Source organism: Pedococcus sp. P5_B7, from assembly GCF_054049895.1.
Window position 1 is genome coordinate 1,194,871 of sequence record NZ_JBFULM010000002.1, and the last position, 55,595, is coordinate 1,250,465.

The window sequence follows — 55,595 nt, forward strand, 5'->3', positions numbered from 1 at the left end:
TCCGGACCTCCGACGAGGGAGCGCAACCAGGTCAGTGCCAGTTCGTGCCGAGGCTGCATCGGCACGTGCACGACCGTGGGCCGGGGCGTCGGGCGAGGCGTGCCGCGCCCGAGCTCGAGCGCGGCGCACTCGTAGCCGCTCCCCCGGACGGGTCGCCGCACGGTGTCCACGACCTTGTCGTCCATCATCACGACCATGGTGAAGTGACCGAGGTCGGGCCCGTATCCGCCACTGAAGCCGTCATCGCCGTCGTCGAACCGGTCATCGAAGCCGTCGTCGCCCATCAGGTCCTCGTAGCGGCGCTCGTCGTCGCTGCGTCGGCCGAACGGCAGCACCGCCGCCGCGTCGCCCCACTGCCGGCCGCCATCGCCGTGGCTCATCCCTGCCCCCATCTGCCAGGGCGACCCACCCCCGGGCCGCCGCTCTGGGACCAACCCTGACAGCCCCCGCCGACACTCCCGCCCACTTGTCCACAGCCTCCGTTCGAGACGAGGGCGATTTCCTTGCATCATGATGCACCCCGTGATGCACTGATGCCATGCGTACCACCATCACGATCGACGCCAGCCTCCTCCGAGAGGCGAAGGTCCTGGCCGCCCGCACGGATCGCACGGTCAGCAGCGTCCTCGAAGAGGCTCTCCGCGAGCTGCTGGCCCGCCAGATCGAGGCCGATGAGCGCAGACGGGCGGGCTTCAGCCTGCCCAGCTATCACGGCGGCGGCTTTCTCGTCGACATCCTCGACAAGGAAGCCCTGGCCGACGCCCTGGGCGACAACGACCCCCGGTGATCATCTTCGACGTCAACGTCTTCGTGAACGCCATGGACCTGGACGCCGCAAGCTACCCCGTGGCGAACGAGGCCCTGGTCCGGGCGCTGACAGGGACCGAGCCCGTCGGCATCATCGACGAGACGCTGACAGCCACCGTGCGGATCTGCACCAACCGGCGGATCAAGGCCCACACGGCCTCGACCGATCGAGCCCTGGCCTTCTGCGAGCGCATCCGGTCCGCGCCCATGGCCGAGCGCATACGGTCCGGCCCTGACGCCTGGCAACGTTTCACCACCATGGTCACCGCTTTGGAGCTGCGCGGTAACGACATCACCGATGCCTGGTTCGCCGCCCAGGCGATCGGCCTCGACGCACATTTCGTCACCTTCGACCGCGGCTTCCAGCGGTTCCCGGGTCTGCGGCTCACCGTCCTCGGTTAGCCCGCACCACGGCGAGGTATGTCGCGGGGGCGACCGCGCGGCATACCTCGCCTCTGGCGCGGCTAGGCTCGCGCAGGTGAGTGAGCAGCCTGTGGTGAGCCAGCCCTTCGACCCCGACGCATGGGATGCGGTGGAGGGGTTCGAGTTCACCGACATCACCTACCACCGGGCGCGTGGGGTGGGGGCGGTGCGGATCGCCTTCGACCGGCCCGAGGTGCTCAACGCGTTCCGCCCGCACACCGTCGACGAGCTCTACCGGGCCCTCGACCACGCGCGCCGCACCCCCGACGTGGGGGTCGTGCTGATCACGGGCAACGGCCCCGGTCCGGACGGCTCGGGCAGTGCCGGCCAGTGGGCGTTCTGCTCCGGGGGCGACCAGCGGATCCGTGGCCGGTCGGGCTACCAGTACGCGCAGGGAGACACCGCCGACACCATCGACGAGCGACGGGTGAAGGCCGAGGGTGGCCGCCTGCACATCCTCGAGGTGCAGCGGCTCATCCGCACCATGCCCAAGGTCGTCATCGCCGTGGTCGGCGGGTGGGCTGCCGGCGGCGGACACTCGCTGCACGTCGTGTGCGACCTGACCATGGCCAGCCGCGAGTGCGCCCGGTTCAAGCAGACCGACGCCGACGTGGGCTCGTTCGACGGCGGCTACGGTTCGGCCTACCTCGCCAAGATGGTGGGGCAGAAGTTCGCCCGCGAGATCTTCTTCCTCGGCCGCACCTACACCGCGGACGACATGCACCGGATGGGCGCGGTGAACATCGTCAGCGCGCACGCCGAGCTCGAGTCGGACGCGCTGCAGGTCGCCCGCGAGATCATGGGCAAGAGCCCGCAGGCGCAGCGGATGCTCAAGTTCGCGTTCAACCTGCTCGACGACGGGCTGATGGGGCAGCAGGTCTTCGCCGGAGAGGCGACCCGGCTGGCCTACATGACCGACGAGGCCGTGGAGGGCCGCGACCAGTTCCTCGAGAAGCGTGACCCCGACTGGTCGCCCTACCCCTGGTACTTCTGACCCGTCGACCTCACCCGGCGGGCGCGACGTGTGGCCACCTGCTCGTCACCGACCGACCCACAACCGATCTCCGCGACGACCTGCGCGCCCCACGTGCCGGTCAGCCGGAGCCGCCGAGGTCCACCTCGTACGCCTCGTAGACCAGGTCGGCGCCGATCTGCCGGTGCCGCACCAGCTGGCCCATCAGGGTGGTGACCTCCTCGCGGAAGGCCGGCAGGTCGGCGATCGTCCCGCCATGCTCCAGCACCGCCAGGTAGCCGCCGATCGCCTCGGAGTAGCGCGCATGCTCGCCGGTCAGCCGGTCGACCGCGGAGATCAGCCGTGGCGCCCCGTGCCGCACCCCGTCGTAGATGCCACCGGGCCGCTCGGTCAGGTCGATGTGGTCGCGGAAGTCGTGCGACAGCTCGGCCAGCGCAGCGCGCACCCGCTCCCGCCACGCCCCTCCGCGGGCGATCGGGGAGGCCAGCGCGTCGTCCACGGCTGCGACCGAGTCGCGCAGCTCGCCGCGGTGAGCGCGCACCCGCTCGATGTATGCCGCGAAGTCGGCGTCCATGGCACCTCCCGACCCCATCGTCCCGCCGCGCGTCGGCGCCGTCCACCTGACGGCTAACCTGACCGCGTGACGTCGCTGCGACCGCTGGCCATTGCTGCCGGCCCGGACGCCGTGGCCGCGCTCCCCCTCCTGCGCAGGGCGCTGGACGGCGAGTTCGCCGTCCTCCCGTATGCCGCCTCGTCACCTCCTCCGCCAAGCCCCGACGGCGCCGCCCCCGACGAGGGCACCGCCGTGGTCGTGGGCACGTCGGGCTCGACCGGCAGCCCCAAGCTCGCGATGCTGCCGGCCCGATCCCTCGCCGCGAGCGCAACAGCGACGCACGGCCGGCTCGGCGGCCCGGGCGCGTGGCTGCTGGCGATGCCGCCGCACCACATCGCCGGGGTGCAGGTGCTCCTGCGGTGCGTCGCTGCCGGCACCGAGCCCGGGTTCGTCGACCTGTCCGACGGGTTCACCCCCGACGCCTTCAGCAGCGCGGCCACCCGCTTCGCCGAGACCACAGCCGGAGCCCGTCGATACACGGCGCTCGTGCCCACCCAGCTCGTGCGACTGCTCGCCGACGAGGCTGCGACCGCCGCCCTGGCCGGGCTCGACGCCGTCCTCGTCGGCGGAGCTGCCAGCCCTCCGGCCCTCCTCGCCCGGGCCAGGGCCGTCGGGGTGAGAGCCGTCACCACCTACGGCATGAGCGAGACCTGCGGGGGCTGCGTCTACGACGGCGAGCCACTCACCGGCACCACGGTCCGGGCCGATCCCGACGGCCGGCTCCTGCTGGGCGGCCCGACGCTGGCCACCGGCTACCTCGGTCGCCCGGACCTGACAGCCGCCGCGTTCATGACCGACGTCGACGGGACGCGGTGGTTCCGCACCGACGACGTCGGCCACCGCGACGAGCAGGGCTGGCACGTCGACGGCCGGCTCGACGACCTCATCACGACCGGTGGTCTCAAGGTCGCGCCGCGGCTCGTCGAGGAGGCCCTGACCGCACTGCCCGGCATCGCCGAGGCCGTGGTCGTCGGCACGCACGACGACGACTGGGGCCAGGTCGTCAGCGCGGCGATCGTGCCCAGCCCCGAAGGGCAGCGCCCCGGCTCCGCGGCACCCACGGTGACGACCCTGCGCGAGCAGCTGCGCGGCATACTCCCGGCGCATGCGCTGCCCCGACGAGTCCTGGTGCTGACCGCGATCCCGCTGCGCGGACCGGGCAAGCCGGACCGCGTGGCGGTCGCTGATCGGTTCGCCGCCGACGCGTGACACCATGGGGTCATGATCCGGCTGCTGCCCTGGCTGCTGACGATCGCGGTGACCGTCTACGCCGTGGTCGACTGCATCCAGACCGACGACGCGCAGGTCAGGGGCCTGCCCAAGCTGTTGTGGCTGTTGCTGATCCTGCTCTTCCCGATCGTGGGGGCGATCGCCTGGTTCATCGCCGGCCGCCCGCAGCGCGGCACTGCCGGGCGCGGCCCGGGGGGCGGGCCGCGTGGGCCATCTCACCGTCCGCCGCCCCCGCGTGGCCCCGACGACGACCCCGACTTCCTCCGTAGGCTCTGAGCCTGACGCATCCGTCGTCCGCACCCGCACCTGCCCGCACCACTGTCCGTCACACATCACCGCAAGTGAGAACACCACCCCCCATGGCCACCCTGAACCAGTGGATCGCCGGCGCCCGCCCGCGCACCCTCCCCGCCGCCATCGCCCCCGTCGTCGTGGGGACCGCAGCCGCCGTCCCGCTGGACCGCGCGAACCTGGGGCTCGGGCTGCTGGCCCTCCTCGTGTCGGTGGGCCTGCAGGTCGGCGTGAACTACGCCAACGACTACTCCGACGGCATCCGCGGCACCGACGGCGACCGCGTGGGTCCGGTGCGCCTGGTCGGCCAGCACCTCGCCGACCCCGCGAACGTCAAGCTGATGGCGTTCGCGTTCTTCGGGTTCGCTGCGCTGGTCGGTCTGGCGCTGGTGGCCCTCAGCGAGGCCTGGGTCATGATCCCGCTCGGCGCCCTGGCCGTCCTCGCCGCATGGAAGTACACCGGCGGCGACAACCCGTACGGCTACCGCGGGCTCGGCGAGGTCTACGTCTTCCTGTTCTTCGGGCTGATGGCCACCCTCGGCACGCTCTACACGCAGGCCAAGGAGCTGACCTGGGTCGGCGTCGCCGGCGCGGTCGGGGTCGGCGCCATCGCCTCGGCGATCCTCGTGGTCAACAACCTGCGCGACATCCCCACCGACCGCGAGAGCGGCAAGCTCACCCTCGCGGTGCGGTTGGGCGACCACCGCACCCGCTGGTTCTACGCGCTGCTCATCCTCGTCGCCGTCGCCATGGTCGTCGTGGTGGCCCTCCAGCACCCGCTCGCCCTGATCGCCCTGCTGTCGCTCGGGCTGCTCTGGAAGCCGCTCCAGGCGCTGCGCACCGGCGCCACCGGGCGGGACCTCGTGCCGGTGCTCGCCGCGACCGGCCTCTTCGAGGTCGGGTATGCCGTGCTGCTCGCTGCCGGGATCGCCCTCAGCTCGTAGGGCACCCGGCCCTGACGCCACGCTCCCCCAACTATTGCCAGAGGGGTTGCCGTCAGCGGTACTCGACCGGCCCGCCGCGCTCGTCCTCGGCGTCCTCGGCCGCCTCGTCGGCCCCACTGACGGCCGGGGCGTTCGCCTGCTTGGCCGCCGTCCGTCGTTCGATGCGGCGGGCCAGCTCGGCGGTGCTCTCCTCGCGGAACCGCGCGAGCACGAAGAAGGACAGCACCATCGAGATCAGTGCGCTGAGGACGAGCAGCATCCAGCGTTGGCCGGGGTCGCGCAGCCCGAGCAGCCAGAGCAGCGACAGCACCCCGAAGAAGATGAGCAGTCGCAGGACGGAGTAGCGCAGCATTACAGCCCCGAGTAAGAGTGCTGGCCGACGAAGAACACGTTCACGACGGCGAAGTTGACGATGATGCAGGCGTAGCCGGCCAGCGCGATGTAGGTCGCAGTCTGGCGGCTGATGCCACTGGTCGCCCGCGAGTGCAGGTATGCCGCGTAGACGACCCAGATGACGAACGTCCAGACCTCCTTCGGGTCCCAGTTCCAGTAGGACGCCCACGCCTGGCGGGCCCAGATGGCGCCGGCGATGAGGGTGAAGGTCCAGAGGGGGAAGGCGACGATGTGCAGGCTGTAGGCGGTGCGCTCGATCGCCGGGGTCTCGGGGAACCGGTCGAGGACGCTGGCCCTCCCGGACCGCTCGAAGGCGTCCTTGAGCAGGTAGACCACGCTCAGGGCGGCTCCGATCGTGAACACCGCGGTGGCGAGCGTCGCCACCGTGACGTGGATGACGAGCCAGTAGCTGCGCAGGGACGGCATCAGCTCGGACGCCTCGGTGTACCAGACCGCGACGGCCATGCCGAGGACGAGGAGCACCGGGCCGGTGATGAACAGCCCCAGCCAGCGCAGGTCACGGCGGGTCGACCAGATCGAGTAGGCCAGCACGGTGAACATCGAGCCCATGACCGCGAACTCGAACATGTTGCCCAGCGGCCAACGGTGCACGGCGACCCCGCGCAGGGCCACCGACAGCAGCAGCAGGAAACCGCCGAGCCAGGTCGTGGTCGAGCCGATGCCAGCCGCCTTCGCCGCCCGGGAGGACAGCTCGGGCCGGGCCGGGGCCTCGGCCGGCACGGGCGCGCCGGCACCCACCAGCTCGCGGTCGCGCTCGGCTGCCTTGGCCCGCAGGCCGTCCCGGGCCGGGAGCAGGGCGGCCAGGTAGACGGCGTGGCAGACCATCGCGATCGTGAAGACCGCCATCGCCGAGTAGAGGCTCAGGTTGGCGTAGCCCGCCAGGGTCTCGTTGGTCATCCTCGTGCGTCCAATCTGCTGTCCGGCTCGGGCTCGCGTTCAGGGTCGGGCTCGGTTCCAGGGTCGGGCTCGGGATCCGGTCCGGGAGCGAACCGGGCCTCCAGGTCGGCGACCAGCCGGTCGACCAGCTCCTGGAGCCCGTCGTCGTCGCCCTTGGCGAGGCCGCCGACGGCTACCACGGTACGACCCGGTGCCGTGGCGGGGGAAACGCGGACGAAGACCCGCCGGCGCCGGACCACCAGCGAGCAGATCAGCCCGGCCAGGGCGAGGAGTGCGGCCACGAGCGTCACGAACTTGCCCGGGTCGTGGCGGATCGACAGCCCGGCGAACCGCTCCACGCCCTCGAAGCTGATGCTGCCGCGACCGCCCGGCAGCTGGTAGGTCTGGCCCGGCTCGAGCCAGATGCGCAGCGGGTCACCCTTCGCGCTCTTGAGCTGGGTCATCTTGGCCGTGTCGAGCAGGTAGACCGACTGCGGCCGCCCGCCGGGAAAGAGCTCACCCTCGTAGACCGTGAGGGCCAGGGCCGGCTTCTTCGCGTCGGGGAAGACCGAGATCGGGCCGAGCTCCTTGTCGATGGTGGCCGTCGGCAGGAACAAGCCCGAGAACCCGAGCTGCTTCGGCTGGGCACCGGTCACCTTCACGACCCCGACGGACTTGTAGTTGTTGTCCTGGGCCAGGAACGGCGTCGGCGCGCTGTAGACCTTGTCGCCGTTGGCGTCACGGACCGTGATGACCGGGGCGTAGCCGTTGCCGAGGAGGAAGACCCCGGCGCCGTCCATCTCGAGGGGGTGGTTCACCTTGATGGTCGACTGCCGGTCGGCAGACGACGGCGTCGCCTTGGTCGTCACGTCGGCGGTGAAGTCGCGCGGCGAGCCGAACTGCCCACGCCCCGTGACGTTCTCCTCGAAGGTGGCGTCGAGCCGGTCCACCGTGAGCTCGAACGGCGAGAGGCTGTCGGCATCGACCCACGGCCCGGGGCTGAAGGTGTCGTAGCGCGCGAGGGTGTTCGCGAAGGACTGGCCGACGGGGATGATCACGTCGCCCTTCCACCCGAACAGGTGCCCGATCGCGACGCCGACGATGACGAAGATGAGCGACAGGTGGAAGACGAGGTTGCCGGTCTCCTTGAGGTGACCCTTCTCGGCGCTCACCGAGGTGTTGTCATGCGACACGAGACGGAACCGCTTGGCGCGCAAAAGCTCCCGCGACGCGGCCACCACGTCGTCCTCGGTGGCCCGCACCTCGATGGTGCCTCCGGCGGGTAGTCGAGCAGGGCGGGCCGGGGCCTTCGGCGGCGCCGAGCGCATCGCCTTCCAGTGCACCTTGCTGCGGGGTAGGACGCAGCCGACCAGCGAGATGAACAGCAGCAGGTAGATGGCCGCGAACCACGGCGAGGCGTAGACCTCGAAGAACCCGAGCCGGTCGAGCCACGGACCGGCCTTCGGGTGGTTGGCGATGTAGTCGGCCGTGCGGGCCGCGTCGATGCTGCGCTGCGGCCAGATCGACCCCGGCACCGCACCGACCGCGAGCAGCAGCAGGAGGAAGAGCGCGGTGCGCATGCTGGTCAGCTGCCGCCACATCCAGCGCAGCCAGCCGAGTGGGCCCAGCGTGGGCTGGGTGATGGTCTCGCCCATGTCAGATCACCGTCTGGAAGCTGTTGACGAGCGTGGTCTGCACGTGGCGGGTCAGGGAGTCCCAGAGCCCCGTGACGAGCAGGACGCCGACCACGAAGAGCAGCGCCCCGCCGAACAGCTGGATGCCGCGCTGCCGCTTCCGCAGGAAGCTCGAGACCCGGCCGAACCGTTCGTAGCCCGCGGCGATCAGCAGGAACGGCACGCCGAGCCCGAGCGAGTAGAGCAGCGCGAGCACGACCCCCCGCGTCACGGCCGAGCCGTTCCCGGAGGCCGTGGCCAACACCTGCACCGCGCCCAGGGTGGGGCCGGTGCACGGCGCCCAGCCCAGGCCGAAGACGGCTCCGAGCAGCGGCGCACCGGCAAGGCCCGAGGCCGGACGGCGGTGCAGCTTGAGCTCCCGCTGCGTCCCCGCGCCGATGAACACCAGCGCCATCAGGATCACCACGACACCACCGACCCGCATCAGCACCTCACGGTGCTGGATCAGGGCCGACCCCACCCCCGCGATGATCACTGTGGTGGTCATGAAGACGACGGTGAAGCCGAGGACGAACAGCAGTGCCCCGAGGACCATCCGGTGGCGCTTGCGCTCGGCGAGCGACTCGTCGGACAGCCCGGTGACGTAGCCCAGGAAGCCCGGCACGAGCGGCAGCACGCACGGGGACGCGAACGACACCAGGCCGGCGACCAGGGCCACCGCCATCGCCACCGGCAGGGCACCGGAGGTCACCGTGTTCGCGGCATCAGCAGTCATCAGGTCGCGTTCTACTGCTCGGCCAGGACGTCATCGACGAGCCCGGTGAGCGTGGCCGTGGTCACGGCCCCGCTGACGCGGGCGGCGATCCGGCCCTGGCGGTCGAGCACCAGCGTCGTGGGCGGCGAGGTGACCTTGCCCTGCAAGGAGAGGATGGTCCGGCCGCTCGGGTCGTCGAGCGACGGGAAGGGGATGCCCCACCGGGCCGCCGTCGCGCGACCGGAGTCGGGGTTGTCGCGGTAGTTGATGCCCATGAAGACCACGGGCTCGTCGCCCGAGGTCAGGGTTTCGGCAGCCTTCTTGAGGTCGGGCGCCTCGGTCTCGCACGGTGGGCACCAGGACGCCCAGAGGTTGAGCACGGCGACCTTGCCGACGGCCTCCTGCGACGACCACTCCTTGGCGTCGAGGGTCGTGCCGGTGAGGGCGACCGGCTTCTTGCGGTCACCGACCGCGATGGTCTCGATGTTGCCGTCGCCCGAGATGTATCCCTGGCGGTTGCCCGACTTCGCTTGCGCCGCAATGGAGTTCGGGTCGTCGCTGCACCCGGACAGCGCCACGAGCAGGAGGGGCGCCATGAGCAGCGCGGCCGCACGCGGCATACGTCGTCCGCGGCTCACCCGGTGCCCCCGTGGGACTGGGCGAGGAGCGACGCGGCGGGCTCGGAGTAGGTGAGTGACTCGAGGTCGTCGCCGACGTAGGTGAGGGTCGTCAACGAGGCCAGCCGGCACTCCCGCTTCCTCGGGTCGTGCCACAGGCGCTTGCCCATCAGCGCGTTGCGGGCGGTCCAGATGGGCAGCTGGTGGGAGACGATCACGGCCTCGTGGCCCCGGGCGGCGCTGCGCGCGTCGGCGATGGCTGCCGACATCCGTTGGGCGATCTCGGCGTACGCCTCGCCCCACGAGGGACGGAACGGGTTGACCAGCTTGGACCAGTGCGAGGGGTGGACGAAGTCGAGGGGGTTCATGTCGCCCACCAGCTGGCCCTCGAAGTCGTTGGCTGCCTCGATGACCCTGTCGTCGGTCGTGATCGCGACGCCGTGTGCCTCGGCGACCGGCGCGGCCGTCTCCTGGGCGCGGAGCAGCGAGGACGCGACGACGTGGGTGACGTCGTGGTCGGCGAGGTGGTCGGCGACCGTCCGGGCCATCTCGTGGCCGAGGTCGGACAGGTGGTAGCCGTCGAGGCGACCGTAGAGGACCCCGTCGGGGTTGTGCACCTCACCGTGGCGCATGAGGTGCACCACGGTGCGGTCGGCTTGGCTGGTCACGAGTCGATTGTCGCAAACGCCTCGGCGGCTGCTGACGCCGCGCCGGGGAGCGCTGCGAGCACCCGGTCGACGGCCGCCTCGTCGTGCGCCCCGCTGACGAACCACGACTCGAACGCGCTCGGCGGCAGGTACACCCCCTGGCTGAGCATCGAGTGGAAGAACGCCGAGTAGGCCGGCACGTGCTGGGCCCGCGCTTCGTCGTAGTCGCGCACCGCGCCGTCCCGGAAGAACACGCTGAACATGCTGCCCGCTCGTTGGGTCACGTGGGGGACGCCAGCTGCGCCGAGGTGCTCGTCGAGCCCTGCCGTGAGGGCGTCAGCGACCTCGTCGAGGCGCGCGTAGAGGGCCGGCGTGCACAGCTCGAGGGTGGCCAGGCCGGCGGCGGTCGCGACCGGGTTCCCCGAGAGGGTGCCCGCCTGGTAGACCGGGCCCAGCGGGGCCAGGAGGGCCATCACGTCGGCGCGCCCACCGAAGGCCGCGGCCGGGAACCCGCCACCCATCACCTTGCCGAACGTGAAGAGGTCGGGTGCGCCCGCGGCATACGGGCCCTCGAGGCCGAACCACCCCGCCCCGCTGCAGCGGAACCCGGTCATCACCTCGTCGGAGATGAGGAGGGCGCCGTGGGCGGCGGTGATGCGGCGCAGCCCCTCGGTGAAGCCCCGCGCGGGCGGCACCACACCCATGTTGCCGGGCGAGGCTTCCGTGATGAGGGCGGCGATCTCGCTGCCCCGCTCGGCGAACGCGGCCTCCACGGCGTCGAGGTCGTTGAACGGCAGGACGATGGTCTCGGCGGCCATCTCCTTCGGGACACCGGCGGAGTCGGGCAGCGCGAACGTCGCCACTCCCGAGCCGGCCTGCGCGAGCAGTGAGTCGACGTGCCCGTGGTAGCAGCCGGCAAACTTCACGACGAGCGAGCGACCGGTGTAGCCGCGGGCCAGGCGGATGGCGCTCATCGTCGCCTCGGTGCCGCTGGACACCAGCCGGACCTGCTCGACCGGCTCGACGCGGCGGACGATCTCCTCGGCGAGGGCCACCTCGTTCTCGCTGGGCGTGCCGAAGGAGAAGCCGCGGGCGGAGGCGTCGAGGACCGCGCGCTGCACCTGCGGGTGGCCGTGCCCGAGGATCATCGGACCCCACGAGCAGACCAGGTCGACGTACTCGCGGCCGTCCGCGTCGGTGAGGTAGGGGCCGTTGCCGGACACCATGAACCGTGGAGTCCCCCCGACGGCGCGGAAGGCGCGGACGGGCGAGTTCACCCCACCCGGGGTCACCGCGAGGGCTCGCTCGAGCAGGGCCTGCGAGGCAGGTGCGTCGAAGGGGTATGCCGTCATGGCCGCCATTGTCCCAGCCGCACCTGAGTGCCCCCGCCCGGGGCGCAGTCCGCGGCGCCCACTCATGCAAAAGGCGAGTTAGCGCCAGTCTGGATGGCGCTAACTCGCCTTTTGCATGGGTGAGCGACGGCAGGGGGCGGCGGGATCAGGGCCCGGCGCGGTATGGCGCGGTGGCCTCGTGGGCCATCGCCTCGCGGGCCACCGCGGGGTGGTCACCGTCGGCGCCGCCGGGGGCCAGGGCGCTGCGGATCAGGTCCATGGCCTCACCCAGCGCCGAGAACAGCGGTGGGGGCACCGGGTCGAGGACGGCGCGCCGGACGCTGGCCACGTGCACCCTCGCCATGTCCTGCACGGCCTGGTAGCCGCGGTCGGTGAGGACCAGCTCGACGCCGCGCTTGTCGTCGAGGCAGGACTCGCGCACGACCCAGCCGCGCTTCTCCAGGCGGGTGGCCGTGTGCGTGAGGCGGCTGCGCGACTGCACGACCAGGTCGGCCAGGCTCGACATGCGCAACCGACGGCCCGGGCTCTCGGAGAGCATGGAGATGATCTCGTACTCGGTCAGCTGGACCCCGTGCGACTGCAGGTCGCGGTCGAGGGCCTCCTCGATGAGGCGACTCCCGCGCAGATAGGCACGCCAGGCCCGCTGTTCGTCCTCGCTGAGCCACTGCGGCTCACCCGATGGGGTGCTCATGAGCAGGAAGTATGACAGGTGGACGGTTAGTTGAAATATAAATGAAGTCTGCTACGTTCGAAGAGATGAAGCGGATGGGACCGTCCCGGACGCAGACCCCCCTACAGGAGATTTTCATGGCAAGCATCAACGACCTTCCCGCCGGCACCTGGACCGTCGACGCCTCGCACAGCGAGATCGGCTTCGTGGCCCGTCACCTGATGGTCACCAAGGTCCGCGGACAGTTCAAGGAGTTCGAGGGCACCGTCAAGGTCGGCGACGACATCACCGAGTCGCAGGTCACCGCCGTGGCGCAGATCGCCTCGGTCGACACCGGCTCCGCCGACCGCGACACCCACCTCAAGTCCGGCGATTTCTTCGACGCCGAGGCCAACCCCACCATGAGCTTCACCTCGACCGAGGTCACCCCCGACTCCCTCACCGGCGACCTGACCATCAAGGGCGTCACCAAGCCGGTCACGTTCGACCTGGAGTTCACCGGTCTGGCGACCGACCCGTGGGGCAACGAGAAGGCCGGCTTCGAGGCCAGCGCCGACATCAACCGCAAGGACTGGGACCTCGGCTGGAACGTCGCCCTCGAGGGTGGCGGCGTGCTCGTCTCCGAGAAGGTCAAGCTCAACCTGGACATCCAGCTCACCAAGGCTGCCTGACCAGCAACACCAGGGCCCAGCACGGGCTCGACAGACTGACGACGGGCCGGTTCGGGGGAACCGGCCCGTTCGTCATGTCCGCAGGAGGCGGGCGGCCTCGAGGGCGTAGTAGGTGAGGATGATCTGCGCGCCGGCGCGACGGATGTTGAGCAGCGACTCCATCATCGCCCGCTCGCGGTCGATCCAGCCGTTCGCCGACGCGGCCTCGATCATGGAGTACTCCCCGGAGATCTGGTAGGCCGCCACCGGCACGGTCGACACCGCAGCGGCTGCCGCGACGATGTCGAGGTGGGGCATGGCCGGCTTGACCATGACGATGTCGGCGCCCTCGGCGATGTCGAGCTCGAGCTCGCGCAGCGCCTCGGTCGCATTCGCCGGGTCCTGCTGGTAGGTCGCCCGGTCGCCCTCGAGCGAGGACTGCACCGCCTCGCGGAACGGGCCGTAGAGACCCGAGGTGTACTTCGCGGCATACGCGAGGATCACGGTGTCGGTGAAACCCTCGGCGTCGAGCGCGTCGCGGACGTGGGCCACCTGGCCGTCCATCATGCCGGACAGGCCGAGCACGTGGGCGCCGGCGCGGGCCTGCGCGAGGCCCATCGCGGCATACCGCTCCAGGGTCGCGTCGTTGTCGACGCGGCCGTCAGCGGTGAGGACCCCGCAGTGGCCGTGGTCGGTGAACTCGTCGAGGCACAGGTCGGCCATCACGACGATCCGACTCCCCACCGCGTCGACGACGGCGCGCAGGGCGACGTTGAGGATGCCGTCGGGGTCATCGGCCCCGGAGCCGACCGGGTCCTTGTCGAGCGGCACGCCGAACAGCATGATCCCGCCGACCCCGGCGTCAGCCGCCTCGCGGGCGGTCGCCACGAGGGACTCCAGGGTGTGCTGGACGACCCCGGGCATCGCCGAGATCGCTTGGGGCGCGCCGATGCCCTCGCGGACGAAGACGGGCAGCACGAGCTCGGCGGGGTCGAGCCGCGTCTCGGCGACGAGCCGCCGCAGGGCCACGGACTGCCGCAGCCGGCGGGGCCGGATCACCGGCCCCACCGGCTGCGAGTGGTCAGTCATGCGGGCTACTTGGCCCGACGACGCGACGCGGACTTCTTGGCGCTCGGGCGCACGACCGGCTCGCCGGCCTCCGCCGCAGCCGCCGCGAGACCCAGGCCGTAGTCGGCCAGCGCGTCGATCAACGAGTCCGACGACGCCTCCGGGGCGAGGACGTCGACCCGCAGGCCGTGCTCCTCGGCGGTCTTGGCCGTGGCCGGGCCGATGCACGCGATCACCGTGGACGGGTGCGGCTTGCCGGCGATGCCGACGAGGTTGCGCACCGTCGAGGACGACGTGAACACCGCCGCGTCGAACTGCCCGCCCTTGATGGCCTCGCGGATGTGGGCGGCCGGCGGCGCGGCGCGCACCGTGCGGTATGCCGTGACGTCGTCCACCTCCCAGCCCATCTCCTGGAGGCCGGCGACGAGGGTGTCGGTGGCGATGTCGGCCCGCGGCAGGAAGACCCGGTTGATGGGGTCGAGCACCTCGTCGAACGGCGGCCACTCCTCGAGCAGACCGTGCGCCGACATCTCACCGGAGGGCACGAGGTCGGGCACGATGCCCCACTCGCGCAGGGCGGCGGCGGTGACCCCACCGACGGCGGCGATCTTCAGCCCGGCGAACGCACGGGCGTCGAGACCGAACTCCTCGAACTTCTCGCGCACCGCCTTCACGGCGTTCACCGAGGTGAACCCGATCCACTCGTAGCGACCGGTGACCAGGCCCTTGACGGCGCGCTCCATCTGCTGGGGCGTGCGCGGCGGCTCGACCGAGATCGTCGGGACGACCTCGGCGGTCGCGCCGAAGGACTCGAGCCGGGCGATGGTCGAGCCGGACTGCTCCTTGGTGCGGGGCACCAGGACGTTCCAGCCGAACAGCGGCTTGGTCTCGAACCAGGAGAGGTTCTCGCGGAGGGCCACGGTCGAGCCAACCACGGCCAGGGCCGGGAACTCCAGGGTCTTCATGACCTTCGCGACCTCGCCCAGGGTGGTCACGCGGGTGGCCTGCCGGATGGTGGTGCCGCGCTCGGTGAGGGCGACGGGGCTCTCTGCCGGCCGGCCGGCGGCCAGGAGCTTGCCGAGAGCCGTGCCGAGGTCGTCGGGCTGGCCGAGCAGCACGACCGTGACCGACTCGGCCACCGAGGCGGCCCAGTCGACGTGCCGGTCGTTCGCCGAGATGACGTGCACGGCGGGCGAGCTGCTCGACGTCAGCGGGATGCCGGCATACGCGGGCACGGCCGAGACGGCGCTGACGCCGGGGACGATGTCGAACCCGATGCCGGCCTTCTGGCAGGCGAGGGCTTCCTCGGCCAGGCCGTTGAAGGTGCCCGGGTCGCCGTCCATCAGCCGGACGACGAGGCCGCCCGACGCGGACTTGGCCGCCCTGACGACCAGCTTGGCCCGCATCGCGTGGGTCAGCGGCTGGCCGTGGTCGCCGTGACCGGCGTCGATGACCTCGACGCCCTCACGGCAGTAGCGGCGGACGACGTCCTCGCGGGCCACCTGGTCGATGACGACCACGGCGGCGGCGGCGAGGAACTCCAGCGAGCGCACCGTCATGAGTCCGGAGTCGCCGGGGCCGGCGCCGACGAAGGCGACACGTCCCGGGACCCGGCTCTGGCGAGCGGTCGGGCTGGTGGGGCTCGAGGAGGTTGAGGTGGTGGTGGTCGAGCGCGTGGGGCTCACAGTGCACGCTCCGTGCTGTCGTGTTCGGGTATGCGGTCGGTGCTGCTGTCGGGGCCGGCGAGCGGATCGGGTCCGGTCGCCCCGGGTGGGTCGGGCGGCAGCGCCTCGGGGCGGTGGCTCGCGGGACCGTCGCCGGACGGCGTCGGTGGGGCTGGTGGTCGCTCCTCGGGACCGCGCAGCAGGTCGCCGCCGTCCTCGAGCAGGACTGCCGCGAGCCGTCGGCCCAGGGCTTCGCCGTCGTCGGCGCTACCCACGAGCGAGCGGCGCAGGTCGAACGACCCGTCGACGGCGCCGACGAAGGCACGCAGCGACAGCTCGAGGCCGTCCTCGCCCTCGACGACCTCGGCGAGCGCCCCGACCGGTGCGGAGCAGCCGGCCTCGAGCGCGGCCAGGACGGCCCGCTCGGCGGTGACGCAGACGCGGGTGTCGGGGTCGTCGAGGACCTCGAGCGCAGCCAGCGTCACGAGGTCGTCGGCACGGCACTCGACCGCCAGGGCACCCTGACCGGGGGCCGGCAGCATCTGGAGCGGGTCGATGGCCTCGGCCACGTCGTCGAGCCGGCCGAGCCGAGCCAGGCCGGCGCGCGCGAGCACGACCCCGTCGAGGGCACCGTCCCTGACCAGGGCGATGCGGGTGTCGACGTTGCCACGGATGTCCTTGACGGACAGTCCGAGACCGAGGGCCGCGAGCTGGGCGACCCGGCGCGGCGAACCGGTGCCGACCACGGCACCCTCGCCGAGCTCACCCAGCGTGCGTCCGCCGGACGACACCAGGACGTCACGCGGGTCCTCGCGGACCGGGACGGCCGCGACGACGAGCCCGGGCTCGGGCGTGGTGGGCAGGTCCTTGAGGGAGTGCACGGCGAAGTCGACCTCGCCGGCAAGCAGGGCGCGACGCAACGCCGCGGCGAAGACGCCGGTGCCACCGATCGAGGCCAGCGAGGCGGTCGAGGTGTCCCCCTCGGTGACGATCTCCACGAGCTCGACGGTGTGTCCCCGGGCGCGCAGCAGGTCGGCCACCCAGGTCGACTGGGTGGTCGCGAGCGCGCTGCGGCGGGTGCCCAGGCGCAGGCTCAGCGGAGCGGCGGCAGGTGCGCTCACGGCATACCTCCCCGCTCGGGCGGCGGGACGGACGCGGTGGCAGCCTCGCCGGGGCGCAGGTCGAAGAGCTCGCGCAGGGCCTCGGCGTAGTCGGCGCCCTGGCCGCCCACGGCCCGCTCCTTCACCCTGATGGTGGGGGTGTGCAGCAGCTTCTCGACGATGCGGTGCACCGCGAGCTGCACCTCGGCGCGGGCCACCTCGTCGAGGTCGGGCAGCCGCTGGTCGAGGCGGGTCAGCTCGCCCGCGACGACCTCCGCGGCGTGCGAGCGCAGCGCGGCGACGGTCGGCGCGACGCTCTCCGCGGCGCGCGAGGTGAGGTATGCCGCGACCTCACCGATGACGAGGTCGGCCACCTCGCTCACCTGCGGCGGCGTCTGCCCGCCGGACAGCTCCTCCCCCAGCGCGGCCAGCCCGGCGAGGGTGACCCCGCTCAGCGAGGCGACCTCGGGAGCCACGTCGTGGGGCAGGGCGAGGTCGATGTAGGCCTGCGGGCGACCGGCCCGGGCCACCTGGGCGTCGCCTGCGTTCGCGAGGTCGACCACCACACCGGTCGAACCGGTGCAGGAGATCACGACGTCGGCGCCGGCGAGGGCGGCGGACAGGTCGTCGAGCGGGCGGGCGGTGCCGCCGGTGCGCTCAGCCAGCCGGAGTGCCTTGGCGAGGGTGCGGTTGACGATGGTGAGACCCGCGGCGCCACGACGCAGCACGGTGGTCGCGGCCAGCGAGCTCATGCCGCCGGCCCCGACGACGAGCACCCTGAGGCCGGCCAGCGGGCCCAGCTCGCGCTCGGCCCGGGCCAGCCCGGCCTCGACGAGCGAGACGCTGACCGCGTCGATGCCGGTCTCGGTGTGGGCCCGCTTGCCGACCCGGAGGGCCTGCTGGAACAGGGTGTTGAGGGCCGGCCCGGCGTGCCCGGACTTCTGCGACTCGCGCAGGGCCGTGCGCATCTGGCCGAGGATCTGGGCCTCGCCCACCGCCATCGAGTCCAGCCCGCAGGCGACCGTGAAGGCGTGCGCGATCGCGCGGTCCTCGTAGTGGACGTAGAGGTGCTCGCGCAGCTCGTCACGGCCGACCCCGGTGACCTCGGTCAGCGCGTCGGCGATGTCGGTGACCGCCCCGTGGAAGGTCATCGACTCGGCGTAGACCTCGGTGCGGTTGCACGTGGACACGACGATCGCCTCGGTGAGGTTGTCGCGACCGGTCAGGCTGGCGGACAGGGCCCGCCGGCCGGCGGCGTCGAGGGTCATGGCCTCGAGGAGCGGCAGGGGCGCCGTGTGGTGGGACAGGCCCAGGATCACGAGGCTCATCGACGCACCACCCGGGTCGTCTCGAGGCCCACGGACTCGCGGCCCACGGGCCCGAGGTTCACGGGCTCGCGCGCGACGGCGTCGAGCGCACCCTCGGCGGCGAGCGCCTTGCGCTGCTCGTGGAAGGCGAGGATCTGGAGCTCGGTCGACAGGTCGACCTTGCGGACGTCGACGTCGTCGGGCACCACCAGCACGCACGGGGCGAAGTTGAGGATCGAGCGCACTCCGGCGGCCACCAGCTGGTCGCAGACCCCCTGGGCGGAGGCGGCGGGCGTGGCGATGACGCCGATGGCCAGGCCCTGCTCGGCGACCAGCTCGTCGAGCACGGACATCGGCTGCACGGTGATGCCGGCGATCTCCTGGCCGAGCAGACCGGCGTCCTGGTCGAGGAGGGCCACCACCCGGAATCCCCGCGTGGCGAACCCGCTGTAGGCCGCGAGCGCGTGGCCGAGGTTTCCCATGCCGATGATGGCGACCGGCCAGTCCTGGGTGAGGCCGAGCTCACGGGAGATCTGGTAGGCGAGGTGGTCGACCTCGTAGCCGACACCCCGCACGCCGTAGGAGCCGAGGTGGGAGAGGTCCTTGCGGAGCTTGGCGCTGCGGACGCCCGCGGCGGAGGCCAGCTCCTCGGAGGACACCGACGTGATCCCGCGTTCCGCCAGGCCGGTCAGGGCGCGGAGGTACTCGGGTAGCCGTGCGACCGTGGCGTCGGGAATACCCCGACGGGCGCTCGGGTCGGCAGACACAGTCTTTTCCGGCTCCTTCTCATCACTGGCAGTCCGCGCCTGGCTGGGGCGGACGGGAGCCTCTGCAGATTACGCTTTTGTGAACGGATGCACAAAGTCACAAGCAGGCGTCTCGCCGAGCACGTGAGCCGCGTCACGTCGAGCGCGTGAGGGCGGCCCGGAGTCGCGTTTCGTCGACCCGCCAGTAGTCGTGCTGGCGGCCGTCGACGAAGGTGACCGGGATCTGCTCCCAGTACTGCTCCCTGAGCGCCGGCTCGTCCTCGATCGACCGCTCCACCCAGCCGACCCCGACATCGGCGGCCACCCGGGCGATGACGGCGCGGGCCGCGTCGCACAGGTGGCAGCCCGGCTTGCTCACCAGCGTGATGCGCGCCGGTGGTGGCGTCGCAGCGGTGGGAGGCGGCAGGTCGGACACATCCCGAGGGTATGCCGCGTGGCCCAGGCCCTGAGCCTTCGCGGGCCTTCGCGGGGCTTCGCGGGGTCAGCGGGCTCGGGCCGGTGGGCCCGGGTCGCCCTCGGCGCGCTATGCCGTGCCCCACGCTGAGGGGCAGGGACGCCGACCAGGGACGCCGACGCTGGCACCTGGCGAGATGGTGCACCGCACCGGCACCGGCACCTGCACCGGCACCCGCACCCGCACCCGCACCCGCACCGGCACCCGCACGGGCACCCGCACCTGCACCTGCACCTGCACCTGCACCTGCCCCACGCTCGGGGGCATTGCATAGCGTCGTCACATCGACCCACGCCCAGGGACTTCCGGAGGCGACACCGCGGCATACCCCTGTTTGCGTGGGGACGGGGCCGATGGCCTGCTCTGCGACGCGCTGGCGGTGGAGTGTGGTGCAGGTCTCCTGACAATCCGACAGATATCGGGGAAACTGTCTCGGTCAGGAGGCCCCCATCCGGATCCGTGCACGTCGCAGCGCCGCGAGTCGTCTCGCGGTGCTCCGTCCTGCCCGAAGCGTTCCGGTCTGGGCAACGAGCGCCCCGGCGATGGGTTACGCGGGGGCCGGCAACCACGGGATGGGCCCGGCGACCGCGGACTTCCTCGACACCTTGCGGGTGCTGCTCACCCTCGCGGGCGACGCGGGCACGTTGTCGGGGGGCGGGTCCGGCCAGGGAGGGACCGCGGCCAGCGCGGGCTTCGGGCCGGGCGAGGCCCCCCAGGACTTCGAGCGCATCTCGGCCCTGGTCGAGCTCGCGCAGCGCGGTGACAGCGAGGCGTTCGGCCTGCTCTACGAGCGGTACGTCGACGTCGTCTTCCGCTACGTCTACGTGCGCGTGGGGGGCCGGCAGCTCGCCGAGGACATCACCTCCGAGACCTTCCTGCGCGCCCTGCGCCGGATGGACTCCTTCTCCTGGCAGGGACGCGACATCGCGGCGTGGTTCATCACCATCGCCCGCAACCTGATCACGGACAACGCCAAGTCGGCGCGGTTCCGCATGGAGGTCTCGACCGCCGACATGCTCGACGCCGACCCGCGCGTCGAGGCTGCTCCCGATCACGAGGTGCTCGACCGGCTCCGCAACGAGCGGCTGCTCCAGGCGGTGAAGGGCCTCAAGCCCGAGCAGGCCGAGTGCGTCGTGCTGCGGTTCCTCCAGGGACTCACCCTCGCCGAGACGGCCAAGGTGCTCGGCAAGTCAGAGGGTGCGGTCAAGCAGCTCCAGCTGCGCGCCGTGCGGGCCCTCCACCGGGAGCTGGCCGATGTCGACATCTGAGGTGGTCGCGGTGCGCGCGGGGTGGTTCGGGTCTCCCCCGGACTCCAGCGAGTTTCGAGACGTGTCGACGCGTAACTTCCCGGGCCGCCACTCGTTCTCAGCGCGAAGGACCGTCATCGACACGACCGCCCGGATCACCTCGATCCGCGCACAGGTCGCAGCAGGGCTGGGGAGGGAGGTGCCGGCATGCCAGTTCTGAACCGCTCGGCAGACCGTTTCCAGCGCGCCCTGGACGGCGAGCGCATCACCGACGCGAGCCTCGCCGAGCTCGTCGAGACCAGCCGTCACCTCGTGGGGCTGACCTCGGCCGTGCCCGCCGCCGACGCGGCGTTCGTGGCCACCTTGCGCGAGCGACTGATGGCCGAGGCCGCCCGGATGCCGGCCCCGAGCCCCGTCGCCGCGAAGGCCGCCGCTGCGCGCCGGGCCGCGTCGCGCACCACCCCGGTCGTCGTCGTGGTCGGTCGCGGGCTGCCCAGGCTGCTGGCCGGCGCCGCCGCGTCGGCTCTCCTGGTCGGCGGGGTCGTGGGCGTCGCCTCGCGCAGCGCCGTGCCGGGTCAGGCGCTCTACCCCGTCAAGGGCTGGCTCGACGGGGTCGCGGTGCGGCTCGCCGACAACGACCTCGAGCGCGGCCAGACCTACCTCTCGCAGGCACAGGACCACGTCTCCGACGCCCGCACGCTCGCCGAGGGCAGCAGGGACATCGGCGACATCGACACCGCCCTCACCGCCGCGACCGACTCGGTGCGCAAGGGCCGTCAGGCGCTCGACACCTCCTACGCCACCACCGGCAACCCCCAGGCCCTGTTGGCGATGCGTGACTTCACGGCGCGCACCCTCCCCCAGCTCGAGGCCCTGCGCACCGAGGTGCCACCCGAGTCGCTGCCACAGCTGGCCGCACTCGAGGCCCTGCTCCGCGAGACCGAGCAGAGCACGTCCCGCCGGATCGCCGTGTGCGGGAGCGCCTGCAGCGGGTTCGCCTCCTCCCCTCTCGGGCCGTCGTCGCTGCCCGGGTCCGCGACCACGGCGCCCTCGGGCTCGCCGACTTCGGCCGCCTCGGGGGGTGTCACCGTCCCCGACACGGCGGTGACCGTGCCGGGCGGCGTGCCCGTGCCCGGCGGACCCGGCACGTCCGGGCCGATCCTCGGGGGAGGCGGTGGCGGTTCGAGCGTCGGCACGACCGGCGCCAGCGTCGGCCTGCCGACGTTGAGCGTCTCGGTGCCGGTCGTCCCGTCCGTGACGGCCACGGTGCCGCTCCCGACGGTGAGCCTGGGCACCGGCAGCGTGAGCGCCACCGTGCCCAGCAGCACGCTCGGCCCGGTCACGCTGCCCGGCGTGACCGTCACCCTGCCCTGACAGCCAGCCCAGCCGGCCCTGACCTGACGTGACCGGTCAGTCCGGGTCAGGTCAGAAGAAGACGGAACGCCGCTGCATCAACAGCGAGTAGAGCGTCTGCTGGATCGTCTCGCGCACCTGGTCGGTGAGGTCGAAGACCAGCATCGGGTCGTCCGCGGCGTTGGGCCCGAGGTCGGCCGTCTCCACCGGTGACCCGAATTCGATGATCCACTTGCTGGGCAACGGGATCAGGCCGAGCGGTCCGAGCAACGGCCAGGTCGGGGTGATCGGGGCGTAGGGAGCCCCCAGGAGCCGCGCGACCGTCTTCATGTTGCCGATGATCGGGTAGATCTCCTCGGCGCCGACGATCGAGCACGGGATGATCGGCGCACCGGTGCGCAGGGCCGCCGAGACGAACCCGCCCCGCCCGAACCGCTGGAGCTTGTAGCGCTCACTGAACGGCTTGCCCACGCCCTTGAAGCCCTCCGGCCACACGCCGCACAGCTCACCGCTCGACAGCAGCCGCTCGGCGTCGGGGTTGGCGGCCAGGGTCGAGCCGGACTTGCGGGCGACCTGCCCGATCACGGGGGTCTGGAAGACGAGGTCGGCGCCGAGCATGCGCAGGTGGCGGTGCGACGGGTGCTCGTCGTGGACGGCCACCTGCGTCATCAGGGAGTCCATCGCGATGGTGCCCGAGTGGTTGGCCACCACCAGCCCACCACCCTCGGTGGGGATGTTCTCGATGCCGCGCACCTCGACCCGGAACCACGAGCGGTAGAGCGGACGCAGCACGGGCAGGTAGAAGTGCCGGGTGAAGTCCTCGTCGAACCCGAACTCGTCGACGGTGTAGTCGCCGGTCACCCGTCGCCGCACGAACGACAGCAGCGAGGCGATGTGACGCTCGACGTCGTCGGACGAGATGCCCGCGGCCTCGGAGGCCACCCGCACGGCCGCGATCCCGGCCGTCAGCAGCTCCTCGACCCCGGGGGCCACGCTCCGCGCGCCAGCTCCCGCGATCGGGTCGACGACCTCGGGGACGACGTCGTCGGTGACGGCTTTGAGCGCCCGCACCTTCGGTGCCTGGGTATGCCGCGCGGCCGGCTTCGCCGCGTCGGTCGCCCCAGCTTCGGGGCCGGCGGATGCGGTCGACGTGGCGGCCCTGGTCGTGCGGGCGCCGGAGCGCGCCACGGCCTTGCGGGTCGGCACCGCCTTCGCCACCGGGCGGGGACGGTGCTTCCCGCTCGAGGTCGGCGTCGCCGAGCGGTCCTGCGTCGCACTGCCGGCAGCCGTCGTCGTGGTCGCCGACGGGGCTGTCGCCGGCTCCGCCGCCGCGATGAGCGGCGTGCTGCGTCGCTTGGCCCGCTCCCCCGAGGCGCGGGCGGCTCCTGCCGCCAGGGCCCCCTTGCGGGGGGTGGGCTTCTTCGACGCCTTGGCGCCGGAGGTCGAGGCCATCAGTCGTTCCTCCCTGCAGCCCACACGTGACTGATCGCGCTGGCGGCACTCCCCGCGGCACCGGTCACGGCCGCGCCGAACATCCCCGCACCGGGGATCGCCGACCCGACGCCGTGGGCGTAGTCCTGGAAGGCGGAGCGCGTCGTGTAGGCGGGCTCGAAGCCCAGCACCTCACGCATCCGCGTGGTGTCGAGTCCGCGGCCGTAGGCCAGGAACTGGATCTGGTCACTGCTGAAGTCGGCGAGGCCCGAGCGCTTGACGAGGTTGCCGAAGATCCCCGCGGCGGGCATGGGCACGGGCACGATCGGGCGCCCGGCCATCCCCGCGGCCTGCGAGACCGTGATGACGCCGTCGCCGGAGATGTTCGTGATGCCGCTGCTGACGCCCGTCGTGGCGACGAGGAGCGAGGCGATCGCGTCGCTCTCGTGGACGAACTGGAGCCGGGCGTCGTAGCCGAACGGCACGGGCACGACCGGGAGGGCGAAGTAGTCGGTCAGCGAGGTGCGGATGCCCCGGCCGATGATGTTGGCGAAGCGGAGCATCGAGATCTCGACGTCGGGGCGACGGCGCGAGAAGCCCCGGACGTAGCCCTCGACCTCGACCGAGTCCTTGCCGAATCCCGCGCGGGGCAACGACTTCGGACCCATCTCCTCGGTGAACATCGCCGGGTCGCGCGGGCTGGAGCCGTAGACGGCAGCCGACGACTTCACGACCAGGCGCTTGATGCTCGTGGCCTTCTGGCACGCAGCGAGCAGCTGCATCGTGCCGATGACGTTGATCTCCTTCTGGGAGGTCCGTCCGCCGGCGTGCGTCGGCGTCGCGATGACGTTCATGTGCACGACGGTGTCGACCTCGGACTGCGCGATGATCTTGCCGATCATCGGGTTCCGGATGTCGGCGCGCACGAACTCGGCCCGGCCGATGTCGCCGGGCGGCGGGATCACGTCGACCCCGATGACCCGCTTGACCGACGGGTCGGCCGTGAGGGCTCGCGCGAACTGCCCCCCGAGATACCTCGAGACGCCCGTCACGAGTACGACGTCAGCCACAGTGCAGACCCTACCGACCGGACCCACCGGCGTGACCGCGACGTCCATGCCCATGGGCGTGACGTCCATCCCACGGCGCGGTCGCGGCCCGACCCAGGTGCTCGAGGGCAGAAAGAAGGCCCCCGCACGGCGGGGGCCTTCGGTCACTTCTTGTTGCGTCGCTGGTGGCGCGTCTTGCGAAGCAGCTTGCGGTGCTTCTTCTTCGCCATGCGCTTGCGGCGCTTCTTGATGACAGAGCCCATGATGTCCTCTTGGTCGTGGTCGTGTTGCCGGACGGGGCAACGAACGCACCACGCCGAACTGTGGACGTCACTCTAGCGGCCCGCGACCCCACGGCCCAAACCCGCTTCCCCACGGTGCACCCCGACGGGCCCCGGTGGCGGGAATCCGCCACGACCGGGTCGCGAGCCCGACATGACCGGCCAGTAACCCCCCGCGGTGGGACCTCGTTGTCATGCCACCCGGGCCGGTGAGAGCCCGCAGAGCGCAGGAGACGTCGACCATGTCCCGTAAGCACCCCGCTGTCCGACCACTGGGAATCGGGGTGTGCCTGCTGACCGCAGCCGCCACCGCCCTCCCCCTCTCGACGGCGTCGGCAGCCCTTCCCGCCGCCCCCGTCCTGCCGGCCCTCGGCGACACCGTCGACGCCCTCGCCAAGACCCTGGACACCCGGCTGGTGAAGGATGCCGTCGCGCCGACGACGCCGGCCCGCACCGCCGCCTCCGCGCTGCTCGCCAAGGCCGGCAGCGGCACGCGGGCCACCTGGGACGAGCGGTTCGGCACGCTGCGGTCGGTCCGCACCGACGGCTACCTCACCGCGGCGACGAACGGCTCCGCCGTCGAGGTCGCCCGCGCCTGGCTGCGCACGAACGCCGCGGCCTTCGGGCTGGGCACCGCCCAGGTCGACTCGCTGGCCGTGGTCCGCGACCACGCGCTCCCCACCACCGGGACGCACGTCGTGGACTTCGTCCAGACCACCGACGGTGTCGCCGCCGCGCGCGGCGGTCGCCTGAACGTCGCCGTCACCAAGGACGGCAAGGTGCTCTCGTATGCCGGTGACCCCACCCCGGGTGCGAACCTCACCGGTGGCTGGGTCCTCGGCGAGGCGGCCGCGCTGCTGAAGGTCGCCGGCGGCCTCGCGCCGGGTGTCGCCTACGCCCCCAAGGCGAACGGCACCCAGGCCGGCTACACCACGTACGCGAACGGGCCCTTCGGTGGACCGTCGTACGTGAAGAAGGTGACCTTCGGGACCAAGGCCGGCCCCGTCGCGGCATACAAGGTGTACTTCATCAAGAGCCCGCAGGAGGCCTGGGAGGTCGTCGTCGACGGCACCACCGGGCGCACCCTCTACCGCACCTCCGTCGTCGACTTCGAGGGTGACCCGCAGGGCACGGTCTACGACAACTACCCGGGAGCGGCCCAGGGTGGTCAGCCGCGCCAGCAGTCCTTCGGCCCGACCGCCCAGTCGCCCAAGGGCTGGGTCGACCCGACCGGGCTCGCGGGCACCGGTGTCACGACCTACGGCAACAACGCCGACACCTACGCCAACTGGTCCAACTTCATCGGGCCGGTGGACAACGCCCCGCGCCCCGTCGCCCCGACCGGGAACTTCAGCTACACCTACACGAACCAGTGGGCCGCCACGAAGGGCCAGACGGTCCCGCCGTCGTACGCCCAGGACCTCGACCCGGCGGCGACCAACTTGTTCTTCCAGCACAACCGGATCCACGACGAGTACTACGCCCTCGGGTTCACCGAGACGGCCGGCAACTTCCAGCTCGACAACGGCAGCAACGGTGGCTCGGGCGGCGACCCGATCCGCGGGCTCGTCCAGGCCGGCGCCGCGTCCGGTGGCAACCCGACCTACACCGGTCGCGACAACGCCTACATGCTCACCCTCGACGACGGGATCCCGCCGTGGAGCGGCATGTTCCTGTGGGAGCCCATCGACGACGCCTTCGAGGGTCCCTACCGGGACGGCTCGTTCGACATGAGCGTGATCCAGCACGAGTACACGCACGGCCTGTCCACCCGCTACGTCGCGGGCGGCAGCGCGCTCGGCTCGCAGCAGGCCGGCTCGATGGGTGAGGGCTGGTCCGACTGGTACGCCCTCAACCACGGCTTCAAGGCCGGGCTGCTGACCAAGCCCATCGTCGGCGACTACGTCACCGGCAACCCCACCCGGGGCATCCGCAACTGGAACTACGACCAGAACCCGACGACGTTCGGCGACATCGGCTACGACCTGACCGGTCCGGAGGTGCACGCCGACGGCGAGATCTGGACCGCGACCCTGTGGGACCTCCGCAAGGCCCTCGTGGCCCGCTACGGCGCTGCCCAGGGAGCCGAGGTGGCCGCCCGCCTCATCACCGACGGCATGCCCCTGACCGCCCCGGACCCGAGCTTCCTCGAGGCCCGTGACGGCATCCTGTCCGCCGACCTCGACCGCTACCACGGCGACGACACCGACCTCATCTGGTCGGTCTTCGCCAAGCGTGGGGCCGGTGCCAGCGCGCACTCCGACACCGGGGACGACACCGACCCGACCCCCGGATTCGACCACCCGGTGGCCGCCAAGAACGGCACCGCCGCGCTGACCCTCGTCAACGCGACCACGGGCCAGCCGATCACCAACGCCAAGGTCATCCTCGGTCGCTTCGAGGCCCGGGTCACCCCCCTCGTCCGCACCGGCACGTCCGGCGGCGCCAGCATCAAGGCACTGGCCGGCACCTACCCGCTGACCATCCAGGCCCCCGGGTTCGGCGTCCAGACCATCGACGCGTTCGCCGTGACGGCCGGCCGCAACACGGCCAGGACGATCAAGCTCGCCCCCAACCTGGCCTCCACGGCGGCCGGCGCACAGGTCGTCAACGTCTCCAGTGAGGACGACGGCGCCCCCGCGAAGTTCGCCTTCGACGACACCGCCGCCTCGGTGTGGTCCACGAAGCCCGGCGCCACGGCATACAACGCCGGTCCGGACCAGCGCGTGACGGTGAAGCTGGCGGCGCCGGCGACGGTGAGCAGCCTGCGCGTCAGCGCGTTCAAGGCCACCAACGCCTCACGGTTCGTGGCGCTCAAGGACTTCACCGTCCAGACCTCGACCGACGGCGTCAGCTGGACCACGGCCCGCACCGGTGGCTTCGCGTATGCCGCGCCGCGGCCGACCGCGCCCGACCTCAACTTCGCGACGTTCGCGCTGGCCAAGCCCGTGCAGGCCGCCTACGTGCGGTTCTTCATCGACTCGGTCCAGGGCGACACGACGACGTCGGCGCAGGTCGCGGACATCGAGGTCTTCGGGTCAGGGGCGACCGTCGCCAACGGCTCGGTCACGCCCGACCCGGCGTACACCGACTCGGGCACGATCGTCGCGCCCAACCCCGCCGCTGGCGACCCGACCGGGCTGCAGAACGTGTTCGGCGTGACCGGCACGGAGCTGAACACCGCGTGCACGTTCCCGCCGGCCAGCCAGGGCGCCGACGGCTGGGTGACGAAGTTCCCGCTCGGCTTCTCCGACGGACTGCACTCGGTCTCGGTCAAGGGCACCAGCGACGCCGACGCCACGGTGGGCCACGACCTGGACCTGTACTTCCTGGACAGCGCCTGCCAGCTCACCGGGTCGGTGGCCACGTCGGCCGCCGACGAGTCGGCCGTCATCCCACCCGGCTCGGTCTACCTGCTGACCCAGCTCTACACCGGGGCGAACGTCGCGGTGGCCGTCACGGCGGTCGACAACCGCTGACATGGGGCTGGCTGAGCCAGCACCACGGACAGGGTGGGCCGGGACTGTCGTCCCGGCCCACCCTGTCGTCGTGCGGTCAGCACCAATCAGGCGGTGTCGACATAGGACGTTCGCAGGTACTTGTGCACAGCGTCCTCCGGGACCCGGAAGGACCGCCCCACGCGAATGGCGGGAAGCTCTCCTGCGTGCACCATGCGGTACACCGTCATCTTCGACACGCGCATGATCGAGGCCACCTCGGCAACGGTCAGGAACCGCACCTCGGCGAGCTGTCGCTCGTTGGACATGTGTTACCTCGATCTTCTACACGCGCGCATCGCCGGCTTCCCTTCCGGCGGACCTCTACTCGCGTGCAGAAGGAACTGTAGGGGCTGATGTGACTCGTGGGGAAGCCAATGGAAAAACTTCTTCCCGCTTGTCCAGTCGACACGCCGTCGGGACCTGACGAATCACACGAGTGTCACTCCTGCTGGACCGAGTCGGGTCGACGAGTCAGTCGAACCAGACGTCCAGCCCGTGCAGCGCGAAGACCGCCTGACGGGTCGCCATGATGGCTCGGTCCACCTCGTCGTGGGGGTTGTAACCCAGGTCCCAGGGCTGGTGCCAGATCGGGCCAGCGGCGGGGTCGAGGTCACCCATCCTGCGCGGCCCCTCGCGACCGAAGGCCTGCCGCACGTGCTCGAGCCAGTCCTGCGGCACGGGCTCGGTCAGCGCGATCGGCTGGTGCGCGGCGATGGCGGTCAGGTGGGTCCAGCTCCGCGGCACGACCTGCACCAGCTCGTAGCCGCCTCCCCCGAGCGCCACCCACTTCCCGTCGCAGACCTCGTGCGACAGGCGGTGCAGGGCGTCGGCGGCCACCCGCTGGGCGTCCACCGACATCGCCAGGTGGGCGAGCGGGTCCTGGGCGTGGGTGTCGCAGCCGTGCTGGGTGACCAGCACGTCGGGCTTGAAGGCGCGCACCAGCGGCAGCGCGGTCGAGTGCAGCGCCCGCAGCCAGGCCGAGTCACCGGTGCCCGGTGGCAGGGCGACGTTGACGGCCTCGCCCTGCGCCGTCGTCCCGCCGATGTCGCCCGCGAAGCCGGTGCCCGGGAAGAGCGCCCGACCCGACTCGTGCAGCGAGATGGTGAGGACGCGGGGGTCGTCCCAGAAGATGCGCTCCACGCCGTCGCCGTGGTGGACGTCGATGTCGACGTAGGCCACCCGCTGGGCGCCGTGGTCGAGCAGCCACTGGATGCCGACGGCGATGTCGTTGTAGACACAGAACCCTGCGGCGTTGCCGGCCATGGCGTGGTGCAGGCCGCCACAGAAGTTGACGCCGTGCTGCGTGCGGCCCTCCCACACGTCGGCGCACACCTGGCGGGTGCCTTCGACCACGCGGGCGCTCGCGTCGTGCATGCCCGCGAAGCCCGGGTCGTCATCGGTGCCGAGCCCGTATGCCGGGTCGGCACGGTCGGGGTCCGCGGACGCGGCGCGCACCGCGGCGACGTAGTCGGGGGTATGGACCGTGGTGAGCACCTCGTCGTCCGGCACCGGTGGCGAGAAGACCTCGACCCCCTCGTGGTCGAACACCCCCATCGCCTCGCAGAGCCGGGCGGTCAGGTCGAGCCGGACCGGGTTCATGGGATGACCCGGTCCGAAGTCGTAGGCGGTGAAGCCGGGGTCCCAGACCACCCGCACCTGTGAGGGCATGGCCCGACGCTACCCGTCGGGCGACGATTCCCGACAGCACGGTCCCACCTGCAGGGACGCGCTAGCGTGGGAGGTCTCACCATCCCCGATGCCGCGGAGGACCGCAGTGGCGAAGAAGCTCTACGAGGACGACGTGCTCGTCATCGGCCTCGGCCGGTTCGGCAGTGCGGTCGCGATCGAGCTGACCAAGCTCGGGCACCACGTGGTCGCGGTCGAGCGCGACCCACACCTCGCGGAGTCGTTCCTGGGCAAGGTGGGCCGCATCGTGCAGGCCGATGCCGCCCAGCCGCAGTCAGTCGCCAACCTCAAGGCCCGCAGCTTCCAGATCGCGGTCGTCGGCATCGGCTCGTCGGTGGAGGCCTCGGTGCTCTGCGCGATGAACCTCGTCGACGCCGGCATCCCCACCATCTGGGCCAAGGCCCTGTCGCCCGAGCACGCCCGCATCCTCGACCGGATCGGCGTGCACCACGTCATCTCCCCCGAGGTCGACAGCGGGCGCCGGGTCGCCCACCTGCTCAACGGCAAGCTGATGGACTACATCGAGTTCGACGACGGGTTCGCCATCGTCAAGATGAAGCCGCCGCAGGAAGCCATCGGATTCACGTTGCAGCAGAGCGCAATTCGCAGCAAGTACGGCGTCACGGTGGTGGGCGTGAAGTCACCCAACAGCGACTTCACGTATGCCGTGCCAGAGACCAAGGTGACCGCGCACGACACCCTGATCGTCAGCGGCCCGACCGACCTGCTCGACCGCCTCGCATCCCGCCCCTAGCCGCCGCTATCTCATGCAAAAGGCGAGTTAGCGCCGGCGCTAACTCGCCTTTTGCATGAGATAGCGCCACGGGGCATACCGACGGCTCTCAGAGGTTGGGGACGCCGCGGTCCTCGCCGAGCGGCAGCACCATGGCCACCTCGTCCTCGTCGTCGTCGGCACCCTTGACCCGCATCGGACGACGGCTGTCGGTTGGTCGGAACCCGAACCCGCTCGCGAACGCGACGGCGCGACCGTTGTCGGCGCCGACCCAGTAGGCGAGGTGGCTGCGGCCCTCTTTCCGCGCGGCATCGGCGCCGGCCTGCACGAGCTGGCTGGCGACCCCCGTGCCACGAGCGGCAGGGGCCACCCACAGGCCGAAGAGCTCGGCCACCTTCGCGTTCTCCTTCTCACCCTCCTGGCGGGCTTGGCCGAGGCTGGCGACCCCGACCGGGGCGCCGTCCTGCTCGGCGAGCAGCCGCTGGCTGCGCCGCATCCGGGTGCGCCAGAAGTCCTCGTCGTAGGCGCGTTCCTCGTCGACGGTGGCCACGAAGGCCTCAGGCGATTCCTCGAGCGCGTTCAGCCGCACCGATCGGTACTGCTCCCACTCGTCCTCACCCAGGGCACGCACGGAGATGTCGCTCATGACCCCACTGTCGCACGACGGAGGGCTCTTTCGTCATGGGGGTTTGCCGAGTGTTCAACCAGAGCCGACTGGCAGCTCGCTGAGCAGGAGCTCCATCTCGAACTCCGTCACCGCGGGCTGGTGCGGCAGCTCGCCGGTCCGCCCCGTGCGGGTGAACCCGACGCGTTCGTAGAAGCCGATTGCGCGCTCGTTGTCGTCGGCCACGGCGAGCGTGACCCGGCGCACGCCGGCGCGACGGGCGTGGTCGATGAGGGCTCGCACGAGCCGGTCCGCCACCCCCCGGCCCCTCGCGTGGGAGGCCACCCACATCGCCACCAGGTGGGTCTCGTCGTCGGGCTGGTCGGGGGCGTGGAACGACGTGACCGCCCCCACCGGCAGCTCTCCCTCGAAGGCCAGCCACCCGTGGCTGTCGCCCATCCGCTCGACCCACAGCTCGTCGGGAAAGGCCACCTCCCGGGCGAAGGTGCTGCCGTAGGCGAGTGGGGTGTCGAGCAACATGGCCAGCCGCACGGCGCGATGGACCTGCCAGACGGACGGCTCGACCGGCTGGATGGTCAGGCCGGGGTCTCGCCCCGGGTGCCGCCCGGTGGTGGGCGCACCACCCGACCCACTTGTCGGGTCAGTCATTCCCCGACGCCAGCTCGTGCGAGCGGTTGGCCGCGGCCTCCATCGCCGTGATGAACGCGGCGCGGACCTTGTGGTCGTCGAGCTGGCGCAGCGCCGCGGCGGTGGTCCCGCCGGGCGAGGTGACCTGCTCACGCAGGACGGTCGGGTGCTGACCGGTCTCGCGCATCATCGTCGCCGCGCCGAAGAGGGTCTGGACGACCAGCTCGGTCGCGGTCGGGCGGGGCAGGCCGAGCACGACGCCGGCCTCGATCATCGCCTCGACGACGTAGAAGATGTAGGCGGGGCCACTGCCGCTGATCGCCGTGACGGCGTCCTGGTGCTTCTCGGCGACCTGGACCACCCGGCCACAGGACCGCAGCAGCTCCGACGCCTCGTCGAGGTGCGCGGCGTCCGCGCTGCGACCGGGGCTGACGGCGGCCATCCCCTGGTCGACCAGGGCCGGCGTGTTGGGCATGACGCGGACGACCGCCACTCCGGCGGGCAGCCGGCTCTCGAGGTACTGCGTGGGGATGCCGGCGGCCAGGCTCACGACGAGGTTGCCGGGGGACACGTGGTCGCCGATCTCCTCGACCAGGCCGCCCATGTCCTGGGGCTTCACGACGAGGACCAGGGTGTCGGCGGCCTCGGCGGCCTCGATGTTGGACATCGCCCGCACGCCGTAGCGCTGGGCGAGCTCGTCGGCGCGATCGGGCCGGCGCGCGGTCACGATCAGCTCGTCGGCGCTGCGCCCGGACCGGATCAGTCCCGACAGCAGCGTCTCGCCCATCACTCCGGCACCGAGTATCGCCACAGTTCCCATGCCGGCAGTCTTCCAGTCGCGGCGGTCCCGGTGCGCGCGATATCCGCCCGAGCCGGCCTAGTTCTTGGTGGCCAGGCCGCGCAGGAAGAACATCGTGTTGGCGGGGCGCTCGGCCATGCGGCGCATGAGGTAGCCGTACCACTCCTCGCCGTACGGGATGTAGACCCGCATCTGGTTGCCCCGGTCCGCGATCCGCTTCTGCTCCTCGGGGCGGATGCCGTAGAGCATCTGGAACTCGTAGCTGTCGGGGTCGCGCCGGTGGTGGGCGGCCAGGGCCCCGGCGATCTCGACGAGTCGGGGGTCGTGGCTGGCGACCATCGGGTAGCCCTCGCCGCCCATCAGGATCTTGAGGCAGCGCACGTAGCTCTGGTCGACGTCGCCGCTGCTCTGGTAGGCGACCGACTCGGGTTCCTTGTAGGCGCCCTTGCAGAGCCGGACCCGACTGCCCTCGTGGGCCAGGTCGCGGCAGTCGCCTTCGCTGCGGTGCAGGTAGGACTGGATCACGGCGCCCACCCACGGGAAGTCCTGACGCAGCTCGCGCAGGGCCTCCAGGGTGGCGTCGGTGGTGGTGTGGTCCTCCATGTCGAGGGTGACCGTGGTCCCGGCGTTCGCCGCGGCCTGACAGATCTCGCGGGCGTGCTCGAGCGCGATCTTGTCGCCGTCGCCGGGCAGGTACTGGCCGAGCGCCGACAGCTTGAGGCTGACCTCGCCCATGCCGTGCTGCGACAGGTCGGCGTCGGCGAGCGCCTTGAGCAGCTCGATGTAGTGGTCGCGGGTGCGGATGGCCTGGGTGAGGTCGGTCGTGTCCTCACCGAGGTAGTCGATGGTCGCCAGGCGGTTGGTCGCCCTCAGCTCCGCCGTCGCCGACACGGCATCCTCGGTGCGGTCGCCCGGGACGAACCGCCTGACCACGCTTCGGCTGACCGGCGCCTTCTCGATCGTCTGTCGCACAGCATCGCTCTTGGAGAGCTGGAGCAGGCTGTTGCGCAGCAGGTCACTGGCGTCCACGGGGGTCCTTCCATCCGGCGGCCGTGGGGGGTCACGACCGTCGACAAGGCTAACCGCCCCGCGGCACCGGTGCTGCGCGGGCTGGTGCACCCCGGGTCAGGGCGCGTCCGCGCGGAAGTCGGGCACCGAGAGGGTGATGGGTGAGTTGGTCGCCGACCCGGACAGGAAGGCGTAGAGGCCGACGGCGCCAGGAGACTGCAGACTGGCGGTCGAGTCCGTCGTCGTCGTCGTCCACGCCGTGGGCTCCGCCGTGTTGGCCTTCCAGACCTTGCCGTTCAGGGTCGTCGTGCCGCCGCCGACCGCCTGGACGCGGAGCGACAGGGCGTCGCCGGCGGCGACGACCACGCCGGGCAGGGGCACGCTCGTGAGGATCGTCTCGACGCCCCCGACCGTGCGAGCCAGGTATGCCGTGGTGTCAGCGCCCGTCACGCGCACCTTCACGCGGTAGTCGGAGGTGCCCACCCGGCGCACGACGGCCGAGGCGTAGACGCCACCCCCGGTGGCCGGCTTGTCGAAACCGAGGGTGGTGCGCAGGTCGACGTCCCGTGCCGAGGTGGACGTGAGGTAGGCGGACGGCCCCGACGAGGCCGCGAGCAGCATCGTGCCGGCCCCGTTCCCCACCGCGAAGTTGCTCGCCGCAGTGGTCAGGGTCCAGGTGCCACCGGTGTCGGCCTGGCCCCAGCCGCCGGCGACCGTGCGGTTGAAGGTGTCGATCGCGATGACGCTGGCCGCTGCGACGGTGACCTGGCGGGTGGTGCTGCTGGTGGCGCCCTGGTTGTCCGTCACGGTGAGCTGCGCGGTGTAGGTGCCCGGCGCGGCATACGTGTGGCTCGGGGTGACCCCGTTTCCCGTGGGGGTGCCGTCCCCGAAGTTCCACGAGTAGCCCGTCACCGACCCGTCCTGGTCGCTCGACCCGGACCCGTCGAACGAGGCGCTGAGCCCGGCAGCGCTCCAGGTGAAGGAAGCTGTCGGCGGCTGGTTGCCGCCACCCCCACCGTTGCGCAGGGCGTACTGGGCCTGGATCGTCGCCTGCGACAGCGCCGTCGGGTAGACGGCTACCTCGTCCACGCTGCCGACGAAGTTGTTGGACGCCGGTCGCGGGGTCCAGCCGGGACGACCGTCGTCGGTGCCGAGGACGTCGCCGCCGAGCCGCCAGTAGCCGAGGTAGGCCTCACCCGCCGTGGTGCCGGTGTTCGAGCCGACGAGGTTGCCGTCGACGTAGAGGCGCATGCCGGCGCTGCTCATCGTCGCCGTGAGCATGTGCCACAGGTTGTTGTTGTAGGCCGACGGGCTGATCACCGTGCGCAGGGTGCCGTCCTGCCCGTAGACGCCGAAGACGATCCGTCCGGAGTTGTCCATGTACAGGTGCCGGTCGCGGTGGGCCGACTTGCCGTTCTGGAGGTCGCTGAAGCCAAGGATCCGGCCACCGCTGCCGGTGGACGTGCGGACCCACACCTGGGAGGTGAAGGTGTCCGGGGCCGTCTCGGACCCGAGGGCGTAGACCCGGCTGAAGTCGTTGTTCGTGAGGGCCGCCGCGGTGTCGCCGGCGATGGCGCCGGACTGGTTCCACTGGATCCCGGTGTCGCCACGGCCGTCGGTCACCCCGATGCCGGTCGTGGCGGCGGTACCGGCCGCGCGGTCGTTGATCGTCAGCCCCGAGGTCTCGTTCATCGGCCAGTAGATGCGGGCCCCGTTGGCCCGCACCGACTGCGCGTAGCCGTTGCTGGGGCTCGACGACGTCGGCATCGTGATGCTCGCGTTGGCGCCGAAGACCGTGTTGCCACTGGGGTCGTTGGCGATGAGCTGGTAGGTGTAGGTGGCGCCCGGAGTCAGGCCAGTGTCGACGAAGCCGACTGCGGGCAGCGACCACCAGGTCGAGTTCGCGGTGGTCGTCAGGCGCGGCGAGCCGGTGGCCCCGTTGCGGATCAGGCGGTAGGTCAGCGTGTAGTCGTCCCGGTCGTAGCCGGCCGTCCAGCTCACCCGCACCGTCGACGACGAGGTGGCCACGAGCCTGGGCACGAAGGTCCCACCGGAGAAGCGCGGGCCCTCCTTGTTGGGCGCCAGGCCACGGCGGGCGAAACGCACGAGGCCTTGCTGGCCGACGCCGTTCACGGTCGGGAACTCCCCGCCGTAGACGACGTAGTCGTTGTTGCCGGCGATGTTCCAGCCGGCCTGGTACTGCCCGGTGTAGCTGCCCATCGTCATGTCGGGGTTCCAGCTGACGATCGACGGCGCGTTGGTGCCGCGCCAGTTCGGGTAGCCGAGGCTGTCGCTGAGGATCTGGCCACCGACCGCGTCGGTCCAGGCCTGGGAGTGCTGGAACTTCCACTGCGGGTACTGCGGTGCGCCGCCGCCCATGGCGCCGCAGTAGTGCTCGTGGCTGGCCGTGTAGGCGACCCCGCCCATCAGGTAGACCGAGTAGTTGTCGCCGTGGCAGGCGGTCACCCAGACGAGCGTGGAGTTCGTGATCGGGAGCTTGAAGGCGCCCTCGAGGTTGGCCCCGTTGCCGAACGACCACGACGTGCCGTAGACGAAGTTGCCCTGGACCCGCAGGCTGCTGATCCCCGTGTCCGGGCCACGGTTGTTCACGGCCGGGTCCCAGGTCGGGTCGAGAGCGCCCGTCGCCCCGTTGATCTTGGCGAGCCCGATGGCGGACTGACCACCGACGTTCTGGAAGGACCCGCCGGCGAACACCCACTGGCCGTCACCGGATACTGCGATCGCCCACACGGTGTAGTCGGCGTTGGGGTTCCAGGGCAGGACCGCCCCGTCCGAGGCCCGGAAGGCGGCGAGGTTGTTGCGCAGCTGCCCGTTGCCGAGTCCCGCGAAGCCACCGCCGACGTAGACGGAGTCGGCCGTCGCGATGACGGCCCGCGCCTGCGAGTTGACCCCCGTGGGGTTGAAGGCCGTGCTCAGCGCCCCGGTGGCGGTGTCGAACGCAGCCACCCGCCGGCGGGCCTGTCCGTTGATCGACGTGAAGTCACCGGCGACGTAGATGCGGCTGCCGTCCGGAGACGCCGCGACCGACAGGATCTGGGCGTTGACCTGCGGCGCGAAGGACGTGACCAGCGCACCCGTGGTGATGTTGTAGGCGAGGAGGTTGCTGCGCGCCACGAGGTTGGTCCCCGGCGCCGAGCCGGCCGGACGGGCGCTGCTGAAGGACCCCGCGGCATACACGGTGTTGCCCACCACCGCCTGTGACCAGACCACACCGTTGACCTGGACGGTGGGCAGCGCGTCGGCGCTGACCGCGGAGACGGGCACCGGGACCACGGGGGCGGGCGCGGCCGAGGCAGCCGTTGCTGCACCGACCAGGGCGGCGGCGCACAGCGACACCACGCCCACCGCGCTCGTCAGAGACCTGAGAACGTTGCTTCGCGACATCGCGCACCCCGACCACCACGGGTGACGGTCTAGCGGGGTGAGCTCGTGGCTTCCCGTCACGGATCACGGTCGCGGGCACGACGCACCGCCACCGGCCCGACAAACCACATCTCGGCCACACAAGTGCCCCCCTGCAGGAGCCCCTCTGTCGGGCGATTTCACGGTAACTCCGGGCGGGCGGCACGGGGTCCGCCGAAGAACGTAGGAACGAGCAGGTCAGGCGGTGCGTCGGCGCAGGGTGAGGCTGCCGAGGACCAAGGCCACCAGCACCCACAGCGCGATCACGGCGGCATCCCCCGCCACGTCGGCACCCGGGCTGGCACTGGCGGTGACCGACTTCATCGCGTCGACGGCATACGACAGGGGCAGCACGTCCGACACCCACCGCAGGACGTCCGGCAGGCGGTCGCGGGCGACGATCAGGCCGCACAGGAGGAACTGCGGCAGGACGAACGCCGGCATGAACTGGACCGCCTGGAACTCGGTGCGGGCGAACCCGCTGGCGAGCAGGCCGAGCGCTGTCCCGAGCAGCGCGTCGAGCACGGCCACGGCGACGAGCTGCCACAGCGGCCCGGCGACGTCGAGCCCGCACACGTAGACCGCGAACGCGGTCGCGATCAGGGCCTGGAGCACCGCCATCACGCCGAACGCGAGGGCGTAGCCGAACATGAAGTCGCCCTTGCCCATCGGCGTGGTCAGGAGACGCTCGAGGGTGCCGGACGTCCGTTCCCGGAGCGTGGCGATGCTCGTCACGATGAACATCACGACGAACGGGAACACCCCGAGCAGCGAGGCGCCGAGACCGTCGAACACCGGCGTCCCCTCGAAGATCCACGCCAGCAACCCGACGAGCACGCAGGGCACGACGAGCATGAGCCCGATCGTCCGGTGGTCGGCCCGGAGCTGGGCGAGGACCCGCCCGGCGGTGACGAGGGTGCGGTGGGCGTTCATCGTGCCTCCTGGGCAGCGCGGTCGATCAGGGCCAGGAACGCCTGCTCGGCGTCGTCGGTGCCGGTCCGGGCGAGGAGGGCCGGCAGGGTGTCGTCGGCGAGGATCTGGCCCTCTCGGAGCAGCAGCAACCGGTCGCAACGACTCGCCTCGTCCATGACGTGGCTCGACACGAGCAGCGAACGGCCTTGTGCCGCAAGGCGGTGGAAGAGCTCCCACAGGTCGCGACGAAGGACGGGGTCGAGCCCGACCGTGGGTTCGTCGAGCACGAGCAGCTCCGGGTCGCCGACCAGTGCGGCCGCGAGCGAGACGCGCGAGCGCTGGCCCCCGGAGAGGTTGCCGACGAGGGCGTCGGCGTGGCTGGTGAGGTCCACGGCCTCGATCGCCTCGTCGGCGGCCGCGACCCGGACGCCGAGGATGCTGGCGAAGTAGCGCACGTTGGCCCGCACCGACAGGTCGTCGTAGACGCTGGGGCTCTGGGTGACGTAGCCGATCCGGCGGCGCAGGGACGGCGACCCGGCCGGCTCGCCGAGCACCGTGATCTCGCCGGACTCGACCACCTGGACGCCGACGACGGCGCGGATCAGGGTGGACTTGCCACTCCCGCTGGGGCCGAGCAGCCCGACGACCTGGCCCGCCGGGACCGTCACGGACAGGTCGGGCAGCACCTCGCGACTGCCCCGCACGACGCGGAGGTTCGCGATCTCGATGACGTTTTTCATCATGCGATGAATATAGCGCCGGGAGCGCCTGCCGACAAGACCTTTCGGCCTCGTCGCACCTTTCGGCCTCGTCGCCGGACGACCACGCTCGGGCGCGTGGGGACCAGCGCGAGCACAGCCCAGCCGCGGTGGCAGCGAGCGTGGTCGTCGGGCGGTATGCCGCGGGCTCGCCCTACGGGGCGAGGTAGCGCTGGATGGTGGGCCCGACCAGCGCGGCCAGCTCGTCGTGCGTCGCGTCGACGACGGCCGGGAACTCCACGATGTAGCGCATCATCGCCAGCCCGATCATCTGCGAGGCCGCGAGCCCGGCCCGCACCTCCAGCCCGGCTGACGGCTCCCCCTCGGTGGACAGCTCGCGCACCACCCGCCCGAACACCTCACGGGTGAGGAACTCACGCAGCATCCGGGTGGCGTCCTCGTGGGTGACCGCCGCCCGCACGAGGGCCTGGAACCGCTGCCGGCCCTCCTCGGAGTCCCACACCGCGAGGAAGGTGCGCACGAGCGACTCGCCGACCTGGTCGCGGGGGCCGGAGACCACCGCGCTGATGAGAGCCGCAGGGTCGGCAGGGATGTCCATCACCGCCGCGAACAGCTGCGGCTTGCCACCGAAGTAGTGGTGCACGAGGGCCGGGTCGACCTCGGCCCGGCGCGCGATCCCGCGCAGCGACGTGCCGTCATAGCCCTGTTCGGCGAAGTCGACCCGCGCCGCCTCGACGATGGCCTGCCGGGTGTCGACGCCGCCCGGCCGGCGTCCTCGGGGACTCATGAGACGTCTGCCGTGGACGCGGTGGCGAGGTGGAGGCGCGCGAACGCGAGGGCCTCGGCCAGGTCGACCTCCCGCTGGTCGGGCGTCAGCTTGCGGGTGCCGACCTCCACGACGACCGACCCCGCGAAACGCCTGAACGCCAGCATCTCGAGGAACTCGGCGCACGGCTGGCTGCCGCGGCCGGGCACGAGGTGCTCGTCCTTGAGGGAGCCGAGGCCGTCGGCGAGGTGCACGTGGCGCAGCCGCGGACCGAGGGCCGCGGCCATGGCCATGGCGTCCGAGCCCGCGGTCGACGTGTGCGACAGGTCGAGCGTGACGTTGTCGTAGGCCTGCGGCACCGGGTCCCAGTGGGGCAGGTAGGCCTCGAACTCCCGCTGCCGGGCCCGCCACGGGAACATGTTCTCGACGGCCAGGGCGATGCCGGTCTCGTGCTCACGCAGCGCCACCCCCTCGACGAACTCCGCCGCGTACTCCTTCTGCCAGCGGAACGGCGGGTGCAGCACGACCGTGGACGCCCCGACCTCCTGGGCCAGGGCGATCGAGTTGTCCACCTTGGTCCACGGGTCCGGTCCCCAGATGCGCTGGGTCAGCAGGAGGGTGGGCGCGTGCACCGACACGACGGGTATGCCGTGCAGCTCGGAGAGTGCCGCGAGCGCACCGGCCTCCTGGGAGACCGGATCGGTCCACACCATGACCTCGAGGGCGTCGTAGCCCAGACGCGCTGCGGTGGCGAAGCCGGCGGCGCACGTGTCGGGGTAGACCGAGGCGGTCGACAGAGCCACCGTGGCCCCAGGGATCGACACCGCTCCAGCCATGCCCCCGAGCCTAGCGAGCGGCCCTCAGCCCATCGTGTCGAGCCTGCTGAGGATGACTCCCTCGCGCAGCGCCCACGGGCAGATCTCCAGGCGGTCGAGGTCGAGCAGGTCCATCGCGGCCTCGGCGACGAGCGCACCCGCGAGCAGCTGGTGCGACCGACTGGCCGAGACGCCGGACAGCCCGGTGCGCTGGCGGGAGGTCATCGACCCGAGGTCGCTGACGAGTGAGGCGAGCGCCACGCGCTCGAGGCTGCGCGCGGCATACGGACCGTCGCTGCTCGGGGCGGCGCCGGTGACGCGCGCCAGCGAGCGCATCGTCTTGGAGGTGCCGACGGCACGGTCGGCGGTGCCGGCCTTGGCCAGCGGGCGCATCGCCGCGGCGAGCCGTTGACGGATGACGCGGCGCGCCTCGCGAACCACGTCGGCGCCGGGCGGGTCCCCCGGGAGGAGGTCACGGGTGAGCCGACCGGCCCCCAACGGCAGGGACACCGCGGCATCGGGCTCCTCGTCCATGCCGGCCGCGAGCTCGAGGGAGCCCCCGCCGATGTCGACGACGAGCAGGGTGCCGCTCGACCAGCCGAACCACCGCCGGGCGGCCAGGAACGTCAGCCGCGCCTCGTCCTCGCCGGACAGCACCTGGAGGGCCACCCCGGTCGCCGCCCGCACGCGGGCGAGCACCTCCTCGCCGTTGGGGGCCTCACGGATGGCGCTGGTGACGAACGCCATGACCTCCTCGACCCCCTGGTCCTCCGCGACCGCCAGGCACTCGTGGATGAAGCCGGTGAGCGCGGCCTCCCCGGTCTCGGCGATGTCACCCGCGTCGCTCACGTGCTCGGAGAGCCTCAGCTCGATCTTGTGCGACGTCGCCGGCAGGGGCTGGGCGCCCCGGTGGGCGTCCACGACGAGCAGGTGGACCGTGTTGGAGCCGACGTCGATGACTCCGAGGCGCATGGGTGCACGCTACGACACCCGGGGCGCTCGCGGGCAGCACCGGCTGGGCGGGGCGTCGCGGTGGTCTGGCGACGGCGTCGGCGACAGACCGGCATACGGGCCAATCCTGAGGAGTGGCAAGGCACGACGTAGGGTTACGGACGTGGCAGAGACCCCGCTCGACACGGCCCGGATCTGGGTGGAGTTCACCGACCCCGCCGACTCGGGGCAGCGGTTCCGCTGCGACCTGACCTGGCTGACGTCGAGCTGGACGTGCATCTTCGGCAGCGGGTGCAAGGGCATCTACGCCGGTCGGCCGGACGACGGCTGCTGCACCCTGGGCGCCCACTTCACCGACGACGACGACATCAAGCGGGTGAAGAAGGCCGTCAAGGAGCTCGGCGAGGACGAGTGGCAGCTGCACCCCGGCTCCACCAAGGTCGGCGCCTGGACCGAGAAGGAGGACGACGCCCTCAAGACCAAGGTGGTCGACGGCGCGTGCATCTTCCTCAACCGGCCCGGGTTCCCTGCGGGCGCGGGCTGCGCGCTGCACCAGCACGCCGTCCTCACCGGCAAGGAGCCGCACACGGTCAAGCCCGACGTGTGCTGGCAGCTGCCGATCCGCCGCACCTACCGCAAGGTCGAGCTCCCCGACGGCTCGAGCTGGCAGGAGGTCAGCATCACCGAGTACGACCGGCGCGGCTGGGGGCCCGGCGGCCACGACCTCGACTGGTACTGCTCCAGCAACCCCGAGGCGCACGTGGGGCGTGAGCCGGTCTTCCGAAGCAACCGCGGCGAGCTCGTCGAGCTGATGGGCGAAGAGGCGTACGGCGAGCTGGAGATCCGCTGCGAGGCGCACCTCGCCAGCGTGAAGGCAGCGCGAAACGCCTACTCCCGCAAGATGTTGCCGCTCCTGGTCCACCCGGCGACGCTGGCCGCCCAAGAGGCGCGCAAGGGCCGGTGACCACCACGACGATGAGCGCACCGAGACGATGAGCACCGACTCGGGTCGGTCCGAGCCGACGCGCAGCCCGAACATCTGGGAAGCCCCCGACGTCTACGAGGTCGAGAACCTCGGGGTCGACCGGGCCGGCCTGCTCGAGTCGGCCATGGACGCCCTGCACCCGTTCGCCGGGGCCGACCTGGTCGACGTGGGGTGCGGCACGGGGTTCCACCTCCCCCGCTTCGCCGCACTCGGGTGCGCCAGCGTGGTGGGTGTCGAACCCCACCCGCCGCTCCTCTCGATCGCCGAGCGTCGCGTCGCCGGTATGCCGTCGGTGCAGGTCCGCGAGGGCGTCGCCCAGGCGCTGCCGCTGGCCGACGCGTCGGTCGACCTCGCCCACGCCCGGTGGGCCTACTTCTTCGGGGCCGGCTGCGAGCCCGGCCTGCGCGAGCTGGACCGCGTCGTGCGACCCGGTGGCACGGCATACGTGATCGACAACGACGCCACGCGCTCGACCTTCGGACGCTGGTTCTCCCGCGCCAACCCGTCCTACGACGCCGCCGCCGTGGAGCGGTTCTGGGCGCGGCAGGGCTGGTCGCGCGAGCGCCTCACGATCTCGTGGGAGCTCGACTCACGGGAGGACTTCGAGGAGGTCGTGCGCATCGAGTTCTCCGAGACCGCCGCCGAGGGGATCCTCGCCGAGCACGACGGCACGGGCGTCGACTACGCGGTCAACCTGTGGTGGCGCCGCTACTGAAGAGTCGTCAAGGGGTCACGACCGACGGTGTGACCACTGGGGTGGACAGCGCCGCCGACCCGGTACAGGGTGGAAGAACCGGACACCCCTGACCACAGGAGGCACCATGACCGAGCACGTCGCCACCGCGAACACCACCGTCGACGCCGACCCCGACCGGGTCTGGCAGGCGATGACCGACCCCAAGCTGGTCGCCGAGTACATGATGGGTAGCGAAGTGGCCAGCGACTGGCAGCCAGGCAGCCCGATCACGTGGAGCGGCGAGTGGGAGGGCAAGCCCTACCAGGACAAGGGTGAGGTGCTGCAGGCCGAGCCCGGGAGGCTGCTCGAGGTCACCCACTACAGCCCGCTGACCGGTGCCGACGACGTGCCCGAGAACTACCACACGGTCCGCTACGAGCTCTCCCCGTCCGGCGACGGCACGACGCTGAAGCTGACCCAGGACGGGTGTGACAGCGCCAAGCAGGCCGAGGAGTTCTCGCAGAACTGGCAGGGCATGCTCGACGGCCTCAAGAAGGTCGCCGAGGGCCACTGACCCCCGCCCTTCACCGGGTTGTCGGCGGCCCCCCGTAGGTTGTCGCCCATGGCAGCGAAGACGTCGACCAGGTCGAGCGGTTTCCGCTGCTCCGAGTGCGGGTGGACCACCGTCAAGTGGGTCGGCCGCTGTGGCGAGTGCCAGTCGTGGGGCAGCGTCAGCGAGATCGGCGCGGTCACCGTCCGCACCACCGCCGCCACCCGCGTCGAGCGGCCCGCCGTGCCGATCGGCCAGGTCGACGCCCGCCGGGCCGAAGCGCAGAGCACCGGCGTCGGCGAGTTCGACCGCGTGCTCGGTGGCGGGCTGGTGCCGGGCGCCGTCGTCCTCGTCGCCGGTGAGCCCGGCATCGGCAAGTCCACCCTGCTCCTCGACGTGGCCGCCCGCGCCGCCCGCTCGGGCGAGGGGCGCAAGGTCCTCTACGTCACGGGCGAGGAGTCGGCCGCCCAGGTGCGGATGCGGGCCGAGCGGATCGAGGCGATGGCCGCGACCTTGTTCCTCGCCGCGGAGACCGACCTCGCCACCGTGCTCGGCCAGATCGACGAGGTCCAGCCCGACCTCGTCATCGTCGACTCGGTGCAGACCATCGCCAGCGGCGAGGTCGAGGGCTCCGCGGGCAACGTCACCCAGGTGCGCGAGGTGGCCGCCTCACTGATCCAGGTGGCCAAGGCCCGCGGCATCGCCACCCTCCTCGTCGGGCACGTCACCAAGGACGGCTCCATCGCCGGTCCTCGCGTCCTCGAGCACCTGGTCGACGTCGTGGTGCAGTTCGAGGGCGACCGGCACTCGCGGCTGAGGCTCGTCCGGGCGGTCAAGAACCGCTACGGCCCGACCGACGAGGTGGGCTGCTTCGACCTCTCCGACGTGGGCATCGTGGGCCTTCCCGACCCCAGCGGCCTGTTCCTCTCCCGAGGCACGCTGTCGGTCCCCGGCACCTGCGTCACGGTCACGCTCGAGGGCCGTCGGCCGCTGATGACGGAGGTCCAGGCGCTCGTGGCCAAGAGCGAGATCCCCACGCCGCGACGCGCGACGAGCGGGCTCGACTCGGCCCGCGTCTCGATGATCATCGCCGTGCTCGCCAAGCGGGCGCAGGCGCCGATCGGCAACGCCGACGTCTACCTCTCCACCGTCGGTGGCGTCCGCCTGACCGAGCCCGCCTCCGACCTGGCCATCGCCCTCGCCGTGGCCAGCGCGGTCAAGGACCAACCCCTGCCCGACCACGCCATCGCGTTCGGGGAGCTCGGGCTGGCCGGCGAGATCCGACCCGTCTCGGGTATGCCGCGACGGCTCGCCGAGGCCGCCCGGCTCGGGTTCCGCACGGCCTACGTCCCGACCGGGGTGCTGGGCAGTGGACCGACACCCGAGGGCATGCAGGTCGTGGAGTGTGACGACATCCGTGGCGCGGTGCGGGCCGCCCTGCAGCCGACGCACGGTTAGACTCGCGCCAGACCGGACCGGCGGCACCAAAGGGGTTTGACCAGTGGATCTTCGCGAGGACGACGCGCTGCGCGCCACCCTCGCCGCCGTGGCACCGGGTACCGAGTTGCGCGACGGTCTGGAACGCATTCTCCGTGGGCGCACTGGTGCCCTCATCGTGCTCGGGCACGACCGCACCGTGGAGCAGCTCTCCACCGGTGGCTTCCCCCTCGACGTCGAGTTCTCGGCCACCCGGCTGCGCGAGCTCGCGAAGATGGACGGCGGCATCGTGCTCGATCGGGAGGCCTCGCGGATCCTGCGCGCCGCCACCCAGCTGGTGCCCGACCCGTCCATCGAGACCAGCGAGTCGGGCACCCGGCACCGCACCGCAGAGCGGGTGGCCAAGCAGACCGGCTACCCCGTCATCTCGGTGAGCCAGTCGATGCGCATCGTCGCCATCTACGTCGACGGCGGACGCCACGTCCTCGAGGACTCCAGCGCGATCCTCTCCCGCGCCAACCAGGCCCTGCAGACCCTCGAGCGCTACAAGTCACGCCTCGACGAGGTCACCGGCACCCTCTCGGCGCTCGAGATCGAAGACCTCGTCACGGTCCGCGACGTGGCCAGCGTGCTCCAGCGCCTCGAGATGGTGCGCCGCATCCGCGACGAGATCTCCGGCTACGTCGTCGAGCTCGGCGTCGACGGCCGGCTGCTGACCCTCCAGCTCGAGGAGCTCACCGGCGGGCTGGGCAACGACCGCGAGCTCGTCATCCGTGACTACCTGCCGGTCACCAAGGCCGACCTCACGCTCGAGCAGGCGATGGCGGCCCTCGAGGAGCTGACCTCGACCGAGCTGCTCGACCTCGCCGCCGGGGCCAAGGCCGTGGGCTTCGCGGTCGGGGGCGACGCCCTCGACTCGGCCGTGAGCCCGTGCGGCTTCCGGCTGCTGAGCAAGGTGCCCCGACTGCCGGGCGCCATCGTCGACCGCCTGGTCGAGCACTTCGGGAGCCTCCAGAAGCTGCTGGCGGCCAACCTCGAGGAGCTCATGGACGTCGACGGCGTCGGCGAGGGCCGCGCCCGGGCCGTCCGTGAGGGCCTGTCCCGCCTGGCCGAGTCGAGCATCCTCGAACGCTACGTGTGAGCACCGGCACCGCTCCCGAACGTCTGCACCGCGAGGTGCTGGAGTGGTACGCCGTGTCCGCGCGCGACCTGCCGTGGCGACGACCCGACGCCACGGCGTGGGGCATCTTCGTGTCCGAGGTCATGCTCCAGCAGACCCCGGTCGCCCGGGTCGAGCCGGTCTGGCACGCGTGGCTCTCGCGCTGGCCGACCCCGAGCGCGCTGGCCGAGGACGCCCCGGGTGAGGCGGTGCGCGCGTGGGGTCGGCTCGGCTACCCGCGACGCGCGCTGCGGTTGCACGCCGCTGCGGTCGCCATGACCGAGCGCCACGACGGCGCGGTCCCGGCGACCGAGGCCGAGCTGCTCGCCCTGCCCGGCGTCGGCACCTACACCGCCGCCGCCGTCGCGACCTTCGCCTTCGGCGAGCGCACCACCGTCGTCGACACCAACGTGCGCCGCGTGCTGGCTCGCGTCGTCGGCGGTCAGGAGTATGCCGCGCCGTCGCCGACGCGGGCCGAGCTGACCGTCGCCGCCGGGCTGGTGCCTGCCGACGCGGCTCGGGCACGGACGTGGAGCGTGGCGGTCATGGAGCTCGGGGCGATCGTCTGCACCGCCCGTGCGCCCCGGTGCTCGGACTGCCCGGTCGCCGACCTGTGCGCCTGGCAGCTCGCCGGCCGGCCGGCTCACCAGGGTCCGGCCCGCAGGGGTCAGGCGTGGGAGGGCACGGATCGCCAGCTCCGCGGCGCACTCCTGGCCGTGCTGCGCGCCAGCACCGACCCCGTGCCTCGGTCGGCACTGGAAGCGTTGTCGGACAACGAGGTCCAGCGCGAGCGGTGCCTCGACTCCCTGGTGGCCGACGGCCTCGTCGAGCCGCTGCCCCGCGGTCGCTTCCGGCTGCCGGCCTCGCGGGAGGCGAGCTGAGGTGAGCGTGCCCCCCGGCGACCCCCCACCCACCGCTGCCACCCCCGGATCGAAGACCACCGGTCGCCGGGCCGCCCGGGCGCTGCGCGTCGGGGCAACCCGCACGGGTCGGGTCGTGGGGCGCGGCACCCTGGCCGGGGCGAGGCTGGCGGGGCGGGGCAGCCGGGCCGGGGCCCGCCGGGCCCGCGCCTACACCCACTCGGCCGGAGCCGGCGAGAGCGGGCTCGCGCGGCTCGTGGAGCTGCACTTCGTCAACCTGATGGGCGACGCCGCGCTCACCGTCTCGCTGGCCGGCACCATCTTCGCCATCCCCACCGACGAGGCCCGGGGACAGGTGGCCCAGTTCCTCGTCCTCACGATGGCACCCTTCGCGCTGCTCGCCCCCTTCATCGGACCGCTGCTCGACAGGTTCCGGCACGGTAGGCGCTGGGCCATCGGCACGACCCTCGCGCTCCGCGCCTTCCTGTGCTGGGTGCTGGCCGGGGCCGTCGCCAACGACTCGCCCTGGCTGTTCCCGGCGGCGCTCGGCTGCCTCGTCGCCTCGAAGGCCTACGGCGTCACCCGCGCCTCGGCCGTCCCCCGGCTGCTGCCACCCGGCTTCAGCCTGGTCAACGCCAACTCCCGCAACGCGCTCGCCGGGGTCGCTGGCATGGCCGTGGGTGGTGGCCTCGCAGGGGCCGTCGCCCGAGTGGGCCCCGAGTGGTCCCTGCGGCTGGCGTTCGTCATCTACGTCGTGGGCACCGTGCTGGCGATCCGACTCCCCTCCAGGGTCGACTCCAGCACCGGCGAGCAGGACATCGAGGACACCGGCCCGCTGCCCGTCCCGCGCCGCGAAGGCCGACGGCTCGGGCTCTTCCAACGGCTCCGGGCCCGGGTCGCGGCCCTCCCGGTGACGGTGCTCACCGCCCTCTGCAGCGCCATCGGCGCCCGGCTGCTGACCGGGTTCCTCACCCTGTTCATGGCCTTCCTCATGCGCGAGCACCCCCTGCCCGGGCACAGCGGCACCTTCGTGCTCGCCCTCGTCGTCGGCGCGGCCGGCGCGGGCAACGCGCTCGGCACCGTGGTCGGCAACACCCTGCGCCGGCTGCGGCCCGACCTCATCATCGCGGTGGCCCTGATCGCCGACGTGCTGGCAGCCCTCGCCGCGGCGCTGTTCTACTCGCTCACCACCCTGCTGGTCCTCGGGCTGGTGGCAGGCCTGGGGGCGCAGCTGATCAAGCTGAGCAGCGACGCCGTCGTGCAGCGCGACATCGACGAGACGGTCCGCACCAGGGTGTTCGCGTGGTCCGAGACGGTCCTGCAGATCGCCTGGGTGATCGGCGGGGGGATCGGGATCGCGCTGCCCCTGATCCCGCGCCTCGGCTTCGGCGTCATCTCCGCGCTACTGCTCCTGGTGCTGGCCACGTCCGTGCGGATCAGGATGACCCGCCACCACCGACCGCACGCCACCCCACTCCCGGGCTAGAGAGTTCTCAGCATGCGGGTGTTGCCGAGGGTGTTCGGCTTGACCCGCTCGAGGTCGAGGAACTCGGCGACACCCTCGTCGTAGGAACGGACGAGCTCGGCGTAGACCTCGGGCTCGACGGCCTGTCCCTCGATCACGTCGAAGCCGTGTCGGGTGAAGAAGTCCACCTCGAAGGTCAGGCAGAACAACCGCTCGACCCCCAGCGCCCTCGCATCGCTGACGAGCGCCTCCATGAGCAGCGACCCGACCCCGTGGCCCTTGGCTTCGGGCCGCACCGCGAGCGTGCGGATCTCGGCGAGGTCCTCCCACATGACGTGCAGGGCGCCGCAGCCCACGACGACCCCGTCCTGCTCGGCCACCCGGAACTGCTGGAGGGCCTCGTAGTAGGTCACGGCGTCCTTGGACACCAGCACCCGGGAGTCGGCATGCGGCCGGACGATCTCGCGGATCGTCCGGATGTCGCTGGTGCGCGCCGCCCGGATCGTGACCGGCCCGGCCGGCGTCGCGGCGCCAGCGGTGTCGGGCTCAGGCACCGCGGGCTCAGGCGCGGTGGGCTCAGGCGCAGTGGGCTCAGGCGCAGTGGGCTCAGGCGCGGTGGGCTCAGGCGCGGTGGGCTCAGGCACCGAGGCGGCCGTTCTTCATGTCCCGGAAGATCGACCTCGCCCCCGAGCCGAGCAGCACCACGGACTGGCCCTCGCGGGTGCCGATCGCGCCCGGGACGACCTTGTTGGGCACCCCGGCCCCGGTGTTCACGTAGAGGCTGGCGCACAGGTTGAGGACCTCGCCGACGGTGAGGTCGGTGCTCAGGTGGGGCCCCATCTTCGACAGCAGGCCGGCCAGGGCGCCCGGCCCGGCCTTGCGCGCCATGACCATGCCGGCCTTGATCAGCGCGCCCTGGTTGGCGGACCGGCCGAAGTCACCGTTGGAGAGGTGCTTGCGCTCCCTGGCCAGGGCCAGCGCGTGCTTGGCGTCCAGCTTGTTGGTGCCGGGCTTGACGATCCGGAAGCCGTCCACGCTCTGCACCGAGCGCGACGCGACGAACACGATGCCGCCGAGGCTGCGCACCATCGCCCGGAACCCCTTGAAGCCGGTGATGACGTAGCCGTCGATCGGCACGCCACTGGCGCGCTCGATGGTCGTGACCATGCCGCCGACCCCACCGAAGACCAGGGAGGCGTTGACCTTGGCGTTTCCACCGGTCGACAGCGGCACCCACGAGTCGCGCGGGATGCCCACGATGCCGCCCACACCCTTCTTCGCGTCGACACCGATGATGTGGAGCGCGTCGCCGCGGCACTTGGTGACCGGCTGCGGGTTGCGGGCGTCCGATCCGATCGCGAGGATCCGCATGGTCGGGAACGGCGGACGGTAGACCGACAGCGACGGCCACCAGCCGCCGACGACCTTCCAGGCGGTGCCCTCCTTGACCAGCAGCGTGAGGTCCTTGCCCTGCACCACGGTCGCGATGGGCGAGCCCTGCCAGGTGCCGGTGGAGCCGGTCACCTTGAGTGGGGCGGTGCGGGTCTTCCGCTTCCCCAGGGCCGCGCCCACGCTGGCGGTGGTGACGGACACCCGGCCCCCGAGGTAGAGAGCGCTCATCGCCGCCAGCAGGTCGGCAGGCAGTCCGGCTCCGGTCACCCCCGGCGGCGCAGCGGTGGCGCTGCTCGTCGTCGACGACGGCGTCGTGGTGCTGCTCGACGCGGCCGGCTTCGGCTTGTCGCTCGAACAGGCGGCGATCGTCAGGGGGGCGGCGAACAGCCCCAAGAGGAGCGTACGGCGGGGGAGGGAGGACTCAGACACGCGCTCCAATGTATGCCGCGACCCGCCGCCGATGCGAAACGGTCCGCCGGCGGGCTGCCACGGGTTTGCCCGCGGCATACCGGACCCGCGCACGGCCGGGGGGACGACGAGGTGGCCCGGCATGGCGACCCAGGCCCAGCTGCGCGAGCTCAAGGACGCCAGGGGCGCAGCGGCCGACCGGCTCTGGCTCACGCTGATGACGGCCCACCACGAAGGCGCGCTGCGGATGGTGGTCCAGCAGCACCGTGACGGCACCGACGATGTCGTGACGCAGATGGGCGACGAGATCCACGTGACGCGGTCAGTGCAGATCGGCTACCTGCGCGAGATGCTCGACCGCCGCGCCTGAGCCGTCCCGGCCACCCGCCCGTCGCTACCTCATGCAAAAGGCGAGTTAGCGCCCCTCATGGGTGTCGCTAACTCGCCTTTTGCATGAGTGGCCGACAGGCGAGGTATGCCGCGTGGTGACCACGCGGCATACCTCGCCTCGATCGTGCTTGGGGTCGTGCCTCAGCCGGCGTCGGCCGAGTCGCCCACGGTCTCCACGACCGGGAGCTCGATGCTGCCCGGGTGCGGGGTGCCGACGAAGGTGAACGTGCCGCTCTTGCCCTCGCCCTCCGCCCCGACGAGCACCAGCTCGCCGGCCTTGAGCTCGCCGTAGAGGATCTTCTCGGACAGGACGTCCTCGATCTCGCGCTGGATGGTGCGACGCAGCGGGCGCGCACCGAGCACGGGGTCGTAACCCTTGAGGGCGAGCACGTTCTTGGCCTCGATGGTGAGCTCGATGCCCATGTCCTTGTCCTTGAGCCGCTTGTCCAGCTTGGCGATCTCGAGGTCGACGATGGCGACGATCTCTTCGCGCGTGAGCTGGGGGAAGACGATGATGTCGTCGACGCGGTTGAGGAACTCGGGACGGAAGTGCTGCTTGAGCTCGTCGGTGACCTTGTTCTTCATGCGGTCGTAGTCACTGCGGGTGTCCGCGCCGGCCGAGAAGCCGAGCGAACCCTTGGTGATGTCCCGCGTGCCGAGGTTGGTCGTCATGATGATGACGGTGTTCTTGAAGTCGACCATCCGGCCCTGGGAGTCGGTGAGGCGGCCGTCCTCGAGCACCTGCAACAGCGTGTTGAAGATGTCGGGGTGGGCCTTCTCGACCTCGTCGAACAGCACGACGGAGAACGGCTTGCGGCGGACCTTCTCGGTGAGCTGGCCGCCCTCTTCGTAGCCGACGTAGCCGGGAGGCGAGCCGAAGAGCCGCGAGACCGTGTGCTTCTCGGAGAACTCCGACATGTCGAGCTGGATGAGGCTGTCCTCGTCGCCGAAGAGGAACTCGGCTAGCGTCTTGGCGAGCTCGGTCTTACCGACACCGGTCGGACCGGCGAAGATGAACGAGCCACCGGGACGACGCGGGTCCTTCAGACCGGCGCGGGTGCGACGGATCGCCTGGGACATCGCCTTGATGGCGTCGTCCATGCCGACCACGCGCTTGTGCAGCTCGTCCTCCATGTGGAGCAGTCGGCTGGACTCCTCCTCGGTGAGCTTGAAGACCGGGATGCCGGTGCTGGCAGCCAGGACCTCGGCGATGAGCTCCTCGTCGACCTCGGCCACGACGTCCATGTCGCCGGACTTCCACTGCGTCTCGCGCTCCGCCTTGGCGGTGAGCAGCTTCTTCTCGTCGTCCCGCAGGCTGGCGGCCTTCTCGAAGTCCTGGCCGTCGATGGCCGACTCCTTCTCCAGCCGCACGGCCGCGATCTTCTCGTCGAACTCGCGCAGGTCCGGCGGTGCGGTCATCCGGCGGATGCGCAACCGCGCGCCCGCCTCGTCGATGAGGTCGATCGCCTTGTCGGGGAGGAACCGGTCGTTGATGTAGCGGTCGGCGAGGTTGGCCGCGGAGACGAGGGCGCCGTCGGTGATGGACACCCGGTGGTGCGCCTCGTAGCGGTCGCGCAGGCCCTTGAGGATCTCGATCGCGTGGCTGAGCGTGGGCTCGGCGACCTGGATCGGCTGGAACCGGCGCTCGAGGGCCGAGTCCTTCTCGATGTGCTTGCGGTACTCGTCGAGCGTGGTGGCACCGATGGTCTGGAGCTCGCCACGGGCCAGCATCGGCTTGAGGATGCTGGCGGCGTCGATCGCGCCCTCGGCGGCACCCGCACCCACGAGGGTGTGGATCTCGTCGATGAACAGGATGATGTCGCCGCGGGTGCGGATCTCCTTGAGGACCTTCTTGAGCCGCTCCTCGAAGTCACCGCGGTAGCGGCTGCCGGCGACGAGGGCGCCGAGGTCGAGGGTGTAGAGCTGCTTGTCCTTGAGGGTCTCGGGCACCTCGCCCTTGACGATGTCCTGCGCCAGGCCCTCGACGACGGCGGTCTTGCCGACGCCGGGCTCACCGATCAGCACCGGGTTGTTCTTGGTGCGGCGGGACAGCACCTGCATGACCCGCTCGATCTCCTTCTCACGCCCGATGACCGGGTCGAGCTTGCCCTCACGGGCAGCCATCGTGAGGTTGCGGCCGAACTGGTCGAGCACGAGGGAGCCCGCGGGGGTGCCCTCCTGCTGGACGTTGCCGGTCAGGCCGGCGCCCGAGCCGCCCTCCTTGCCCTGGTAGCCGGAGATGAGCTGGATCACCTGCTGCCGCACGCGGTTGAGGTCGGCGCCCAGCTTGACGAGGACCTGGGCGGCGACGCCCTCGCCCTCGCGGATGAGGCCGAGCAGGATGTGCTCTGTGCCGATGTAGTTGTGGCCGAGCTGCAGCGCTTCGCGCAGGCTCAGCTCGAGGACCTTCTTCGCCCGGGGCGTGAAGGGAATGTGGCCACTGGGGGCCTGCTGGCCCTGGCCGATGATCTCCTGCACCTGCTCGCGGACCGACTCCAGCGAAATGCCGAGGCTCTCCAGAGCCTTGGAGGCGACGCCTTCACCCTCGTGGATGAGACCGAGCAGGATGTGCTCCGTGCCGATGTAGTTGTGGTTGAGCATGCGCGCTTCTTCCTGCGCGAGCACGACCACCCGACGGGCCCGGTCGGTGAACCGTTCAAACATCTTCTGCTCCTGCCTATCGAGATCACCTCGATGCTATCCGTGCGACGCGGACCCGGCGTACGCCTTCCGTTGACCGATACCTGATCGGGACGAAATAAGCCCTGTCGAACGACTCGTTGGGGGAACGCGGGGCACTCCCCCACTGTTCCCCGCCCTGAGCCGAGTCGGCTCATGTTCGCCGTGGGCGGACGCCGGGGGTATGCCGCGGGGCCGGGTTCAGGCCGCGGGGCCAGCCACCCGGCATACCTCCCCTTTATCGGGTGTAGGGACTTGGTTGCGCTTCACCCGAKAACGCTTCTCGGGTGAAGCGCAACCTTCCTGCTCAACCCGATAAAGGTGAGACGGGGTATGCCGCGGACGCCGGGGCATGCCGCGGGGCCGGGTTCAGGCCGCGGGGCCCTTCTTGCGCACCTCGTCGACGTGGGCCATCGCCTCGCGGAGCTCGCCGAGCCAGCTGTCGGACTTCTCGCCGACGAGCTTGACGCACCAGGCCAACGCCTCGGAGCGCGACTTCGCGACACCGGCCTCGACGAGGGTGTCGAGCACCTTGCGCTCGGACTGGCGCAGCCGCGTCATGACGGGGGCCGCCAGGTGGGTGAAGAGGGCCTCGGTCTCGCCGACCCGCACGCCCCACGAGACCTTGCGGCCGCTGAGGTGCTCCAGCTCGCGCGCGATCTCGATGCGCCGCTCGCGGGTGTCCTCACGGAAGGACTTGATCCGGCCCCGGGCGGCGATGGTGCGGTCGGTGTCGTCGGGGTCGTCGCCGAGGTCGGGCTCGGCGAGGTCACCGATGATGATGAGCTCGTCGCGGTCGCGGGTGACCTCGACGGGGCCGGTGAACCAGTCGGTGGGGAGTCGGCCGGCCAGCCAGGCTTCCGCAGTGGTCTTGGTAGTCATGTAATGATGATTACACCGTTACGGTGTTAAGGGAATGGCTGTCCGCTGTCGGCGAACTCGGGCCCCGCCAGCAGGGCCCGGCTCCTCAGCGCGGACGCTGGTCGCTGATCCGCTTCGCCTTGCCGAGCGAGCGTTCGAGGGCGTGCGGCTCGAGGACCTCGACCCGGATCGTGACACCGACCCGGTCCTTGACCTTCGTGCGCAGGGCGCCGGCCATGAAGGCCCGTTGCTCGGCCGTCGAGTCGGCGGCCGAGGCCTCGACCTGGACGGTGAGCTCGTCCATCCGACCCGGTCGGGTCAGCACGCAGAGGTAGTGCGGCGTCAGCCCCTCGATGCTCAGCAGGTGCTCCTCGATCTGCGAGGGGAAGACGTTGACCCCGCGCACGATCATCATGTCGTCGCTGCGCCCGGTGATCTTCGCCATCCTGCGGAACTGCGGGAAGGCGGTCCCCGGCAGCAACGTCGTGAGGTCCCTGGTGCGGTAGCGGATGACGGGCATCGCCTGCTTGGTGAGCGACGTGAAGACGAGCTCCCCCTCCTGCCCGTCGGGGAGCACCTCCCCGGTGACGGGGTCGACGACCTCGGGGTAGAAGTGGTCCTCCCAGATGTGCAGGCCGTCCTGGGTCTCGCCCGACTCCTGGGACACGCCCGGACCGATCACCTCGGACAGCCCGTAGATGTCGACGGCGCGGATGTTGCTGCGGCGCTGGACCTCCTCGCGCATCTGCTCGGTCCACGGCTCGGCGCCGAAGATCCCGATCTCGAGCGACGTCGACTTCGGGTCGATGCCCTGCGCCTCCATCTCGTCGAGGATCCCGAGGAAGTAGGACGGGGTGACCATGATGATCCGCGGCCGGAAGTCCTGGATGAGCTGCACCTGCCGCTCGGTCATGCCACCACTCACCGGCACGACGGTGCAGCCGAGCCGCTCCGCGCCGTAGTGAGCGCCGAGCCCGCCGGTGAAGAGGCCGTAGCCGTAGACGACGTGCAAGAGGTCGCCAGGTCGCCCGCCGGCCGCCTCGATCGAGCGCGCCATCACCTGCGCCCACATGTCGATGTCGTCGCGGGTGTAGCCCACGACCGTCGGCTTGCCCGTCGTGCCGCTCGAGGCGTGCACCCGCACCACCTGCTCGCGAGGCACGGCGAACATCCCGAACGGGTAGTTGTCGCGCAGGTCCGCCTTGGCAGTGAACGGAAAGCGCGCGAGGTCGGCCAGCTCGTGAAGGTCGTCGGGTCGGATGCCTGCGGCGTCGAACGCGGCCCGGTAGTGCGGCACGTTCTCGTAGGCGTGGGACAGGCTCCAGCGCATCCGGTCCAGCTGGAGCGAGCGCAGTTCCTCGACGGTGGAGACGACGTGGTCCATGTCCAGCAATCTACGGCCGCGTCCCGGTCGTCGGTATGCCGCCGTGACCGGCCGGCGCCGAGGACGGCGCGACCCTGTCTCGCGAACCTGAGAGTTGCCCGTGAATCCCGGTCTCCCGTATCGCGCGACGAGGATCGGACGTACGCTCCCAAAGGTGGACCGGCTCGGC

The 55,595-nt window shown here is 71.5% G+C and carries 57 protein-coding genes (2 of these 57 only partly in view); 20 read left to right on the forward strand and 37 right to left on the reverse strand.

All coding sequences use genetic code 11. The features are described 5' to 3' along the window. A protein-coding gene (locus ACXJKD_RS08585; protein WP_457254057.1) for a hypothetical protein crosses the window boundary here: on the reverse strand, positions 1-380 show its 5' portion. The gene continues 562 nt to the left of window position 1, outside the view; only the first 380 of its 942 coding nucleotides appear in the window; the start codon lies at positions 378-380; the stop codon falls past the left edge of the window. A gap of 158 nt (positions 381-538) precedes the next feature. Here ACXJKD_RS08585 and ACXJKD_RS08590 point away from each other — a divergent pair, with 158 nt between their 5' ends. The 3 genes from ACXJKD_RS08590 (at position 539) to ACXJKD_RS08600 (ending at position 2,224) form a co-directional block, all read left to right on the forward strand. Next, positions 539-787 carry a CopG family ribbon-helix-helix protein gene (locus tag ACXJKD_RS08590; protein ID WP_457254058.1) on the forward strand — a complete coding sequence of 83 codons (249 nt, stop codon included), beginning with the start codon at positions 539-541 and terminating at the stop codon, positions 785-787. After that, entirely contained in the window at positions 784-1,209 is a 426-nt protein-coding gene (locus tag ACXJKD_RS08595; RefSeq protein WP_457254060.1) for a TA system VapC family ribonuclease toxin, read from the forward strand. Before ACXJKD_RS08590 ends, ACXJKD_RS08595 begins: the two co-directional genes overlap by 4 nt. Positions 1,210-1,285: 76 nt before the next feature. Next, positions 1,286-2,224: a 1,4-dihydroxy-2-naphthoyl-CoA synthase gene (locus tag ACXJKD_RS08600; protein WP_457254061.1), complete on the forward strand. Its 939-nt coding sequence runs from the start codon at positions 1,286-1,288 to the stop codon at positions 2,222-2,224. A 100-nt stretch (positions 2,225-2,324) separates the two neighbouring features. Here the strand turns inward: ACXJKD_RS08600 and ACXJKD_RS08605 are convergent, their stop codons facing one another. Next, complete coding sequence (locus ACXJKD_RS08605; protein WP_457254063.1) at positions 2,325-2,777, reverse strand: hypothetical protein; 453 nt, start codon at positions 2,775-2,777, stop codon at positions 2,325-2,327. Positions 2,778-2,843: 66 nt separating this feature from the next. On the opposite strand from ACXJKD_RS08605, the gene menE reads away from it, so the two are divergent. The 3 genes from menE (at position 2,844) to ACXJKD_RS08620 (ending at position 5,281) form a co-directional block, all read left to right on the forward strand. Further along, positions 2,844-4,025: an o-succinylbenzoate--CoA ligase gene (gene menE, locus ACXJKD_RS08610; protein ID WP_457254065.1), complete on the forward strand. Its 1,182-nt coding sequence runs from the start codon at positions 2,844-2,846 to the stop codon at positions 4,023-4,025. Positions 4,026-4,037: 12 nt separating this feature from the next. Further along, positions 4,038-4,322 (forward strand): PLDc N-terminal domain-containing protein, encoded by a 285-nt coding sequence (locus ACXJKD_RS08615; RefSeq protein ID WP_457254066.1) that lies wholly within the window; start codon positions 4,038-4,040, stop codon positions 4,320-4,322. Positions 4,323-4,405: 83 nt separating this feature from the next. Beyond that, the gene (locus ACXJKD_RS08620) at positions 4,406-5,281 is read left to right on the forward strand and encodes a 1,4-dihydroxy-2-naphthoate polyprenyltransferase (protein ID WP_457254067.1); all 876 of its coding nucleotides are present in this window, start codon (positions 4,406-4,408) and stop codon (positions 5,279-5,281) included. 52 nt (positions 5,282-5,333) lie between these two features. On the opposite strand, the gene ACXJKD_RS08625 is transcribed toward ACXJKD_RS08620, so the two are convergent. The 8 genes from ACXJKD_RS08625 to ACXJKD_RS08660 form a co-directional block, all read right to left on the reverse strand. After that, on the reverse strand, positions 5,334-5,633 hold the full coding sequence (locus tag ACXJKD_RS08625) for a DUF4229 domain-containing protein (protein ID WP_457254068.1): 300 nt from the start codon (positions 5,631-5,633) through the stop codon (positions 5,334-5,336). Next, a complete protein-coding gene (gene ccsB, locus ACXJKD_RS08630; RefSeq protein ID WP_457254069.1) occupies positions 5,633-6,592 on the reverse strand; it encodes a c-type cytochrome biogenesis protein CcsB in 960 nt (319 codons plus the stop codon). The genes ACXJKD_RS08625 and ccsB overlap by 1 nt, the downstream gene beginning before the upstream one ends. Then, complete coding sequence (gene resB / locus ACXJKD_RS08635; RefSeq protein WP_457254070.1) at positions 6,589-8,226, reverse strand: cytochrome c biogenesis protein ResB; 1,638 nt, start codon at positions 8,224-8,226, stop codon at positions 6,589-6,591. The genes ccsB and resB overlap by 4 nt, the downstream gene beginning before the upstream one ends. A gap of 1 nt (position 8,227) precedes the next feature. Then, complete coding sequence (locus ACXJKD_RS08640; RefSeq protein WP_457254071.1) at positions 8,228-8,980, reverse strand: cytochrome c biogenesis CcdA family protein; 753 nt, start codon at positions 8,978-8,980, stop codon at positions 8,228-8,230. 11 nt (positions 8,981-8,991) lie between these two features. Continuing rightward, positions 8,992-9,597 carry a TlpA family protein disulfide reductase gene (locus ACXJKD_RS08645; RefSeq protein WP_457254072.1) on the reverse strand — a complete coding sequence of 202 codons (606 nt, stop codon included), beginning with the start codon at positions 9,595-9,597 and terminating at the stop codon, positions 8,992-8,994. After that, positions 9,594-10,244 (reverse strand): histidine phosphatase family protein, encoded by a 651-nt coding sequence (locus ACXJKD_RS08650; protein WP_457254073.1) that lies wholly within the window; start codon positions 10,242-10,244, stop codon positions 9,594-9,596. The genes ACXJKD_RS08645 and ACXJKD_RS08650 overlap by 4 nt, the downstream gene beginning before the upstream one ends. Next, positions 10,241-11,575: a glutamate-1-semialdehyde 2,1-aminomutase gene (hemL, locus tag ACXJKD_RS08655; RefSeq protein WP_457254074.1), complete on the reverse strand. Its 1,335-nt coding sequence runs from the start codon at positions 11,573-11,575 to the stop codon at positions 10,241-10,243. Before hemL ends, ACXJKD_RS08650 begins: the two co-directional genes overlap by 4 nt. Before the next feature lie 145 nt (positions 11,576-11,720). After that, a complete protein-coding gene (locus ACXJKD_RS08660) occupies positions 11,721-12,266 on the reverse strand; it encodes a MarR family winged helix-turn-helix transcriptional regulator (protein ID WP_457254075.1) in 546 nt (181 codons plus the stop codon). Between the two features lie 116 nt (positions 12,267-12,382). On the opposite strand from ACXJKD_RS08660, the gene ACXJKD_RS08665 reads away from it, so the two are divergent. Further along, on the forward strand, positions 12,383-12,916 hold the full coding sequence (locus tag ACXJKD_RS08665; RefSeq protein WP_457254076.1) for a YceI family protein: 534 nt from the start codon (positions 12,383-12,385) through the stop codon (positions 12,914-12,916). Between the two features lie 72 nt (positions 12,917-12,988). On the opposite strand, the gene hemB is transcribed toward ACXJKD_RS08665, so the two are convergent. The 7 genes from hemB to ACXJKD_RS08700 form a co-directional block, all read right to left on the reverse strand. Continuing rightward, entirely contained in the window at positions 12,989-13,984 is a 996-nt protein-coding gene (hemB, locus tag ACXJKD_RS08670) for a porphobilinogen synthase (protein WP_457254077.1), read from the reverse strand. 5 nt (positions 13,985-13,989) lie between these two features. Continuing rightward, the gene (locus ACXJKD_RS08675; protein WP_457254078.1) at positions 13,990-15,648 is read right to left on the reverse strand and encodes a uroporphyrinogen-III synthase; all 1,659 of its coding nucleotides are present in this window, start codon (positions 15,646-15,648) and stop codon (positions 13,990-13,992) included. Next, complete coding sequence (hemC, locus tag ACXJKD_RS08680; protein WP_457254079.1) at positions 15,645-16,748, reverse strand: hydroxymethylbilane synthase; 1,104 nt, start codon at positions 16,746-16,748, stop codon at positions 15,645-15,647. The genes ACXJKD_RS08675 and hemC overlap by 4 nt, the downstream gene beginning before the upstream one ends. Then, positions 16,745-18,055 (reverse strand): glutamyl-tRNA reductase, encoded by a 1,311-nt coding sequence (locus tag ACXJKD_RS08685; RefSeq protein WP_457254080.1) that lies wholly within the window; start codon positions 18,053-18,055, stop codon positions 16,745-16,747. The genes hemC and ACXJKD_RS08685 overlap by 4 nt, the downstream gene beginning before the upstream one ends. Further along, positions 18,052-18,801, reverse strand: a complete 750-nt coding sequence (locus ACXJKD_RS08690; protein ID WP_457254081.1) for a redox-sensing transcriptional repressor Rex — start codon at positions 18,799-18,801, stop codon at positions 18,052-18,054. Before ACXJKD_RS08690 ends, ACXJKD_RS08685 begins: the two co-directional genes overlap by 4 nt. 133 nt (positions 18,802-18,934) lie before the next feature. After that, entirely contained in the window at positions 18,935-19,216 is a 282-nt protein-coding gene (locus ACXJKD_RS08695) for a glutaredoxin family protein (protein ID WP_457254082.1), read from the reverse strand. 108 nt (positions 19,217-19,324) lie between these two features. Continuing rightward, positions 19,325-19,522: a hypothetical protein gene (locus ACXJKD_RS08700; protein ID WP_457254083.1), complete on the reverse strand. Its 198-nt coding sequence runs from the start codon at positions 19,520-19,522 to the stop codon at positions 19,325-19,327. A 275-nt stretch (positions 19,523-19,797) separates the two neighbouring features. Between ACXJKD_RS08700 and ACXJKD_RS08705 the strand changes: the two genes are divergently transcribed. After that, positions 19,798-20,523 carry an RNA polymerase sigma factor gene (locus ACXJKD_RS08705; protein WP_457254084.1) on the forward strand — a complete coding sequence of 242 codons (726 nt, stop codon included), beginning with the start codon at positions 19,798-19,800 and terminating at the stop codon, positions 20,521-20,523. 186 nt (positions 20,524-20,709) lie between these two features. Further along, a complete protein-coding gene (locus ACXJKD_RS08710; RefSeq protein WP_457254085.1) occupies positions 20,710-21,876 on the forward strand; it encodes a DUF5667 domain-containing protein in 1,167 nt (388 codons plus the stop codon). A 51-nt stretch (positions 21,877-21,927) separates the two neighbouring features. On the opposite strand, the gene ACXJKD_RS08715 is transcribed toward ACXJKD_RS08710, so the two are convergent. The 3 genes from ACXJKD_RS08715 to ACXJKD_RS08725 form a co-directional block, all read right to left on the reverse strand. Further along, on the reverse strand, positions 21,928-23,307 hold the full coding sequence (locus ACXJKD_RS08715; RefSeq protein WP_457254086.1) for a 1-acyl-sn-glycerol-3-phosphate acyltransferase: 1,380 nt from the start codon (positions 23,305-23,307) through the stop codon (positions 21,928-21,930). Further along, positions 23,307-24,356, reverse strand: coding sequence for an NAD-dependent epimerase/dehydratase family protein (locus ACXJKD_RS08720; protein WP_457254087.1), 1,050 nt, complete (start codon positions 24,354-24,356; stop codon positions 23,307-23,309). Before ACXJKD_RS08720 ends, ACXJKD_RS08715 begins: the two co-directional genes overlap by 1 nt. Positions 24,357-24,499: 143 nt before the next feature. Further along, positions 24,500-24,598 (reverse strand): 30S ribosomal protein bS22, encoded by a 99-nt coding sequence (locus tag ACXJKD_RS08725; RefSeq protein WP_003792170.1) that lies wholly within the window; start codon positions 24,596-24,598, stop codon positions 24,500-24,502. Positions 24,599-24,858: 260 nt separating this feature from the next. Here ACXJKD_RS08725 and ACXJKD_RS08730 point away from each other — a divergent pair, with 260 nt between their 5' ends. Then, a complete protein-coding gene (locus ACXJKD_RS08730; protein ID WP_457254088.1) occupies positions 24,859-28,095 on the forward strand; it encodes a M36 family metallopeptidase in 3,237 nt (1,078 codons plus the stop codon). 86 nt (positions 28,096-28,181) lie between these two features. On the opposite strand, the gene ACXJKD_RS08735 is transcribed toward ACXJKD_RS08730, so the two are convergent. Together ACXJKD_RS08735 and ACXJKD_RS08740 are read right to left on the reverse strand one after the other, a co-directional pair. After that, positions 28,182-28,382, reverse strand: coding sequence for a helix-turn-helix domain-containing protein (locus ACXJKD_RS08735; RefSeq protein WP_056915613.1), 201 nt, complete (start codon positions 28,380-28,382; stop codon positions 28,182-28,184). A 205-nt stretch (positions 28,383-28,587) separates the two neighbouring features. Continuing rightward, on the reverse strand, positions 28,588-29,784 hold the full coding sequence (locus ACXJKD_RS08740) for an acetoin utilization protein AcuC (protein ID WP_457254089.1): 1,197 nt from the start codon (positions 29,782-29,784) through the stop codon (positions 28,588-28,590). 88 nt (positions 29,785-29,872) lie between these two features. On the opposite strand from ACXJKD_RS08740, the gene ACXJKD_RS08745 reads away from it, so the two are divergent. Next, a complete protein-coding gene (locus tag ACXJKD_RS08745) occupies positions 29,873-30,556 on the forward strand; it encodes a potassium channel family protein (protein WP_457254090.1) in 684 nt (227 codons plus the stop codon). Positions 30,557-30,644: 88 nt separating this feature from the next. Here ACXJKD_RS08745 and ACXJKD_RS08750 read toward each other — a convergent pair whose 3' ends face one another. From ACXJKD_RS08750 to ACXJKD_RS08795, 10 genes are all read right to left on the reverse strand, one after another. Next, entirely contained in the window at positions 30,645-31,181 is a 537-nt protein-coding gene (locus ACXJKD_RS08750; protein ID WP_457254091.1) for an N-acetyltransferase family protein, read from the reverse strand. 54 nt (positions 31,182-31,235) lie between these two features. Then, positions 31,236-31,808: a GNAT family N-acetyltransferase gene (locus tag ACXJKD_RS08755; protein WP_457254092.1), complete on the reverse strand. Its 573-nt coding sequence runs from the start codon at positions 31,806-31,808 to the stop codon at positions 31,236-31,238. After that, complete coding sequence (gene proC / locus ACXJKD_RS08760; protein ID WP_457254093.1) at positions 31,801-32,607, reverse strand: pyrroline-5-carboxylate reductase; 807 nt, start codon at positions 32,605-32,607, stop codon at positions 31,801-31,803. The genes ACXJKD_RS08755 and proC overlap by 8 nt, the downstream gene beginning before the upstream one ends. Positions 32,608-32,664: 57 nt before the next feature. Further along, positions 32,665-33,615 (reverse strand): proline dehydrogenase family protein, encoded by a 951-nt coding sequence (locus ACXJKD_RS08765; protein WP_457254094.1) that lies wholly within the window; start codon positions 33,613-33,615, stop codon positions 32,665-32,667. A 96-nt stretch (positions 33,616-33,711) separates the two neighbouring features. Continuing rightward, the gene (locus ACXJKD_RS08770; RefSeq protein WP_457254095.1) at positions 33,712-36,954 is read right to left on the reverse strand and encodes a PKD domain-containing protein; all 3,243 of its coding nucleotides are present in this window, start codon (positions 36,952-36,954) and stop codon (positions 33,712-33,714) included. Between the two features lie 261 nt (positions 36,955-37,215). Further along, entirely contained in the window at positions 37,216-37,950 is a 735-nt protein-coding gene (locus ACXJKD_RS08775) for an ABC transporter permease (RefSeq protein WP_457254096.1), read from the reverse strand. Then, the gene (locus ACXJKD_RS08780; protein WP_457254097.1) at positions 37,947-38,672 is read right to left on the reverse strand and encodes an ABC transporter ATP-binding protein; all 726 of its coding nucleotides are present in this window, start codon (positions 38,670-38,672) and stop codon (positions 37,947-37,949) included. Before ACXJKD_RS08780 ends, ACXJKD_RS08775 begins: the two co-directional genes overlap by 4 nt. Before the next feature lie 169 nt (positions 38,673-38,841). After that, positions 38,842-39,435, reverse strand: coding sequence for a TetR/AcrR family transcriptional regulator (locus ACXJKD_RS08785; RefSeq protein ID WP_457254098.1), 594 nt, complete (start codon positions 39,433-39,435; stop codon positions 38,842-38,844). After that, on the reverse strand, positions 39,432-40,250 hold the full coding sequence (locus ACXJKD_RS08790) for a sugar phosphate isomerase/epimerase family protein (protein ID WP_457254099.1): 819 nt from the start codon (positions 40,248-40,250) through the stop codon (positions 39,432-39,434). The genes ACXJKD_RS08785 and ACXJKD_RS08790 overlap by 4 nt, the downstream gene beginning before the upstream one ends. A 24-nt stretch (positions 40,251-40,274) precedes the next feature. Continuing rightward, positions 40,275-41,201, reverse strand: a complete 927-nt coding sequence (locus ACXJKD_RS08795) for a Ppx/GppA phosphatase family protein (RefSeq protein WP_457254100.1) — start codon at positions 41,199-41,201, stop codon at positions 40,275-40,277. A 142-nt stretch (positions 41,202-41,343) separates the two neighbouring features. On the opposite strand from ACXJKD_RS08795, the gene ACXJKD_RS08800 reads away from it, so the two are divergent. From ACXJKD_RS08800 to ACXJKD_RS08830, 7 genes are all read left to right on the forward strand, one after another. After that, entirely contained in the window at positions 41,344-42,144 is an 801-nt protein-coding gene (locus ACXJKD_RS08800; protein WP_457254101.1) for a hypothetical protein, read from the forward strand. Between the two features lie 28 nt (positions 42,145-42,172). After that, positions 42,173-42,880 carry a class I SAM-dependent methyltransferase gene (locus ACXJKD_RS08805; protein WP_457254102.1) on the forward strand — a complete coding sequence of 236 codons (708 nt, stop codon included), beginning with the start codon at positions 42,173-42,175 and terminating at the stop codon, positions 42,878-42,880. A gap of 106 nt (positions 42,881-42,986) precedes the next feature. Further along, positions 42,987-43,415, forward strand: a complete 429-nt coding sequence (locus ACXJKD_RS08810) for an SRPBCC family protein (protein ID WP_457254103.1) — start codon at positions 42,987-42,989, stop codon at positions 43,413-43,415. A gap of 48 nt (positions 43,416-43,463) precedes the next feature. Next, positions 43,464-44,849, forward strand: coding sequence for a DNA repair protein RadA (gene radA / locus ACXJKD_RS08815; protein WP_457254104.1), 1,386 nt, complete (start codon positions 43,464-43,466; stop codon positions 44,847-44,849). 43 nt (positions 44,850-44,892) lie between these two features. Continuing rightward, the gene (disA, locus tag ACXJKD_RS08820; protein ID WP_457254105.1) at positions 44,893-45,969 is read left to right on the forward strand and encodes a DNA integrity scanning diadenylate cyclase DisA; all 1,077 of its coding nucleotides are present in this window, start codon (positions 44,893-44,895) and stop codon (positions 45,967-45,969) included. Beyond that, positions 45,966-46,868, forward strand: a complete 903-nt coding sequence (locus ACXJKD_RS08825) for an A/G-specific adenine glycosylase (protein WP_457254106.1) — start codon at positions 45,966-45,968, stop codon at positions 46,866-46,868. The genes disA and ACXJKD_RS08825 overlap by 4 nt, the downstream gene beginning before the upstream one ends. 1 nt (position 46,869) lies before the next feature. Beyond that, the gene (locus ACXJKD_RS08830; protein ID WP_457254107.1) at positions 46,870-48,333 is read left to right on the forward strand and encodes an MFS transporter; all 1,464 of its coding nucleotides are present in this window, start codon (positions 46,870-46,872) and stop codon (positions 48,331-48,333) included. Here the strand turns inward: ACXJKD_RS08830 and ACXJKD_RS08835 are convergent. Then, positions 48,330-48,866 (reverse strand): amino-acid N-acetyltransferase, encoded by a 537-nt coding sequence (locus ACXJKD_RS08835; RefSeq protein WP_457254108.1) that lies wholly within the window; start codon positions 48,864-48,866, stop codon positions 48,330-48,332. The genes ACXJKD_RS08830 and ACXJKD_RS08835 overlap by 4 nt on opposite strands. An 82-nt stretch (positions 48,867-48,948) precedes the next feature. Further along, on the reverse strand, positions 48,949-50,133 hold the full coding sequence (locus ACXJKD_RS08840) for an LCP family protein (protein ID WP_457254109.1): 1,185 nt from the start codon (positions 50,131-50,133) through the stop codon (positions 48,949-48,951). Between the two features lie 31 nt (positions 50,134-50,164). Between ACXJKD_RS08840 and ACXJKD_RS08845 the strand changes: the two genes are divergently transcribed. Next, positions 50,165-50,482 (forward strand): DUF305 domain-containing protein, encoded by a 318-nt coding sequence (locus tag ACXJKD_RS08845; RefSeq protein ID WP_457254110.1) that lies wholly within the window; start codon positions 50,165-50,167, stop codon positions 50,480-50,482. Positions 50,483-50,643: 161 nt separating this feature from the next. Here ACXJKD_RS08845 and ACXJKD_RS08850 read toward each other — a convergent pair whose 3' ends face one another. From ACXJKD_RS08850 to paaK, 3 genes are all read right to left on the reverse strand, one after another. Then, positions 50,644-53,166: an ATP-dependent Clp protease ATP-binding subunit gene (locus ACXJKD_RS08850; protein ID WP_457254111.1), complete on the reverse strand. Its 2,523-nt coding sequence runs from the start codon at positions 53,164-53,166 to the stop codon at positions 50,644-50,646. Positions 53,167-53,550: 384 nt separating this feature from the next. Further along, positions 53,551-54,063 carry a hypothetical protein gene (locus ACXJKD_RS08855; protein WP_457254112.1) on the reverse strand — a complete coding sequence of 171 codons (513 nt, stop codon included), beginning with the start codon at positions 54,061-54,063 and terminating at the stop codon, positions 53,551-53,553. 85 nt (positions 54,064-54,148) lie between these two features. Beyond that, positions 54,149-55,426 carry a phenylacetate--CoA ligase PaaK gene (paaK, locus tag ACXJKD_RS08860; RefSeq protein ID WP_457254113.1) on the reverse strand — a complete coding sequence of 426 codons (1,278 nt, stop codon included), beginning with the start codon at positions 55,424-55,426 and terminating at the stop codon, positions 54,149-54,151. Between the two features lie 154 nt (positions 55,427-55,580). Between paaK and ACXJKD_RS08865 the strand changes: the two genes are divergently transcribed. Then, a protein-coding gene (locus ACXJKD_RS08865) for a S1C family serine protease (protein WP_457254114.1) crosses the window boundary here: on the forward strand, positions 55,581-55,595 show its beginning. Its footprint extends 867 nt past the window's final position; the window shows 15 of its 882 coding nt (coding positions 1-15); its start codon is at positions 55,581-55,583; the stop codon falls past the right edge of the window.

Excerpts from the sequence above, each read along its gene's own strand:
- ACXJKD_RS08805 (WP_457254102.1), top strand. The coding sequence starts at position 42,173 with ATGAGCACCGACTCGGGTCGGTCCGAGCCGACGCGCAGCCCGAACATC.
- radA (WP_457254104.1), top strand. The coding sequence starts at position 43,464 with ATGGCAGCGAAGACGTCGACCAGGTCGAGCGGTTTCCGCTGCTCCGAG.
- ACXJKD_RS08625 (WP_457254068.1), bottom strand. The coding sequence starts at position 5,633 with ATGCTGCGCTACTCCGTCCTGCGACTGCTCATCTTCTTCGGGGTGCTG.
- ACXJKD_RS08725 (WP_003792170.1), bottom strand. The coding sequence starts at position 24,598 with ATGGGCTCTGTCATCAAGAAGCGCCGCAAGCGCATGGCGAAGAAGAAG.
- ACXJKD_RS08735 (WP_056915613.1), bottom strand. The coding sequence starts at position 28,382 with ATGTCCAACGAGCGACAGCTCGCCGAGGTGCGGTTCCTGACCGTTGCC.
- ACXJKD_RS08780 (WP_457254097.1), bottom strand. The coding sequence starts at position 38,672 with ATGATGAAAAACGTCATCGAGATCGCGAACCTCCGCGTCGTGCGGGGC.
- proC (WP_457254093.1), bottom strand. The coding sequence starts at position 32,607 with ATGGGAACTGTGGCGATACTCGGTGCCGGAGTGATGGGCGAGACGCTG.
- ACXJKD_RS08775 (WP_457254096.1), bottom strand. The coding sequence starts at position 37,950 with ATGAACGCCCACCGCACCCTCGTCACCGCCGGGCGGGTCCTCGCCCAG.
- ACXJKD_RS08705 (WP_457254084.1), top strand. The coding sequence starts at position 19,798 with ATGGGTTACGCGGGGGCCGGCAACCACGGGATGGGCCCGGCGACCGCG.
- ACXJKD_RS08750 (WP_457254091.1), bottom strand. The coding sequence starts at position 31,181 with ATGAGCGACATCTCCGTGCGTGCCCTGGGTGAGGACGAGTGGGAGCAG.
- ACXJKD_RS08855 (WP_457254112.1), bottom strand. The coding sequence starts at position 54,063 with ATGACTACCAAGACCACTGCGGAAGCCTGGCTGGCCGGCCGACTCCCC.
- ACXJKD_RS08790 (WP_457254099.1), bottom strand. The coding sequence starts at position 40,250 with ATGGCTGGAGCGGTGTCGATCCCTGGGGCCACGGTGGCTCTGTCGACC.
- ACXJKD_RS08845 (WP_457254110.1), top strand. The coding sequence starts at position 50,165 with ATGCGAAACGGTCCGCCGGCGGGCTGCCACGGGTTTGCCCGCGGCATA.
- paaK (WP_457254113.1), bottom strand. The coding sequence starts at position 55,426 with ATGGACCACGTCGTCTCCACCGTCGAGGAACTGCGCTCGCTCCAGCTG.
- ACXJKD_RS08795 (WP_457254100.1), bottom strand. The coding sequence starts at position 41,201 with ATGCGCCTCGGAGTCATCGACGTCGGCTCCAACACGGTCCACCTGCTC.
- ACXJKD_RS08850 (WP_457254111.1), bottom strand. The coding sequence starts at position 53,166 with ATGTTTGAACGGTTCACCGACCGGGCCCGTCGGGTGGTCGTGCTCGCG.
- ACXJKD_RS08615 (WP_457254066.1), top strand. The coding sequence starts at position 4,038 with ATGATCCGGCTGCTGCCCTGGCTGCTGACGATCGCGGTGACCGTCTAC.
- ACXJKD_RS08810 (WP_457254103.1), top strand. The coding sequence starts at position 42,987 with ATGACCGAGCACGTCGCCACCGCGAACACCACCGTCGACGCCGACCCC.
- ACXJKD_RS08740 (WP_457254089.1), bottom strand. The coding sequence starts at position 29,784 with ATGCCCTCACAGGTGCGGGTGGTCTGGGACCCCGGCTTCACCGCCTAC.
- ACXJKD_RS08590 (WP_457254058.1), top strand. The coding sequence starts at position 539 with ATGCGTACCACCATCACGATCGACGCCAGCCTCCTCCGAGAGGCGAAG.
- hemL (WP_457254074.1), bottom strand. The coding sequence starts at position 11,575 with ATGACGGCATACCCCTTCGACGCACCTGCCTCGCAGGCCCTGCTCGAG.
- ACXJKD_RS08605 (WP_457254063.1), bottom strand. The coding sequence starts at position 2,777 with ATGGACGCCGACTTCGCGGCATACATCGAGCGGGTGCGCGCTCACCGC.
- resB (WP_457254070.1), bottom strand. The coding sequence starts at position 8,226 with ATGGGCGAGACCATCACCCAGCCCACGCTGGGCCCACTCGGCTGGCTG.
- ACXJKD_RS08710 (WP_457254085.1), top strand. The coding sequence starts at position 20,710 with ATGCCAGTTCTGAACCGCTCGGCAGACCGTTTCCAGCGCGCCCTGGAC.
- ACXJKD_RS08660 (WP_457254075.1), bottom strand. The coding sequence starts at position 12,266 with ATGAGCACCCCATCGGGTGAGCCGCAGTGGCTCAGCGAGGACGAACAG.
- ACXJKD_RS08715 (WP_457254086.1), bottom strand. The coding sequence starts at position 23,307 with ATGGCCTCGACCTCCGGCGCCAAGGCGTCGAAGAAGCCCACCCCCCGC.
- ACXJKD_RS08685 (WP_457254080.1), bottom strand. The coding sequence starts at position 18,055 with ATGAGCCTCGTGATCCTGGGCCTGTCCCACCACACGGCGCCCCTGCCG.
- hemB (WP_457254077.1), bottom strand. The coding sequence starts at position 13,984 with ATGACTGACCACTCGCAGCCGGTGGGGCCGGTGATCCGGCCCCGCCGG.
- ccsB (WP_457254069.1), bottom strand. The coding sequence starts at position 6,592 with ATGACCAACGAGACCCTGGCGGGCTACGCCAACCTGAGCCTCTACTCG.
- ACXJKD_RS08785 (WP_457254098.1), bottom strand. The coding sequence starts at position 39,435 with ATGAGTCCCCGAGGACGCCGGCCGGGCGGCGTCGACACCCGGCAGGCC.
- ACXJKD_RS08620 (WP_457254067.1), top strand. The coding sequence starts at position 4,406 with ATGGCCACCCTGAACCAGTGGATCGCCGGCGCCCGCCCGCGCACCCTC.
- ACXJKD_RS08640 (WP_457254071.1), bottom strand. The coding sequence starts at position 8,980 with ATGACTGCTGATGCCGCGAACACGGTGACCTCCGGTGCCCTGCCGGTG.
- ACXJKD_RS08755 (WP_457254092.1), bottom strand. The coding sequence starts at position 31,808 with ATGACTGACCCGACAAGTGGGTCGGGTGGTGCGCCCACCACCGGGCGG.
- ACXJKD_RS08700 (WP_457254083.1), bottom strand. The coding sequence starts at position 19,522 with ATGCCCCCGAGCGTGGGGCAGGTGCAGGTGCAGGTGCAGGTGCAGGTG.
- ACXJKD_RS08665 (WP_457254076.1), top strand. The coding sequence starts at position 12,383 with ATGGCAAGCATCAACGACCTTCCCGCCGGCACCTGGACCGTCGACGCC.
- ACXJKD_RS08745 (WP_457254090.1), top strand. The coding sequence starts at position 29,873 with ATGCCGCGGAGGACCGCAGTGGCGAAGAAGCTCTACGAGGACGACGTG.
- ACXJKD_RS08730 (WP_457254088.1), top strand. The coding sequence starts at position 24,859 with ATGTCCCGTAAGCACCCCGCTGTCCGACCACTGGGAATCGGGGTGTGC.